At 69.5% G+C, this 57,061-nt stretch carries 52 protein-coding genes, 1 tRNA gene and 1 pseudogene (2 of these 54 only partly in view); 27 read left to right on the top strand and 27 right to left on the bottom strand.

Annotated features, from left to right (window positions below; genetic code table 11):
* Both EOV43_RS14240 and EOV43_RS14235 read left to right on the top strand, forming a co-directional pair.
* Positions 1-176, top strand: the 3' end of a protein-coding gene (locus EOV43_RS14240) for an NUDIX hydrolase (RefSeq protein WP_128221880.1). It extends 601 nt beyond the left edge of the window; 176 of the gene's 777 nt are visible here — the last part of the coding sequence; its start codon lies beyond the left edge, outside the window; its stop codon occupies positions 174-176.
* On the top strand, positions 173-1,342 hold the full coding sequence (locus tag EOV43_RS14235; protein ID WP_128221879.1) for a MarP family serine protease: 1,170 nt from the start codon (positions 173-175) through the stop codon (positions 1,340-1,342). Before EOV43_RS14240 ends, EOV43_RS14235 begins: the two co-directional genes overlap by 4 nt.
* 105 nt (positions 1,343-1,447) lie before the next feature.
* Here the strand turns inward: EOV43_RS14235 and EOV43_RS14230 are convergent, their stop codons facing one another.
* Positions 1,448-1,846: a phage holin family protein gene (locus EOV43_RS14230; protein WP_128221878.1), complete on the bottom strand. Its 399-nt coding sequence runs from the start codon at positions 1,844-1,846 to the stop codon at positions 1,448-1,450.
* 129 nt (positions 1,847-1,975) lie between these two features.
* Here EOV43_RS14230 and nhaA point away from each other — a divergent pair, with 129 nt between their 5' ends.
* A complete protein-coding gene (nhaA, locus tag EOV43_RS14225; RefSeq protein WP_206611338.1) occupies positions 1,976-3,433 on the top strand; it encodes a Na+/H+ antiporter NhaA in 1,458 nt (485 codons plus the stop codon).
* Between the two features lie 145 nt (positions 3,434-3,578).
* Here the strand turns inward: nhaA and EOV43_RS14220 are convergent, their stop codons facing one another.
* From EOV43_RS14220 to EOV43_RS14210, 3 genes are all read right to left on the bottom strand, one after another.
* A complete protein-coding gene (locus EOV43_RS14220; protein ID WP_164878656.1) occupies positions 3,579-4,385 on the bottom strand; it encodes a phospholipase A2 in 807 nt (268 codons plus the stop codon).
* A 225-nt stretch (positions 4,386-4,610) separates the two neighbouring features.
* Complete coding sequence (locus EOV43_RS14215; protein WP_128221876.1) at positions 4,611-4,829, bottom strand: DUF5652 family protein; 219 nt, start codon at positions 4,827-4,829, stop codon at positions 4,611-4,613.
* A gap of 52 nt (positions 4,830-4,881) precedes the next feature.
* Positions 4,882-5,307 carry a hypothetical protein gene (locus tag EOV43_RS14210; RefSeq protein ID WP_128221875.1) on the bottom strand — a complete coding sequence of 142 codons (426 nt, stop codon included), beginning with the start codon at positions 5,305-5,307 and terminating at the stop codon, positions 4,882-4,884.
* 130 nt (positions 5,308-5,437) lie between these two features.
* Between EOV43_RS14210 and map the strand changes: the two genes are divergently transcribed.
* Complete coding sequence (gene map / locus EOV43_RS14205; RefSeq protein ID WP_128221874.1) at positions 5,438-6,223, top strand: type I methionyl aminopeptidase; 786 nt, start codon at positions 5,438-5,440, stop codon at positions 6,221-6,223.
* Positions 6,224-6,325: 102 nt separating this feature from the next.
* Here the strand turns inward: map and acs are convergent, their stop codons facing one another.
* The 6 genes from acs to EOV43_RS14175 form a co-directional block, all read right to left on the bottom strand.
* Positions 6,326-8,311 (bottom strand): acetate--CoA ligase, encoded by a 1,986-nt coding sequence (gene acs / locus EOV43_RS14200; RefSeq protein WP_128221873.1) that lies wholly within the window; start codon positions 8,309-8,311, stop codon positions 6,326-6,328.
* A gap of 158 nt (positions 8,312-8,469) precedes the next feature.
* The gene (locus tag EOV43_RS14195; RefSeq protein ID WP_128221872.1) at positions 8,470-10,221 is read right to left on the bottom strand and encodes a dipeptide ABC transporter ATP-binding protein; all 1,752 of its coding nucleotides are present in this window, start codon (positions 10,219-10,221) and stop codon (positions 8,470-8,472) included.
* Positions 10,218-11,189 (bottom strand): ABC transporter permease, encoded by a 972-nt coding sequence (locus EOV43_RS14190; protein ID WP_128221871.1) that lies wholly within the window; start codon positions 11,187-11,189, stop codon positions 10,218-10,220. Before EOV43_RS14190 ends, EOV43_RS14195 begins: the two co-directional genes overlap by 4 nt.
* Entirely contained in the window at positions 11,182-12,108 is a 927-nt protein-coding gene (locus EOV43_RS14185; protein WP_128221870.1) for an ABC transporter permease, read from the bottom strand. Before EOV43_RS14185 ends, EOV43_RS14190 begins: the two co-directional genes overlap by 8 nt.
* 172 nt (positions 12,109-12,280) lie before the next feature.
* Positions 12,281-13,915 carry a peptide ABC transporter substrate-binding protein gene (locus EOV43_RS14180; RefSeq protein WP_128221869.1) on the bottom strand — a complete coding sequence of 545 codons (1,635 nt, stop codon included), beginning with the start codon at positions 13,913-13,915 and terminating at the stop codon, positions 12,281-12,283.
* A 226-nt stretch (positions 13,916-14,141) separates the two neighbouring features.
* Positions 14,142-15,266 carry a class I SAM-dependent methyltransferase gene (locus EOV43_RS14175; protein WP_164878657.1) on the bottom strand — a complete coding sequence of 375 codons (1,125 nt, stop codon included), beginning with the start codon at positions 15,264-15,266 and terminating at the stop codon, positions 14,142-14,144.
* 26 nt (positions 15,267-15,292) lie between these two features.
* Here EOV43_RS14175 and EOV43_RS14170 point away from each other — a divergent pair, with 26 nt between their 5' ends.
* Positions 15,293-16,066, top strand: a complete 774-nt coding sequence (locus EOV43_RS14170) for a Fic family protein (protein ID WP_206611337.1) — start codon at positions 15,293-15,295, stop codon at positions 16,064-16,066.
* Between the two features lie 441 nt (positions 16,067-16,507).
* On the opposite strand, the gene EOV43_RS14165 is transcribed toward EOV43_RS14170, so the two are convergent.
* Positions 16,508-17,308, bottom strand: a complete 801-nt coding sequence (locus EOV43_RS14165; RefSeq protein ID WP_128221867.1) for an HAD family hydrolase — start codon at positions 17,306-17,308, stop codon at positions 16,508-16,510.
* A gap of 222 nt (positions 17,309-17,530) precedes the next feature.
* Between EOV43_RS14165 and ssd the strand changes: the two genes are divergently transcribed.
* The 8 genes and pseudogenes from ssd to EOV43_RS16005 form a co-directional block, all read left to right on the top strand.
* Positions 17,531-18,613 (top strand): septum site-determining protein Ssd, encoded by a 1,083-nt coding sequence (gene ssd, locus EOV43_RS14160; RefSeq protein WP_128221866.1) that lies wholly within the window; start codon positions 17,531-17,533, stop codon positions 18,611-18,613.
* A complete protein-coding gene (locus EOV43_RS14155) occupies positions 18,610-19,791 on the top strand; it encodes a TadA family conjugal transfer-associated ATPase (protein WP_128221865.1) in 1,182 nt (393 codons plus the stop codon). The genes ssd and EOV43_RS14155 overlap by 4 nt, the downstream gene beginning before the upstream one ends.
* A complete protein-coding gene (locus tag EOV43_RS14150) occupies positions 19,788-20,603 on the top strand; it encodes a type II secretion system F family protein (protein ID WP_128221864.1) in 816 nt (271 codons plus the stop codon). Before EOV43_RS14155 ends, EOV43_RS14150 begins: the two co-directional genes overlap by 4 nt.
* Positions 20,600-21,175: a type II secretion system F family protein gene (locus EOV43_RS14145; RefSeq protein WP_128221863.1), complete on the top strand. Its 576-nt coding sequence runs from the start codon at positions 20,600-20,602 to the stop codon at positions 21,173-21,175. The genes EOV43_RS14150 and EOV43_RS14145 overlap by 4 nt, the downstream gene beginning before the upstream one ends.
* A gap of 351 nt (positions 21,176-21,526) precedes the next feature.
* Positions 21,527-21,955 (top strand): hypothetical protein, encoded by a 429-nt coding sequence (locus EOV43_RS14140; protein ID WP_128221862.1) that lies wholly within the window; start codon positions 21,527-21,529, stop codon positions 21,953-21,955.
* A gap of 278 nt (positions 21,956-22,233) precedes the next feature.
* On the top strand, positions 22,234-22,431 hold the full coding sequence (locus EOV43_RS14135) for a DUF4244 domain-containing protein (RefSeq protein WP_128221861.1): 198 nt from the start codon (positions 22,234-22,236) through the stop codon (positions 22,429-22,431).
* A gap of 24 nt (positions 22,432-22,455) precedes the next feature.
* A complete protein-coding gene (locus EOV43_RS14130) occupies positions 22,456-22,836 on the top strand; it encodes a TadE family protein (RefSeq protein ID WP_164878658.1) in 381 nt (126 codons plus the stop codon).
* Positions 22,830-23,171: pseudogene (locus EOV43_RS16005) on the top strand (Rv3654c family TadE-like protein); the annotation flags it as partial. The gene EOV43_RS14130 and the pseudogene EOV43_RS16005, both read left to right, overlap by 7 nt.
* A gap of 63 nt (positions 23,172-23,234) precedes the next feature.
* Here EOV43_RS16005 and EOV43_RS14120 read toward each other — a convergent pair.
* Positions 23,235-25,577, bottom strand: coding sequence for a DEAD/DEAH box helicase (locus EOV43_RS14120; RefSeq protein ID WP_378528863.1), 2,343 nt, complete (start codon positions 25,575-25,577; stop codon positions 23,235-23,237).
* 138 nt (positions 25,578-25,715) lie between these two features.
* Here EOV43_RS14120 and EOV43_RS14115 point away from each other — a divergent pair, with 138 nt between their 5' ends.
* From EOV43_RS14115 to EOV43_RS14095, 5 genes are all read left to right on the top strand, one after another.
* Positions 25,716-26,048, top strand: a complete 333-nt coding sequence (locus EOV43_RS14115; RefSeq protein WP_128222349.1) for an STAS domain-containing protein — start codon at positions 25,716-25,718, stop codon at positions 26,046-26,048.
* Complete coding sequence (locus tag EOV43_RS14110) at positions 26,045-26,680, top strand: hypothetical protein (RefSeq protein ID WP_128221859.1); 636 nt, start codon at positions 26,045-26,047, stop codon at positions 26,678-26,680. The genes EOV43_RS14115 and EOV43_RS14110 overlap by 4 nt, the downstream gene beginning before the upstream one ends.
* Before the next feature lie 117 nt (positions 26,681-26,797).
* A complete protein-coding gene (locus tag EOV43_RS14105; protein ID WP_128221858.1) occupies positions 26,798-27,427 on the top strand; it encodes a hypothetical protein in 630 nt (209 codons plus the stop codon).
* 65 nt (positions 27,428-27,492) lie between these two features.
* On the top strand, positions 27,493-29,049 hold the full coding sequence (locus EOV43_RS14100; protein WP_128221857.1) for a DUF7059 domain-containing protein: 1,557 nt from the start codon (positions 27,493-27,495) through the stop codon (positions 29,047-29,049).
* Between the two features lie 130 nt (positions 29,050-29,179).
* On the top strand, positions 29,180-30,895 hold the full coding sequence (locus EOV43_RS14095) for a cation:proton antiporter (RefSeq protein ID WP_128221856.1): 1,716 nt from the start codon (positions 29,180-29,182) through the stop codon (positions 30,893-30,895).
* A gap of 33 nt (positions 30,896-30,928) precedes the next feature.
* On the opposite strand, the gene EOV43_RS14090 is transcribed toward EOV43_RS14095, so the two are convergent.
* From EOV43_RS14090 to EOV43_RS14035, 12 genes are all read right to left on the bottom strand, one after another.
* Entirely contained in the window at positions 30,929-31,741 is an 813-nt protein-coding gene (locus tag EOV43_RS14090) for an urease accessory protein UreD (RefSeq protein WP_164878659.1), read from the bottom strand.
* Positions 31,731-32,492: an urease accessory protein UreG gene (gene ureG / locus EOV43_RS14085; RefSeq protein ID WP_128221854.1), complete on the bottom strand. Its 762-nt coding sequence runs from the start codon at positions 32,490-32,492 to the stop codon at positions 31,731-31,733. Before ureG ends, EOV43_RS14090 begins: the two co-directional genes overlap by 11 nt.
* Positions 32,485-33,162: an urease accessory protein UreF gene (locus EOV43_RS14080; RefSeq protein ID WP_128221853.1), complete on the bottom strand. Its 678-nt coding sequence runs from the start codon at positions 33,160-33,162 to the stop codon at positions 32,485-32,487. Before EOV43_RS14080 ends, ureG begins: the two co-directional genes overlap by 8 nt.
* A gap of 12 nt (positions 33,163-33,174) precedes the next feature.
* Positions 33,175-34,875: an urease subunit alpha gene (locus EOV43_RS14075; RefSeq protein ID WP_128221852.1), complete on the bottom strand. Its 1,701-nt coding sequence runs from the start codon at positions 34,873-34,875 to the stop codon at positions 33,175-33,177.
* Positions 34,868-35,245: an urease subunit beta gene (gene ureB, locus EOV43_RS14070; protein WP_128221851.1), complete on the bottom strand. Its 378-nt coding sequence runs from the start codon at positions 35,243-35,245 to the stop codon at positions 34,868-34,870. The genes EOV43_RS14075 and ureB overlap by 8 nt, the downstream gene beginning before the upstream one ends.
* A gap of 10 nt (positions 35,246-35,255) precedes the next feature.
* Positions 35,256-35,561: an urease subunit gamma gene (locus tag EOV43_RS14065; protein WP_128221850.1), complete on the bottom strand. Its 306-nt coding sequence runs from the start codon at positions 35,559-35,561 to the stop codon at positions 35,256-35,258.
* Between the two features lie 3 nt (positions 35,562-35,564).
* On the bottom strand, positions 35,565-36,251 hold the full coding sequence (locus tag EOV43_RS14060; RefSeq protein ID WP_239022142.1) for an ATP-binding cassette domain-containing protein: 687 nt from the start codon (positions 36,249-36,251) through the stop codon (positions 35,565-35,567).
* Entirely contained in the window at positions 36,248-37,051 is an 804-nt protein-coding gene (urtD, locus tag EOV43_RS14055; protein ID WP_128221849.1) for an urea ABC transporter ATP-binding protein UrtD, read from the bottom strand. The genes EOV43_RS14060 and urtD overlap by 4 nt, the downstream gene beginning before the upstream one ends.
* Entirely contained in the window at positions 37,048-38,208 is a 1,161-nt protein-coding gene (urtC, locus tag EOV43_RS14050) for an urea ABC transporter permease subunit UrtC (protein WP_128221848.1), read from the bottom strand. The genes urtD and urtC overlap by 4 nt, the downstream gene beginning before the upstream one ends.
* Positions 38,205-39,089, bottom strand: a complete 885-nt coding sequence (urtB, locus tag EOV43_RS14045; RefSeq protein WP_128221847.1) for an urea ABC transporter permease subunit UrtB — start codon at positions 39,087-39,089, stop codon at positions 38,205-38,207. The genes urtC and urtB overlap by 4 nt, the downstream gene beginning before the upstream one ends.
* A 99-nt stretch (positions 39,090-39,188) precedes the next feature.
* Positions 39,189-40,493, bottom strand: coding sequence for an urea ABC transporter substrate-binding protein (urtA, locus tag EOV43_RS14040; RefSeq protein WP_239022141.1), 1,305 nt, complete (start codon positions 40,491-40,493; stop codon positions 39,189-39,191).
* Positions 40,494-40,743: 250 nt separating this feature from the next.
* Positions 40,744-41,223 carry a MarR family winged helix-turn-helix transcriptional regulator gene (locus EOV43_RS14035; RefSeq protein ID WP_128221846.1) on the bottom strand — a complete coding sequence of 160 codons (480 nt, stop codon included), beginning with the start codon at positions 41,221-41,223 and terminating at the stop codon, positions 40,744-40,746.
* 299 nt (positions 41,224-41,522) lie between these two features.
* Here EOV43_RS14035 and topA point away from each other — a divergent pair, with 299 nt between their 5' ends.
* Positions 41,523-44,318 (top strand): type I DNA topoisomerase, encoded by a 2,796-nt coding sequence (gene topA / locus EOV43_RS14030; protein WP_128221845.1) that lies wholly within the window; start codon positions 41,523-41,525, stop codon positions 44,316-44,318.
* A gap of 206 nt (positions 44,319-44,524) precedes the next feature.
* Here the strand turns inward: topA and EOV43_RS14025 are convergent, their stop codons facing one another.
* Positions 44,525-44,860 carry a hypothetical protein gene (locus tag EOV43_RS14025; RefSeq protein ID WP_128221844.1) on the bottom strand — a complete coding sequence of 112 codons (336 nt, stop codon included), beginning with the start codon at positions 44,858-44,860 and terminating at the stop codon, positions 44,525-44,527.
* 167 nt (positions 44,861-45,027) lie between these two features.
* Between EOV43_RS14025 and EOV43_RS14020 the strand changes: the two genes are divergently transcribed.
* The 6 genes from EOV43_RS14020 to EOV43_RS13995 all read left to right on the top strand — a co-directional run bounded on the left by EOV43_RS14020 (position 45,028) and on the right by EOV43_RS13995 (position 50,303).
* Positions 45,028-45,762 (top strand): hypothetical protein, encoded by a 735-nt coding sequence (locus tag EOV43_RS14020; protein ID WP_128221843.1) that lies wholly within the window; start codon positions 45,028-45,030, stop codon positions 45,760-45,762.
* A 54-nt stretch (positions 45,763-45,816) separates the two neighbouring features.
* Positions 45,817-46,485, top strand: coding sequence for a dTMP kinase (gene tmk / locus EOV43_RS14015; RefSeq protein WP_206611336.1), 669 nt, complete (start codon positions 45,817-45,819; stop codon positions 46,483-46,485).
* A complete protein-coding gene (locus EOV43_RS14010) occupies positions 46,485-47,636 on the top strand; it encodes a DNA polymerase III subunit delta' (RefSeq protein WP_128221842.1) in 1,152 nt (383 codons plus the stop codon). Before tmk ends, EOV43_RS14010 begins: the two co-directional genes overlap by 1 nt.
* On the top strand, positions 47,633-49,177 hold the full coding sequence (locus tag EOV43_RS14005) for an alpha/beta hydrolase (protein ID WP_128221841.1): 1,545 nt from the start codon (positions 47,633-47,635) through the stop codon (positions 49,175-49,177). The genes EOV43_RS14010 and EOV43_RS14005 overlap by 4 nt, the downstream gene beginning before the upstream one ends.
* Positions 49,178-49,292: 115 nt before the next feature.
* Positions 49,293-49,368: transfer RNA gene (locus EOV43_RS14000), tRNA-Thr, on the top strand.
* 290 nt (positions 49,369-49,658) lie between these two features.
* On the top strand, positions 49,659-50,303 hold the full coding sequence (locus EOV43_RS13995) for a TetR/AcrR family transcriptional regulator (protein WP_128221840.1): 645 nt from the start codon (positions 49,659-49,661) through the stop codon (positions 50,301-50,303).
* A 109-nt stretch (positions 50,304-50,412) separates the two neighbouring features.
* Here EOV43_RS13995 and EOV43_RS13990 read toward each other — a convergent pair whose 3' ends face one another.
* The gene (locus EOV43_RS13990; RefSeq protein WP_128221839.1) at positions 50,413-51,768 is read right to left on the bottom strand and encodes an AI-2E family transporter; all 1,356 of its coding nucleotides are present in this window, start codon (positions 51,766-51,768) and stop codon (positions 50,413-50,415) included.
* A gap of 331 nt (positions 51,769-52,099) precedes the next feature.
* On the opposite strand from EOV43_RS13990, the gene EOV43_RS13985 reads away from it, so the two are divergent.
* On the top strand, positions 52,100-55,504 hold the full coding sequence (locus EOV43_RS13985; protein ID WP_128221838.1) for a pyruvate carboxylase: 3,405 nt from the start codon (positions 52,100-52,102) through the stop codon (positions 55,502-55,504).
* A gap of 44 nt (positions 55,505-55,548) precedes the next feature.
* On the opposite strand, the gene EOV43_RS13980 is transcribed toward EOV43_RS13985, so the two are convergent.
* Entirely contained in the window at positions 55,549-56,379 is an 831-nt protein-coding gene (locus EOV43_RS13980; RefSeq protein ID WP_128221837.1) for a hypothetical protein, read from the bottom strand.
* Between the two features lie 328 nt (positions 56,380-56,707).
* On the opposite strand from EOV43_RS13980, the gene EOV43_RS13975 reads away from it, so the two are divergent.
* Positions 56,708-57,061: the 5' portion of a hypothetical protein gene (locus EOV43_RS13975; RefSeq protein ID WP_206611335.1), read on the top strand. Its footprint extends 108 nt past the window's final position; 354 of the gene's 462 nt are visible here — the first part of the coding sequence; its start codon is at positions 56,708-56,710; the stop codon falls past the right edge of the window.

The following is a 57,061-nucleotide window of genomic DNA, read 5'->3' as shown; positions in this document are numbered from 1 at the left end:
TCGACTTCATCGGCTGGACGAAGCCGTGGGACCGCAAGCGGATGCACGACCTGCCCGAGCGGATGCTGCGGGGCAGCGAACCCCGCGGCACCGATCTGGCTCCCAACACCAACTTTCGCGGCGACCCGACGTTCCCGCGTCCGCCGTCCCTCCCCGAGACAGGTGGTCAGGCGTGAACGTCCTCGACTGGGTGCTCGTCGTCGTCGTCGCCCTGTACGCCCTCTCGGGGTACTGGCAGGGCTTCATCACGGGCGCCTTCGCCACCGCTGGACTCCTCTTCGGAGGCCTGGCTGGTGTGTGGGCGGCCCCTCAGGTGCTGGGCGACGCCACCCCCAGCATCTGGGTGTCGCTGGGAGCGCTGCTCATCGTCATCGGATGTGCCTCGGCCGGCCAGGCCATGCTGCAGTGGCTGGGCGCAAAGCTGCGCTCCCGCATCACCTGGCAGCCGGTCCGTGCAGTCGACGCGGTGGGCGGCGCGGCACTCAGCGCGGTCGCGGTGCTGCTGGTCGCCTGGATCCTCGGCGTCGCGATCTCAGGCTCCAAGATCGGAGCGATCACCCCTGCGGTGCGTTCCTCGACGATCCTCTCGGCCGTCGACGACGCGCTGCCCGGTGGCGCGGACCGTGCGCTGCGTCAGTTCAACAGCGTCGTCGGGACCAGCTTCTTCCCCCGCTACATGGAGCCGTTCGCCCCCGAACGCATCGTGGAGGTTCCCCAGGGTGACCCGCAGGTCCTCAACGACCCCGACGTCGTGGCAGCCCAGGGCAGCGTCCTCAAGATCTACGGCTACGGCTGCGGCAAGGGGATCGAAGGCACTGGTTTCGTGTACGCCAACGACCGGATCATGACGAACGCCCACGTCGTCGCCGGCATCGACCAGCCCGAGGTGCAGATCGACGGTGAGAACCGTCCCGCCAAGGTCGTCCACTACGACCCCGACCTCGACGTCGCCGTGCTCGCGGTCGACGTCCCGCGTGCGCCGCTGGCCTTCAGTCGTGACGTCGAGAGCAAGCAGAAGGTCGCGGTCCTGGGATACCCGCAGGACGGCCCCTACGACGTGCAGTCCGGACGCGTCCGTTCGCGTCAGCCGCTGCGTTCGCCCGACATCAACGGGCAGGGCACCGTGATCCGCGACGTCCTCGCGGTCCGGGCGCTGGTCCGTCCGGGCAACTCCGGTGGTCCCGTCGTCGACGTCGACGGCCGGGTCGTCGGTGTCGTCTTCGCCGCGTCGGTCAGCGACGACGAAACCGGGTACGCGCTCACCGCGGAGCAGGTCGAGGAAGCAGCCCTGCTGGGACGTCGCACCGCGACGGCGGTCGACACGGGTTCCTGCATCCACTGATCCGGCCAGCCGCTCCGGTCGGAAAGGACGAGAGCCCGCTCCCCGTCAGGGGGAGCGGGCTCTCGTGCGTCGAGTGCGAGGTGGCGCCGGAGGAAGGGAGAAGCGTCAGCGCTTGAGGAGCGCGGTGGTGGCCTTCGCCTGGGCGATGGAACGCTGCGGGCCCTTGGTCTTCTTGATCTTCTTGATGCCGATCAGGGCGAGCAGGCCGCCGAGCACCAGGTAGAAGAGGGTCACGATGCCGAAGCCCCAGTGCAGAGCCAGGCCCGAACCACCCCAGTGGATCAGGTACGCCGCGGTGATCGAGGCGAGGATGAGGAACATCAGCATCAGGAACGCTGCGGCGCAGACGAGCGCGATGCCGATGCCGCTGGTCTTCACCGAGACCTTCAGTTCCGACTTGACCAGCTGGATCTCCTTCGACACGAGGGTCGAGATGTCCGCGGTCGCGTCTGCGATGAGACGTCCGATGGTCGGGTCGCTGTCCTTGACGGGTGCCGGTGCCATGCGAGGCAGATTACACAATGAGCGGGCCGCGGTCTCCTGCACGTAGCCTGTGGACCAGGAGTGCCGGGAAGTCTGGTCGGCCCGTGGCGTCAGCCGCGGTCATGACCCGTCGACCACCCAGGAGCGCATGTGAGCAAGGAACGCCCCACCCCCACCCGTCCCGAACAGCACCGCGAGCGGTCGCACGCCGTGCCGAAGCAGCCGTCAGGCCCCCTGCCGGACTGCAGCGCGAGGCCCGCCGACGACGCCGTCTGGAACACCGGACCGGTGTGGACCGCCAGTGGCCGTCCCGTGGCCCGTGGTCTGGCTCGTCCGGTCCGTGAGTTCCTGCGGATCTCGTCCGCCGGCTCGATCCTTCTCCTGCTCGCGGCGGTGGCGGCGCTGGTGTGGGTGAACTCGCCGTGGGGTGACTCCTACACCGAGTTCTGGACGACGCCGGTCTCGTTCGGCTGGGGTGACGCCACGTTGACCCACTCCTTGCACCACTGGGTCAACGACGCGCTGATGGTGATCTTCTTCTTCGTCGTCGGGCTCGAGATCAAGTACGAACTCGTCCACGGAGACCTGCGTGATCCACGCGCAGCAGCGCTGCCGATGATCGCGGCGCTCGGCGGCATGCTCATCCCTGCTGGCATTTTCTTCGCGCTGAACGCGGGCAGCGACGGCGTGCACGGCTGGGGCATCCCGATGGCCACCGACATCGCGTTCGCGGTGGGCGTGATCGGGCTGCTCGGCAGGCGCATCCCGTCGCCGGCGCGACTGTTCCTGCTGACGCTGGCTGTCGTCGACGACATCGGTGCGATCCTGGTGATCGCGTTCTTCTACACAGCTGACCTGCAGATGGTGTGGCTGGCGTTGGCGATCGCCGGACTGGCGGTCGTCTACTTGATGCAGAAGGTGCGGATCTGGAGCCGCTGGGCCTACCTGCTGGTCGGTGTCGGTGTCTGGTTCGCGCTGCTGGAGTCGGGCGTCCACGCGACGCTGGCCGGTGTCGCACTCGGTCTGATGACGCCCGCGACGCCGCTGCTGAAGCCCGACGTGGCCCGTAGGTACGCCGCTGGCGCGATCGCCGACAACGACCTCGACCCCGACGAGGTGGCACGCCTGAAGTTCCTGCTCGAGGAGTCGGTGCCCACCAACGAGTTGCTGCAGTCCAAGCTGCACCCGTTCTCGTCGTACGTCGTGCTGCCGGTCTTCGCGCTCGCCAACGCAGGCGTGCCGCTGAGTTCGGACGCGCTGGAGGCGGCGCTGACGTCGTCGGTGGCGTGGGGTGTCGTGCTGGGCCTGGTGATCGGCAAGCCGCTCGGCATCGCGCTGTTCACGTGGCTCGCGGTGAAGTTCGGGGTCGGCAACCTCCCGGCCGGCGCGAACTGGCCGATGATGGTCGGCCTGGGCGCGGTCGGCGGCATCGGGTTCACGGTGTCGCTGTTCATCTCCGAGTTGTCCTACCCCGGCCACCTCGAGCTCACCGACGCCGCCAAGATCGGCATCATCTTCGCGTCGTTGGTGGCGGCTGCGATCGGTGTGGCGCTGCTGATGCTGGCCACCCGCGGGCGCGCGCCGGACGAGACGTCGCTCAACGCCTGAGCGCTCGCTGCTCGCCGCTCGCTCCGCTCCCGAGCGCAATTGTTGCCTTGATGCCACGCCGTCGGCGTGTCCACGCATCAAGGCAACAATTGCCTAGTGCTCATTGCCGAGTGCTCAGTGACTGAGTGCTCAGGCGCTCAGGACTTCAGCAGCCCTTCTTGATCGAGCTGACCTCGTCACGGGTCTTGAACGCGGGCAGGGTGCGCTTGGTGCCCTTGGTGACGCACTCGGTGGCGCCGCGGTGGTTGGCGTCCTTGTAGACCCGGTAGCTGCCACTGGTGCGGTTCCAGACGGACTTGATGTTGTTGTCCAGGTCGCCGCCGGCGAAGGACTTCAGGTTCGTCGCGCTGGCGTTGAACTGGACGTGCCAGCCCTTCTGGTTGTTGTCGTCGTAGGCGCAGAAGTAGCCGTTGTCGCAGGTGGTTCCGTAGAACGCGGTCGCGCCGTTCTTCAGGCCGTTGACGAGGTTGTAGTAGACGTCGCGGGCCTTGCGGCAGGAGGTGCCCTTGGCGCCGGACTGCTTGGCGCACACGGTCGTCATGTCGTTCTTGAAGACGTTGTTGACACTCAGGCGGCGCGGCTCGGTCGGGTCGAGCTTGCGCGGGCTCTTGTCCGCCTTGCGCTTGACCTTGCCGTCGGTGTCGAGGGTGCTGGAGCCGTAGTTGGCGAAGCCGAAGTCGTGACGACGGCAGGCGTCGTACAGCGTCGACTGGAACGGCGCGACGGCCGAGAGGCCGGCCGGGACGGAACAGCCGTCGTGGTCCCAGTTGAGCTGGGTGTCGACGCCGGTCTTCTTCGCCTTGGCGACCTTGGTGAAGTTGGCCAACGACATCTTCATCAGGGCGTCGGCGCGGGACTTCTTCTGAGCGGTGGTGTACGCGTTGGCGGTGCTGGGCAGCAGCGTCAGTGCGAGCAGAGCGGCCGTCATGGCCAGCGCGAGGCGCTTGATCATTCTTTGTTTCCCCCGAGATTGAGACGTCCCGCGGGCGCGGGACGCGGGGAAACCTAGGGAGAGCGAGCAGCCGTGTCGGGGTCGCGCGGTCGCCATCCGAGCACGCCAGAGACGTGAGTGAGCAGAGGGACGAACGAGGCCCGTGAGGTCACATCAGGGCGGCGAATACCCGATACAGGGCACGGCTCACCGCGTTGCGTGTAGGTGTGCGGGAATGGCGCTGGCTCAGCGGCTGCGGCGTCCCTTGAGGAAGTAGACGACCGGCAGGATGCCGACGGAGTTCACCAGTGAAAGGGCGATGCCCCACGTCTTCTTGGAGCCGTTGACCTGACTCTGGTCGCGCTTGGCGAGGTCGGCCAGGGCGATGCCCTTGAGGGCGGTGTCGATCGCGGTCGCGACGGTGACGATCTTCTTGGTGCGGGGGCTGAGCTGACGGCGGGCCATGGGTTCTCCTGGGGCGACTGCTGGGCTGTGTTGAGAGGCTACCTGCGGCAGCTCAGGCAGGGGCGACGAACGGCTCGCTGGTCAATGACTCCTCCGGCTCGGTGAAGACCGCGACGAGGGCGTCGCGCAGCACCGGCAGCGCCTCGTCCAGAGGCTTCCCGAACGCCGACTTGAGGTCGGCCGACAGCCCACCCTGACGCAGTCCGTACAACGTCGACGCGAGAGTCTTGCCCTCCAGGTAGGCACGCGCGAGCAGGCCGGTGGTCTGGTCGAACTCGAGAACGACGTCGATCGTGGCCCCACGCATCCAGCCCTCGGGCTTCGCCTGCGGCAGCCACGTGAACGCACGGCAGAACGCGTCGGCGTCGCAGAAGAACGTCACGCCGTCCCACCCGCCCTGGGCGGGGGAGAAGCCGGCAGCAGACAGGACGTCGCCGAGGGTCGTGTCGAGCAGGGCGAGGAGGTCGTCGTCGTTCACGCCGACCATCCTGCCCGTGGCCTCCGACACCTCTCGCCCCGACCGCGTGACGACGCCTGCGTGACCGCGGCCCGCGCTGGGTATCGTCGAGGCAGGCCGGGCGTCCGGCACGTTCAGCAGGAGGTTTGCAGTGATCGAGGTCATCAGCCCGGACCGCATGGTCCACGCCCGGGAAGCAGGCGCGCTGGTCGCCCAGATCCTCCAGGAGATGAAGGCGCGCACCGAGGTGGGCACCAACCTCCTCGAGATCGACGCCTGGACCAAGCAGATGATCGTCGACGCCGGCGCCGTCTCCTGCTACGTCGACTACGCCCCGTCGTTCGGCGAGGGCCCCTTCGGCTTCCACATCTGCACCTCGGTCAACGACGCCGTTCTGCACGGCAAGCCGCACGACTACGTCATCGAGGCCGGTGACCTCGTCTCCCTCGACCTCGCGCTGCAGCTCGGTGGCGTCGTCGCCGACTCCGCGATCTCGTTCGTCGTCGGTGAGCACCCGGACCCGGCTGTCCAGGCTGAGTCGCTGCGCCTGATCGAGGCGGCGGAGAAGGCGCTCGCTGCGGGCATCGAGGCCGCCGGCAACAACGTGAAGACCGGCAACGTCTCCGCCGCGATCGGCACCGTGCTCAAGAGCTACGGCTACACCGTCAACGTCCAGTTCGGTGGCCACGGCGTCGGCACGACCATGCACCAGGAGCCGCACGTCTCCAACGACGGTCGTCCGGGCCGCGGCTACCGTCTGCGCTCCGGCCTGCTCGTCGCGATCGAGCCGTGGGTCATGACCGACACCGACAAGCTCGTCATGGACCCCGACGGCTGGACCCTGCGTTCCGCCACCGGATGCCGCACCGCACACAGCGAGCACACCGTCGCCATCACCGGCGACGGCGTCGAGATCATGACGCTGCCGCAGGCCTGATCCCGGGCCTCACGTGAGGCTCTGACGCAATTGTGGGATTGATGCGCCGACACGCTGTGGCGGTGGCATCAATCCCACAATTGCGTGGGAACAGCGGCGGGATCAGCGGGCGGCTTCGCGCGCCTTGATCAGGTCCATGACGGACGCGTCGGCGAGAGTCTGGGTGTCGCCGACCTCGCGGCCCTCGGCGACGTCCTTGAGCAGGCGACGCATGATCTTGCCCGAGCGAGTCTTGGGGAGCTCGGGGACCACCATCACCTGACGCGGCTTGGCGATCGCACCGATCTCACGGCCCACGTGGTTGCGGAGCTCGGTCTCGATCTCGGCGCCGCCGTCACCGGCCGCCTCACGCAGGATCACGAACGCCACGACGGCCTGGCCGGTCATGTCGTCGGCGGCACCGACGACGGCTGCCTCGGCCACCGACGGATGCGAGACCAGTGCGGACTCGATCTCGGTGGTGGAGAGGCGGTGACCCGAGACGTTCATGACGTCGTCGACGCGGCCCAGCACCCAGAGGTCGCCGTCGTCGTCCTTCTTCGCACCGTCGCCGGCGAAGTACAGGCCCTCCCAGCGCGACCAGTACGTCTCGACGAACCGGTCGTCGTCGCCCCACAGGGTGCGCAGCATCGCGGGCCACGGCTCCTTCAGCACCAGGTAGCCGCCCTCGCCGTCGCCCACCGAACGGGCCTCGTCGTCGACGACGTCGGCGGAGATGCCCGGCAGCGGACGCATCGCCGAACCCGGCTTGCCGTGGGTGACGCCCGGCAGCGGCGAGATCAGGATCTGACCGGTCTCGGTCTGCCACCAGGTGTCGACGATCGGGACGCCCTCGCCGCCGTCCTTGGCGCCACCGATGTGGTCGCGGTACCAGACGTAGGCCTCGGGGTTGATCGGCTCACCGACCGAACCGAGCAGCCGGATCGAGGAGAGGTCGAACTTCGCGGGGATCGCGTCGCCCTGCTTCATGAACGTCCGGATCGCGGTGGGCGCGGTGTAGAAGATCGTCACGCCGTACTTCTCGATGATCTCCCACCAACGGCCCTTGTGCGGCGCGTCCGGGGTGCCCTCGTAGAGCACCTGCGTCGCACCGTTCGCGAGCGGCCCGTAGACCATGTACGAGTGCCCCGTCACCCAGCCGACGTCGGCGGTGCACCAGTAGACGTCGGACTCGGGCTTGAGGTCGAAGACCGACCAGTGCGTGTACGAGGTGCCCACCAGGTAGCCACCGGTGGTGTGCAGGATGCCCTTCGGCTTCCCGGTGGTGCCAGAGGTGTACATGACGTAGAGCGGGTGCTCGGAGTCGTGGAGCTCGGGGGTGTGCTGCGCGGAGGCGGTGTCGACGGCGTCGTGCCACCATACGTCCCGCTCGGTCCACGCGACGTCCTGACCGGTACGGCGCACCACCAGGACGTGCTCGACGGCCAGGTCGCCGTCAGCAGCGTCAACCTTCGCGACGGCCTCGTCGACGGCCGGCTTCAGCGCGGAGGCGGCACCACGGCGGTACCCGCCGTCGGAGGTGACGACCACCTTCGCCCCGCAGTCGATGATGCGTGAGGCCAACGCGTCGGAGGAGAACCCGCCGAAGACGACGGTGTGGGGCGCGCCGAGCCGGGCGCAGGCCAGCATCGTGATGACGGTCTCGGGGATCATCGGCATGTAGATCGCGACTCGGTCGCCCTTGCGCACGCCCAGCTCGGTGAGCGCGTTGGCTGCCCGGGACACTTCGTCCAGCAGCTGCGCGTAGGTGATGTCACGAGCGTCGCCCTCGGGTTCGCCCACCCAGTGCAGTGCGACCTTGTCGCCGCGTCCGGCCTCGACGTGCCGGTCGACGCAGTTCACGGAGGCGTTGATGGTGGCGCCGGTGAACCACTTCGCGAACGGCGGGTTCGACCAGTCGAGCACCTGGTCCCACTTCTGGCCCCAGTCGAGACGTTCGGCAGCGGCCTCCCAGAACGCGAGCCGGTCGGCGTCCGCGCGAGCGTAGGCCTCCTCGGTGACGTTCGCGGACTCCGCGAAGGCGGCCGGAGGTGCGAACCGGCGCTGCTCGTGGGCGAGGTTGGCCAGGGTCTCGTTGCTGTCGCTCACTGCGTCGTTCTCCTGCGTCGTCGGTCCGTGTGTCGCGGGTCACTGCCGAACATAGTCGGAGAGACCCAGCGCCGACACGAGTGCTCGGAAATGTGCCGAAGGCCCGGCCCCGCGGGTGCGGGAACGGGCCTTCGGCGTGTGTGACTGAGCCAGGTGACTCAATGTGCCAGCGGAATGCTTCCGCCGGGGATCGCGTCCAGCAGGCGACGGGTGTAGTCCTGCTGGGGGTTGTCGAACACCGTCGTGACCTTGTCGGCCTCGACGACGGCACCCTTGCGCATGACCAGGACGTCGTCAGCGATCTGACGGACGACGGCGAGGTCGTGGGTGATGAACAGGTAGCTCAGGCCGAGCTCGGCCTGCAGGTCGTTGAGCAGCTCCAGGATCTGGGCCTGCACCAGCACGTCGAGAGCCGAGACGGCCTCGTCGCAGATGACGACCTCGGGGTCCAGGGCCAGCGCACGGGCGATCGCCACACGCTGACGCTGACCACCCGACAGCTCCGACGGGTAGCGCGACATGACGGTGGTGGGCAGAGCCACCTTGTCGAGCAGGTCGCGGACCTTCGACTCGCGCTCCTTCTTCGTACCCACCGCGTGCGTGCGCAGCGGCTCCTCGATCGACTGGTAGATCGAGTAGAGCGGGTCGAGGGAGGCGTACGGGTTCTGGAAGACCGGCTGCATCTGACGACGCAGACGCAGCTGCTCGTCGCGCTTCTTCAGCGTCGCGATGTCGACGCCGTCGAACAGCACGCGACCCGAGGTCGGCTTGAGCAGGTCCAGCGCCATCCGGGCCACGGTCGACTTGCCCGAACCGGACTCGCCGACGATGGCGGTGGTGGTGCCGCGCTTGAGGGTGAAGGAGACGTCGTCGACGGCGACGAAGTCCTCCTTCTTCCACGGCTTGTCACCGCGCAGCTTGAAGATCTTGGTCAGGTTCTCGGCGACGAGGACGTCGTCGGTACCGCGACCCAGTTCGGCGTTGCTGAGGGCGACGCCCTCGGCGACCTGGTGAGCAGTGCGCTCGGCCTGCTCACGCACCTGGGCACGCTCTGACGTCGAGGAGAGACGCTTCGAGGCCAGCGACGGGGCGCGGGCGATGAGGCGCTTGGTGTACGGGTGCTGGGGGTCCTGGAGGATCGCCAGGGCCGGACCTGACTCGACGACGTTGCCGCGGTACATGACGACCAGGTGGTCGGCACGCTCGGCGGCGAGGCCGAGGTCGTGGGTGATCAGCAGGACCGCGATGCCGAGCTCGGCGGTGAGCCCGTCGAGGTGGTCCAGGATCTGCTTCTGCACCGTCACGTCGAGGGCCGAGGTCGGCTCGTCGGCGATCAGCAGCTTGGGGCGAGCGGCCAGACCCATCGCGATCAGGGCGCGCTGACGCATACCGCCACTGAACTCGTGCGGGTACTGGTTGGCGCGCTTCTCCGGGTCCGGCAGGCCAGCCTCGGCGAGCAGCTCGACGACGCGGGCGTCGGCAGTCTTGCCGGTGCAGATGTCGTTGGCGACCAGAGCTTCCTTGATCTGGGAGCCGACCTTCCACAGCGGGTTGAGGCTCGACATCGGGTCCTGGGGAACCAGGCCGATGGAGGCGCCGCGCAGTTCCTTGCGGCGTGCGATCGGGGTGATGTCCTTGCCCTCGAACGTGATCGAGCCACCGGTGACGTGACCGTTCTCGGCGAGGAGGCCGATGACGGCATTGGCCATGGTCGACTTGCCCGAACCGGACTCGCCGACGACCGCGACCGTCTGGCCGGGGTAGATGGTGAGGTTGGCACCGTCGACGGCGGTCAGCATCTGCTTGCCGGCGCGGAACGACACCTGGAGGTCACGGACCTCGAGCAGCGGGGCGGTGCCGGGGACGCCGTTGTCCTCGGTCGCAGGCTGCTGGGAAAGGTTGGTGTTCACTTCTTCCTCGCCTTCGGGTCGAGGGCCTCGCGCACCGACTCACCCAGCAGGATGAAGCCGAGCACGGTGAAGGCCAGGGCAGCGGCCGGGACGAACATGACCTGGAGGTTCTGGCCCGAACGGACCTGGTTCTGTGCGGCGGCGATGTCGTTGCCCCACGAGACGATGTGCTGCGGCAGGCCGAGACCCAGGAACGACAGCGACGACTCGGCGACGATGAAGACACCCAGCGTGATCGTGGAGGCCACGATGACCGGGGCCAGCGAGTTCGGCACGATGTGGCGACGCAGGTTGGTCATGCGGGACGCGCCGATGGCGGTGGCGGCGTCGACGAACTCGAGGTTCTTGACCTCCAGGACGGCACCGCGCATCTGGCGGGTGATCTGCGGCCAGGCGAAGATGCCCAGCGCGGCGACGACCACCATCACCGAACCCCAGAAGCCACGGTTGGGCCAGAGGTTGTTGAGCACCGAGATGCAGACGATCGCGGCCAGGAGCAGCGGGATCGAGAAGAAGATGTCGCTGATGCGCGAGATCAGGGTGTCTACCTTGCCGCCGAAGAAGCCGGCCACGGCGCCGGTGACGGTGCCGAGCAGGGTGACGATGATCGTGGTGATCACGCCGACCGCGACGGACGCGCGAGCGCCGTACACGGTGCGGGCCCACACGTCGGCGCCCTGCTGGGTGTAGCCGAACGGGTGACCGTCGCTGGCAGGCTCGAAGGAGTTGTCCAGGCTCGCGGCCTTGGGGTTCGCAGAGGTGAACAGCGAGGGCCACACGATCATCAGGGCGATGACGGCGAGGATCACCGCGGAGAGCCAGAAGATCGGCGACGTGCGCAGACGCTTCCAGGCCTCCTTCCACTGGCTCTCAGGGACGGCGTCGACGTTGACGGCGTCAATGGCGCGCAGCGGGGTCTCTTCGACCGGAGCGACGAAACGCTCCTGTCCGGGGCGGGGCTCAGGCATAACGGATCCTCGGGTCAAGGACGGCGTAGATCAGGTCGACCAGAAGGCTCATGAGCACGTACACCATGACCATGAACGTCACGATCGTGACGACGGTGGGGGTCTCGCCCTTCATGATCGCGGTGTAGGCGGCGTTGCCGACGCCAGGGATGTTGAAGATGCTCTCGGTGATGACGGCACCGGCCATCAGCGAACCGAGGTTGATGCCGATGTAGGTGACCACCGGGACGAGGGAGTTGCGCAGCACGTGACGACGCACGACCTTGCCCTCCGACAGGCCCTTGGCGCGGGCGGTGCGCACGTGGTCGGCGGTCAGGTTCTCGGCGACCGAGGTGCGGGTCAGGCGGATCGTGTACGCGAAGTTCGCGATCGCCAGCACGATGGCCGGGAGGATCAGCGACGACACGGTCCAGTCGCCGCCGACGGTGGGGGAGGTCCAACCGAGCTTCACGCCGAAGACGAGCTGCATCACGAAGCCGACCACGAAGATCGGGACGGACAGGAGGATCAGCGACATCACGAGCATGGAGGAGTCGAAGATGCCGTTGCGCTTGAGGCCGGCGTAGGTGCCGATCACGATGCCGAGCACGGCGTCGATCGCGAGCGCCATCATGGCCAGCACGACGGTGACGGGGAACGTCTGTGAGATCAGCTCGATGACGGGCTGACCGGCGAACGTCTCACCGAAGTCGAGGGTCAACGCGTTCCCGACCCAGTGCAGCCACTGCACGAAGATCGGGTCGTCGAGGGCGTACTGCTCGGTCAGCTGAGCGCGCAGGGCGTCAGAGATCGGCTTGTCACCGACGAGGTTGAGGATCGGGTCGCCCGGGCGCAGCTTCAACATCGTGAAGAGGATCAGCGTGGCGCCCAGGAACACCGGGATGGTTTGGAGCAGCCGCTTCGCGACGTACCACCACATGAGGTGACCTCCTGGGTCGTGGGAGGCGCGGTGTGGGGTGCGTCTGGCCCTAGTGGCCGGATCGTCGGGCCGCTTGGGCCACCACGCGCCTTGAATGGGGGGAGAAACCGCCGAACGGACGGAGACGGTTCGAGCCCGTCTCCGTCCGTCGGCAGCGATGTGCTGCTGGGAATTACTTCTTCGTCAGCTGGTAGTACTCAGGCTTGGCCTGCCAGTTGAAGTCGAAGCCCTTCACGTCCGTCGCCACGGCAGCAGTGGAGTTGTAGTAGAAGAGCGGGAGGGCCGGGAGGTCCTCCATGAGGATCGACTGAGCCTCGGTGATGAGCTTGAAGCGGTCGTCGCCGGTGGTGCTGGCGGCCTTCGCGATGAGCTCGTCGAACTTCTTGTTCGAGTAGTCGCCGTCGTTCGAACCAGCGCCGGTGCCGTAGAGGGCGCCGAGGTAGTTCAGCATCGACGGGTAGTCGGCCTGCCATCCGGTGCGGAAGGCGGTCTTGATGGTGCGGTCGGTGACCTGACCACGCATCTCGTCGAAGGTGGCGTACGCCTTGGCCTCCGCCTTGATGCCGAGGTTCTCGGCGATCTGGTTGGACGCCGCCTCGGTCCACTCCTTGTGGCCTGCGCCGTCGGAGTTGTAGCCCAGCGCAAAGGTGCCGGTCCACTTGGAGATCTTGTCGGCCTCGGCCCAGAGCTTCTTGGCCTCGGTCGGGTTGTGCTCGACGACCTCGTTGCCGGGGATCTCCTCGGTCCAGCCCTCGAGGACGGGGGAGGTGAAGTCGACGGCAGCGGTACGGGTGTTGTTGTAGATCTTCTCCGCGATCTGCTCGCGGTTGATCGACATCGAGATCGCCTTGCGGCGGAGGTTGCCCTCTTCGCCGGCGAAGTGGTCGAGGCGCGCCGGGATGGTGACCGAGGCGAACATCGAGCCGGGCTCGTTGTAGGCCTGGATGTTGGAGTCGCTCTCGAAGGTCGTGACCGCGGACGGCGGGACCTGGTCGAGGACGTCGAGGTTGCCGGCCTGCACGTCGGTGTAGGCAGCGTCGGTCCCGCCACCGGCGTAGAACTTGAAGACCAGGCCGTCGTTCTTCGGCTCGTGGACTCCGGAGTACTTGGCGTTGGGCTCGAGGGAGATCTGCTTGTTCTTCTCCCAGCCGGACTTGGTCAGCTGGTACGGGCCGTTGCCGATCGGCGCGTTGCCGAACTCCTCGGTGATCTTGCCGTCGGAGCCGTAGGCGACCTCGGGAAGCGGGAAGTAGGACGAGTAGCCCAGGCGCAGCGGGAAGTCGGACTCCGGAGCCTTGAGGGAGATCTCGAACGTCTTGTCGTCCTTGACGACGAGGCCGGAGATCTTCTCGCCCTCCTTGGTGTTGCCGGCTTCGTCGGTGCCCTTGATCGGGTTGAAGAAGTAGGCACCGAGGTGGCCGTTGGAGATGTCGGCGCCGTAGTTCCAGGCGTCGACGAAGGAGTTCGCGGTGATGGCGGAGCCGTCGGAGAAGGTCCAGCCGTCCTTGAGCGTGACGGTCCAGACGGTGCTGTCCTCGTTGGGCTCGATGGAGTCGGCGACCTCGTTCACGATGGAACCGTCGGTGTTGTAGGCAACGAGTCCCGCGAAGATGTTGTTCAGCGGGTCTCCGCCGCCGACCTCATTGGTCGCGGTCGGGATCAGCGGGTTCTGCGGGTTGGTGCCGTACACGGTGATGACGTTGTCGTCGGCCTTCGAACCACTGTCACTGCCGCACGCAGTGAGGGTCAGACCGGCGACCGCGATCAGCGCGACGCCCGCAATGCGGGTACGTCGGGAGATGCGCATGGATCCTCCTGTTGGTCGGGTGCGCACAAATGCGCTGTTCCTCTGTAACACCGGCAGGAGGTCTGGGAACAGAGGGAAATTCAAGACTTGATGAGCCTGTATCCGAATCGTGTCTCAAGACACTCTTGAGCATGAGAAACGGCTGCCGACAAGAGTGCGACAGGCAGCCCGACGGGACCTCGGTGGGCGGCACGACGAGGATCGGGGCGCACGCCTGCGCCAAGGGTCAGCGGAAGTCGATCAACAACATGTCGGTGTCGGTGCCGTCGGAACGGAACAGGTCGCGGTCGTAGCGGGTCCGAGGAGCGGCCTCGCCGGTCGCGCCGCCGTACGGCTCGTGCACCGCGGTGGTGGGGTCGTCCATGATCGCCGGACGCTCGGCGGTGGCCTCCACGTCGTCGAAGGGGTGCAGGGCCGCGGCCCGCAGCGAACGGCCCAGCCCGCGGTGCTCACGGGTCTGTTCGACGTCGTCGTTCCCGGAAATCTCCTGGCCGTCCGTGATCGCTGCTTCCGGCTCGGGAAGCTCGGCGTGCTCGGGCTGGGAGTCCTCCAGCAGCGGCAGCGCGTCGGAACCGTCGTCAAAGAGACCCGGCTGATGCACCACCTGGGTGCGCACGCACCGCACCACGTAGGGGAGCTGCATGCCGTCCATGCCGCGGCCGTAGTCGTCGTAGAACGCCGTCACCTCGGCCACCGCCTTGGCGCGCTCGGCCTCGGAGAGTTCCCACACCCACGACCGCGACAGCACCAGGTCCGCGACGGTGCCGGAGTTGACCTGCTGCCAGTAGGTGAAGGACTCCTGCTCCACGAAGGAGAAGAGCGTCGAGGCCTGCAGGACGTCGACGACGTCGTGGAGGTGCGCCTCGTTGTCGCGCGACCCGGCCGGTCCCTCCAAGAAGGCGCCCAGACGGCGCACCCACGGGATCCGGGTGTCGCGCTCGTGCCACACCACGCTCAGGTGGCCGCCGGAGCGCAGCGCGCGGGCGATCACCGGCAGCACCGTCTCGTGGTCGAAGGACGTGAACGCGGTGGAGCAGACCACCTGGTCGACGCTGCGGTCAGCGACGTCGAGCTGCTCCAGCGTGCCCTCGGTGACGTGCACGCCGGGGAGTCGTTCCTGCAGGGCGTCGAGAAGCGCAGGATCGCGGTCCACAGCATGGACAGCGTGACCGGCAGCCTTGATCTGCTCGGTCAGCAGGCCGATGCCGGCCCCCACCTCGAGCACGTGCTTGTGCTCGCCGGGGACCAGCCATCGGGCCACCTCGAGGGGGTGGCCCGGGCGGCCGTGCGCGTGTGCGCCCGCACGCTGGCGGGCGTTCAGGGACTCCTGCGTGGGCTGCTGGTCGGTCATCGGGATCAGGCTACTAGCGTGGCGGCGTGACCACAGACCCTCTTGCATGGTTGATGGCCCTCGAGGGCGTCCCGTCCGCGTTCGCCTCCACCCGCGACGGCATCGACGCGCTCCTGCGCGACCGTGGCCTGCGCAAGACCCACCCCGAGGACACCGGGCAGGCGCTCGTCATGGGTGCCCACGCCTCGGCTGTGCTGGAGGGCTCGACCTCCACGATCGACGACGTCCTCGCGGGCCGCACCGACGCCACGGCCCAGGACGCCCTGCGTCTCTCTGCGCAGGTGCTCTCGCTGGTGCCGCAGATGCGGACCGCGCCGCTCCAGGCGATCGCCCGACTGCACGCAATCGCCGGTGCGACTTCACTCGGCCAGGAGGACCTCGGCCGTCCGCGCAACGCCGAAGTGGCCTCGCGCCTGCAGACCGTGGCCAAGATGCTGACCTCCGACACCACCGCACCGGCTCTTGTCGTCGCCGCGATGGTGCATGCCGACATCGCCACCGCGAAGCCTTTCGCGTCCCACAACGGGATCGTGGCGCGCGCCGCCGAACGCCTCGTGATGGTCTCGCGCGGCGTCGACGCGACGTCGGTGCTGGTGCCCGAGGCGGGCCACCTCGCGTTGCGAGAGCAGTACGAGTCCAACCTGCGCGCCTACGCCAGCGGCACCGAGCGCGGCGTCCACGCCTGGGCCCTCTACGCCGCCGAGGCCTACGCCAAGGGCGCTGAACTGACCCCGTTGAAGCCGGTCAAGAAGCGTCGTCGTGACGCCGAACCGGTTGACCTGAGTCAGCTCGAGGGCTGACTCGCCCCCTGCTCGACGCTCACGAACGGCGTCCGTCTGCCTGACGCAGTCGGACGCCGTTCGTCGGACACGAGGACTCGGTTATCAGGCGCGTACCGCTCGTGCGTGGCCGGAGGGATGGGGGTCCTGGCCAGCTGCCCTGTCGAAGGGTGGGTCGCCGCGTGGGTGTCCGGATCCGCGTGTGGATCGGGGGCTGTCGCTGTTCAGTTCGGACCGGTTGGTCCAGATCCGCCGACGCCGCGTACAGGAGGGGACGCGGAGTCTGCCTGGCCAGGCGAGCGGTGTGCGGTGGGGACGGAGGTTCCCGGTTTCTCCGCTTGGGGTCGGAGACCTGAGGACTTCCTGACTCCATGGAACGCCGAGGTTCCGAGGAGTTCAAGACCCCCGAAAAATGCCTGTCCGAAGACCGGACAGTAGGACGAGCAGCGTTCGTGTCGCCGCTCAGGCGCGGGCGCCACCGCGTCGGGTGTTGGCCCAGACGTAGCCACCCACCGCGACTGCACTGGTGACTGCCAGCGCCGCCAGACGCGGGGCCGAGGGAACGATCTCGCGCTTGGGCTCCAGACCCACCGGGCGGGCGAACTCCAGGACCGGCCACTCGCGGGTCTCGGCCTCCTTGCGGAGTTCCTTGTCGGGGTTCACGACGAACGGGTGACCCACCGAGGAGAGCATCGGGACGTCGGTGACCGAGTCGCTGTAGGCGTAGGAGGCGTCGAGGTCGTAGTCGTGCTCGGCCGCGAGGTCGCGGATCGCGGCCGCCTTCTCCTCGGCGTAGACGTACCGCGAGATCTCGCCGGTGTACTTGCCGTCCTCGGACACCTCCAGGACGGTGGCGACCACGCCGTCGGCGCCCAGCATCCGCCCGATCGGTTCCACGACGTCGAAGCCGCTCGCGGAGACGATGATGACGTGCCGACCGGCCTCCTGGTGCTCGCGCATCAAGGCGACCGCTTCGGCGTAGACCAGCGGGTCGACGATCTCCGACAGGGTCTGCGCGACGATCTCGCGGACCTGAGCCACGTCCCAGCCCTTCACCAGGCCGGAGAGGAAGAGGCGCATCTTCTCCATCTGGTCGTGGTCGGCGCCACCGACGGTGAAGACCAGTTGGGAGTAGGCAGAACGCAGCATGGCGCGCTTGGTGATCAGGCCGCCCTCGGTGAAGGGCTTGCTGAAGGCGAGGACGCTCGACGCAGCGATGATCGTCTTGTCGAGGTCGAAGAAGGCCGCTTCGGGGCGGGTCATGGGCTCATCGTACGGGGGAGAGGTCCGCTTGCGGTGAGGCCGAGCGGCGAGTTCATCGCTATCGATGAGACACGTGTCTTGTCTTGGTCAGCGCCGAACTGGCGTCAGAACGGGGCCGGGGCACGTCCACAGAGAGGCCCCGGACCCGTCGTCGGGCACTCTTTCCACCGCTGCGTCGGCCCACTGCTCGCGGTCTCGCCCGACCACGCCACCCTCACCGGCATGGAAGCCGTAGCCGAACCGAGAGCCGACCAGGGATTCGACCGAGCCGTGCTGCTGGTCAGCGAAGACCTCGACCTCGTGCGATGGGTGCAAGGACATGCCGCCGGGCACGGCGTCGCCGTCGCGAACGCCGTCCCCGAACAGGCGACGACGCTGTGGAACCGGGCGCCGCTGGTCCTCCTCGGAGACGACGCCCTGGTCCCGCTCGCTGCCCGTCGGCCGCCGGCGCGGGCGCACGTCCACGTCGTCCAGGGGAGGGGAACGTCCGGTCCGGGAGCGGTGCAGGCCGCCGTCGGGCTCGGGATCGCCTCCGTCCTCACGCCGTCGGACGCCGACCGGCTCGGGTTGTTGCTCGCCGCGGTCGCAGACCCGCGCCCACCCGGGCGGGTCGTTGCGGTGGTGGGCGCCCGGGGCGGCGAGGGAACGACGACGCTGGCCGCCGCCCTCGCCCTGCGTGCTGCCGGCCGCGGCACCGTCGCCCTGCTCCACCCCGATCCAAGCGGCCCCCGGCCCGAGCTCCTGCTCGGCGCCCGAGATCCTGCGTCAGGGGCGCTCACCTGGGCCGAGGTGACCCGGGTCGGGGGAGTGCTCGCCCCGGTTGCGTTGCGCGAGGGGCTCCCCCGTCACCGTGGCGTCTCCGTACTCGGCCGATCGCGCACCGGAACCACGGCACTGCCGTGCACGGCGCGGGTCCTGCGGACCGTGATCGAGGTGGCGCGGGGTGCGTTCGACCTCGTCGTCGTCGATCTCGACGTCCGGGCCGGGGACCTCGCCGTGGAGACGTTCGGGGTCGCCGACCGGACCTGGGTGCTCACCAGGCCGCGCGCCCTCGGGCTCGCTGCAGCGCGGTCCGTGCTCGACGACCTCTCGCCTCCAGGACCGAAGACACGCTTGGTGCTGCGCGGCGACGGTTTGCCGGACGCGGTCGCCGCCCGCACGGTGGGGATCGAGGTCAGCCACCGGATGCGTGAGGACCGGCGTCTCGACGAGGCCGTCGACCTCGGGGCCGGACCGATCGGGGGCCGACGCACCCCACTGACCGGTGCGTGCGATGCGATCCTCACCGACCTGCGGGCCCGATGACCACGCTCGGACTCGGTGCCGCTGACTTCGATGCGGCCGACTTCGACGCGCTGCGTGCGGAGGTGGCCGCTGCACCCGTCACCCCGCAACGGGTCGCCGAGGCGTTGCGGCGTCGTGGACATCCGGTCTCCGCCGACGTCGTCGCGGCCGTGCATGCACGGGTGCTGCGGGAGACCGTCGGGCTGGGGCCGCTGCAACCGCTCGTTGACGACCCGGCCGTCACCGACGTCCTGGTCAACGGTCCCGGCGTCGTCCGCGTGGACCGGGGACGCGGCCCCGAAGCCACCGACGTCGTCCTCGACGACGAGGCACAGGTGCGCCGCCTCGCCCAACGCCTTGCCGCGCTCGGCGGACGCCGACTCGACGACGCGGCCTGGTGGTGCGACGTCCGCCTGCCCGACGGCACCCGCTGCCATGCGGTGCTCGCGCCCGTCGCGCGCCCCGGCACCGCGATCTCGCTGCGGGTTCCGCGGCACCGTTCGTTCAGCATCGACGACCTCAGCCGCACCCGGATGCTCTCGCCGGTCGCAGCCCGGGTGGTGCGTGAGGTGGTGGCGGCCCGACTCGGGTTCCTCGTCTCCGGAGGCACCGGCACCGGGAAGACGACGCTCCTGGCGACGATGCTCTCGGAGGTGCCGGACGCCGAACGGATCGTCGTGGTCGAGGACTCCTCCGAGCTGCGGCCCGACCATCCGCACGTCGTCGGGCTGGAGGCGCGCGGCGAGAACGTCGAGGGCAGCGGTGCCGTCGACCTCCACACCCTGGTGCGTCAGGCACTGCGGATGCGCCCTGACCGACTCGTTCTCGGGGAGGTTCGAGGCGTGGAGGTCCTCGACCTGCTCGCGGCGATGAACACCGGTCATGAGGGCGGCTGCGGGACGTTGCATGCCAATGCCGCCACCCAGGTGATGGCCCGGATCGAAGCGCTCGCCGCCCCAGCCGGGTTGGGGCCGCAGGCCGTCGCGGCCCAGACCCTGGCCGCGGTCGACGTGGTCCTGCACGTCGTGCGCGACGGCGACGGACGACGGCGTCTCGCCCAGGTCGCGGTGCTCGGACGAGCCACCGGACCCGACGGGCATGCGGTCGCCGTGCCGGCGCTGGAGTTCGGCGCCGACGGGGGCGTGGTCGAGGGGCCGGGGGCTCAGCGGTTGGCGGCGCTGCTGGCGGGACGCCGGTGAGCGTCGGAGCAGGTGGGCTGGCTGCATGGCTGAGCGCTGGGTTGGCCGGGCTCGCGGTCGTGGCGTTGATCGGCCCGGCGACTTCCTCGTCGGCGTTCGCGTCGCACGGCAAGGAGTCCCCGGGGAGCGGCGGCGCGGCCACGGGAACGCGTGCCCGGCTCGGCGGGTCCGTCGTCGTCCTGGCTGCGGTGGCGGTCGCGGCATGGGCCGGTCCGCTCGGGGCGGGGCTCGCCGTCGTCGTCGGGATCTCGGCGCTGCGTGGGCGTGCCGCCCGTCGTGCCACGGACGAGCTGCACGCGCAGGACGCCCGGGCGTTCGAGGCGTGCGGCGTGCTCGTCGACGAACTCCGCGCCGGACGTCTGCCCGCGGATGCGTTGCGCTCGGCCGCACGTGTCGACGCACTGCTGCTTCCGGCTGCTCGGGCAGCGGAGGTCGGCACCGACACTGCTCAGGCGTTGCGTCACACCGGAGTCCGCGCCCACCGACTGGTCGCAGCGGCCTGGCAGATCGCCGAACAGCAGGGCAGCGGCTTGGCCGACGCACTGGTGCGGGTCGGCGACGGGCTGCGAGCGGACCGCCGGACCGCACGTCTGGTGGCCTCCGAACTGGCCTCGGCCCGATCCACCGCCCGGCTCCTGGTGCTGCTGCCGGTGATCGCCCTCGGAGTCGCCGCTCTCAGCGTCGACGGAGTGGTTGCCTTCGTGGGCTCCCGGCCCGGCGCGCTGGTGGTGCTGCTCGGCGTCACCCTGCTGCAGTGCGGGACGGCGTGGATCGACCGGATCGCCCGCTCCGTCGCGACAGGTGCGGCATGAGTGGCCTGGTGGCGGTGCTGCTCGGGTGCGCGGTGGCGCTGCTGCTCCCGGCCCGCCCCGCGCCGCTGTCGCTGTCACGCGTGCCGTCGCGGCCGATGAGGAGTCGGACGCGCGCCGAGGAACGTCGACGGAAGGACGCGAGGCAGGACGACCTCCCGCACCTCGTCGGACTGGTCGCGCTCGGAGTCCGCTCCGGAGCGCCCGTCCCGCAGGCCGTCCTCGCCGCCTGCGACGCCCTGCCCTCACCCGGTGCCGCGCCGCTGCGGGGCGCCGCGGAGGCGGTGGAACGTGGCGCCGACCCCGAACGCACGTGGGACGCACTCGACGACCACCTGGCCAAGGTCGGACGGGCGTTGGCCCGCAGCGCCCGCACCGGTGCGTCCGTGGTGAGGACGCTCGACGTCCTCGCCGACGACCTGGCCGAGGAGCAGCGCGCCGCGCACGAGGACCGGGCCCGCAGCGTCGGGGTGAGGGCTGCCGTCCCGCTCGGGGTCTGCCTGCTGCCCGCGTTCGTGCTGCTCGGGATCGTGCCGCTCATCGCAGGGATGGCATCGGGGTTGTTGAGGGGGTGAGGTCGACTTCTGCACGTCCTCTGGCAACTCGTGGGGTCCGACTCAAGTGGATGCTGGGTGGGGCGCCCACGGTGAGCGTCAATACCGCAATCTGACCTGCTGCATGGAGGGCATTCGTTCCTTGAAACGTGATCCCCTCTTTGGTGGTTGATGCCAACGAGGAGTGTCCGTACGTTGCGTCGCATGAATCTGACGGGAACTTGGCACTGCAGCCGGTCACGCCTGATTCAGCCCCGGACGCCCATGACGTGGGGCGCTGGACGCCAACGCGAAGATCCTGGACGTTGCAACGCAGGTCGGATGGTCGCCGAACCGGCCCATCGGTGCGTTGAGTGTCGTTGAGTCTCCGCGATGATCGGCCGCCTTGCGCGGGGATCTGTGGTGGCGGGACTGCTCCTCGGAGCCATGGCATGCAGCAACGCGGCAGATGGCGATCCCGCGTCGGAGCAGGCGCGGGCAGCTGAGCAGTACGAGCGTTGCCAAGAGCGCGCTGAGTCCGAGTACGGACAGCTGGCAGAGATCGCCGAACCGCTGGCAGAAGTGCGTACCGGAGAAGTCGGCCGTGACCTCGAATGCGCCGATGGCGATCCCCTGACGGCTGTGTCCGTGCGGGCGAGCCCGGAGATCTCTCCAGAGGACGCTTTGGCGATGTTGGGGCCGGAGTGGGTGGTGGAGAAGGACCGCGGGACGGCAAAGTCACGTGAAGGTCGCTGGAAGGCCAGTGCCCATCGTGCTGTGCACGAGGACGTGGAGGTCACGTTGGTGACCATCTTCGACTGAGCCGTGCCGAGCGAATGAGGCGGTGCCGCGCTCGACGAAGTTCATGACAGTTCTGGTCGCCCACCCTGCGTGGGCGGCCAGAACTGTTTCGTCGCGCCCGAGCCCGCCCCAAGGTGCGCCCAGAGCGGATGCTGCCGCCCCGCGTGCACAGGTCCCTCCCGTCGCCCTTCGCCGAACCGCTGCTCACAGGCGGAGACGGCCTCTCGTCCGCATCCCGCTCCCGCCCACGACGGTGGTCACACCGCCGGCACCGGGCCGGGGACACGAGAGGGGCAGAGATGAAGGAACGTTTCATGGGTCGTCGTCGGGACAAGGGTGACGACCAGCGCGGCATCACCACCGCCGAGTACGCGGTCGGAACCGCGGCCGGGGCCGGCTTGGCGGGGGTGCTCTACGCCATGGTCGTGGGCGGGTTCGGCGACAAGCTGCTCACCACCCTGTTCGACCACGTCCTGTCGCTGCTCGGCGTCGGCTGACGACGCCGTCGAGAGGGACAGGTCGTGGGGAAGCATGCGCGTGGGGAGCGCGGCGCGGTCACCGCCGAAGCCGCGATGGTGATGCCGTTGCTGGCAGCCGTCACCGTCGGGCTGGTCTGGTGCGTGGCGGTCGGGGCGTCCCAGCTCCGCACCGTCGACGCAGCGCGTGAGGCAGCCCGGGTGCTGGCGCGTGGGGAGGACGAGGCGACCGCGGTGACGTTGGCCGAGCGGATCGCCCCCGACGGCGCCCGCGTCGAGATCGGGGCCGAGGGCGGTGACGAGGGCGGGTACGTCCGCGTCACCGTGAGCGCCGACGTCGCACCGCCCGGTGGGGTCTTCTCCACCGGGGCGGTGACGGTCTCGTCCACCTCGGTCGCAGCGCGGGAGGAGACGAACCCGTGGTGAGCGTCGTCCGTGGAGAAGACCAGCGCGGTGCCGCCACGTTCGCCGCCCTCGCCATGGTCGGTGTGCTCAGCCTGTCGGTTCTCGCAGCAGGTGGGGTGGCCGTCCTGGTCCACACCCACCGGCTCGCCCAAGCCGCCGCCGACCTGACCGCGCTCGCTGCGGCGCAGGCCCTCGTCAGCGGCGACGACGCCTGCGCCGCCGCAGCACCGGTCGCCGAGGCCAACCGGGCCAGACTCGCGAACTGCGCTCCGGGGGCGGACGAGGTGACGGTCGACGTCGTGGTCGAGGTCCCGGGGTGGGTGGCCGCGCTCAGCCGCACCGAGGTGAGAGCGGCAGCCCGCGCCGGCCTCGCCGACTCACACGCACGACGGGCTCAGTCACACGCGCGGAGCGCTCATTCACACGCGCGGAGCGCCGGCCAACAACACGTCGAGCAGCCGGATCGCGGCGTGCTTGTCCAAGGGATTGTTCTGGTTGCCGCACTTGGGCGACTGCACGCACGAGGGGCAGCCTTCGGCGCACTCGCATGCCGCGATCGCCTTCCGCGTCGCCCGCAACCACGTCTCCGCGGTCGCGTAACCCCGCTCCGCGAACCCCGCGCCACCCGGGTGCCCGTCGTGCACGAAGACGGTCAGCACACCGGTGTCGGGGTGGCGGGCGGTGGAGACGCCGCCGATGTCCCAGCGGTCGCAGGTCGCGAAGAGCGGCAACAGGCCGATCGAACAGTGCTCGGCCGCGTGCGCCGCACCCGGAAGGTCGACGGTCTCCAGCCCGGCGTCGGCGAGCAGGTCGTCGGGGACCTGCCACCACACTGCAGTGGTGCGCAGGGTGCGTTCAGGGAGGTCGAGCGGGGTCTCGGCGACCACGTCACCGGACGGCTGGCGTCGGGTCAGGTAGGAGACCACCTGGTGGGTCACGTCGACCTCACCGAACGAGAGACGACACTCGCCCCAGTAGCGGTGTGCACGCTCGTTCACGATCTCGATCTCGGTGCTCTCCCGGGCCTGGGTGGAGAACTCCACCTGCACCCGACGCATCACAGCGACGTCGTGCTCCAGGTCGAGCTCCTCCACCTGCCAGGTCTCGCCACGGTGCAGGTAGATCGCGCCCGGATGCGCGGTGGAGTGCGACGAACCGCCGTCGACGGTCCCGACGACGCGACCCGACTCGGCCTCCACCAACGAGACCTGCGCGCCGCCGGCGCCACGGATGTCGACGTGGTCGCCCGGGCGAGCCCGATCGGTCCAGAACCACCCCTTCGGACGACGACGCAGCAGCCCCGCGTCGGTCAGTCCGTCGACCACCGTGCGGGCCTGGGGTCCGAAGACCTGCAGGTCGGCCTCGGTCAACGGCGCCTCGTGGGCGGCGCAGCACAGGTGCGGGGCCAGGACGTAATGGTTGTCGGTGTCGAAAACGTTGGCCTCCACCGGCGCACCGAGCAACGCCTCGGGGTGCGCCACCAGGAAGGTGTCCATCGGGTCGTCGCGGGCCACCAGCACCGCCAACGCGTCCTGACCCTGACGTCCGGCCCGCCCGATCTGCTGCCACATCGCGGCCCGGGTGCCGGGGAAACCAGCGATCAGCACCGCGTCGAGACCGTTGACGTCGATGCCGAGCTCGAGCGCGTTGGTCGCCGCGAGCCCAGTCAGCCGGCCCTCGCGCAGGGCTGCCTCCAGGGCGCGTCGTTCCTCGGGCAGGTAGCCGCCGCGGTAGGCCGCGACCTGTCCGGGCAGCGTCGGGTCGACCTCGGCGAGGAGTTCCTTGGCCCGCACCGCGACGTGTTCGACGCCGCGGCGCGAACGCACGAACGCCAACGTCGGGACCCCCTCGGCGACGAGGTCGGCGAGCAGGTCGGAGGTCTCCGTGGACGCCGCACGCCGTACGGGAGCACCGTTCTCTCCGGTGTGCGGCGTCAAAGGCGGCTCCCACAATCCGATGTGGACGGCGCCTCGAGGGGAATGATCGGTGGTGACGGGGACGCAGTCGACGCCGGTGAGGCGTCGGGCGGAGACCTCGGGTTCGGCCATCGTCGCCGAGCACACGAAGAAGGTCGGCTCGGCGCCGTACATCGCCGCGACCCGGCGCAGACGCCGCATCACCTGGGCGACGTGTGCCCCGAAGACACCTCGGTAGTGGTGGCCCTCGTCGATGACGACGTAGCGCAGCTTCGCGAAGAACTTCGCCCAGCGCTGGTGGCCCGGCAGCAGCGAACGGTGCAGCATGTCGGGGTTGGTGAGCAGGTACTCGCCGTGGTCGCGGGCCCAGTCGCGCAGTTCGCGCGAGGAGTCGCCGTCGTGCGTCGTGAGGCGGACGTCGCTGTCGAGCGCGAGCAGCGAGGCGGCCTGGTCGTGGGCCAGCGCCTTGGTGGGGGCCAGGTAGAGGACCGTCGCGCCGCGTTCGCCGCGGGTGCCGCGCGCCTCCAGCACGGCGGAGAGCGTCGGGAGTTGGTAGGCCAACGACTTGCCCGACGCGGTGCCGGTGGCCAGTACCACCGACTGTCCGTGGTGAGCGGCATCAGCAGCGATCACCTGGTGCAGCCAGGGCCGCTGCACGCCACGTCGTCCGAAGGCGCTGGTGAGGACCGGATGGGCCCAGGCCGGCCAGTCCGCCGTGCTCTCCTGACGTGCAGGAAGGACTTCGAGGTGGCGGAGCCGTCCCTCCCGACCGGGGGCTGCGGCGAGTCGTTCGACGACGTCACGGGTGCGTCCGGCGGGCGCAGCGGAGGTGAGGTCGGTCGACACGCATTCCATTGTGACAACTTGCATCGTCAAGCGCCCCTTCGAGGTTTGTTAGGGTTCCACAGTTCGAGCCGCTGCCTGGGGGGACGCGGGAACGGCATGAGGGCCCCGCTCGGAGGGCCCCACGACGGAGGAGTGCACGTGGACCTGACCCTGCAGACCAGCGAGGTGGGTAGTCGCACAGTGGTGTCGGTCGGAGGAGAGATCGACGTCTACACCGCTCCCCGCCTGCGCGACACCATCACGACGCTCGTCGGCGCTGGCGCCTACGACCTCGTCATCGACCTCTCCGCGGTCGACTTCCTCGACTCCACGGGACTCGGCGTCCTCGTCGGGGGCCTCAAGAAGGTCCGCTCCCACGACGGTTCGCTGGTGCTGGTGTGCAACCAGGACCGCCTGTTGAAGATCTTCAAGATCACCGGCCTGTCCAAGGTCTTCGCGATCCACCCCGACCAGGCCAGCGCCTTCGCGTGACCCACAGCGGGGCGCGTGGCGCGCTGCTTGCGGTGTGCGCGGCGGCACTGACCGTGCTGACGGGCTGCTCCTCCGACGGCTCCCCCTCAGGGACCGAGACCTCCTCCGGTTCCTCCCCGGACGTGGCCCGGGAGCTCACGGCCGACGAACGTCCCTACGCCGACGCGATCGTCGCGCCGATGCAGGCCCAGAGCGACACCCCCGTGAGTGACGAGGACGCCCGCTGCTTCGCCGACCGGGTGGTGCCCGTCGTCGGGCTGGAGACGTTGCGCGCTGGCGGGACGCCCGCCGAGGTCGGCAGTCTCTTCACCCACTACGACCTCTCGACGCTGGACGTCTCGGAGCAGACGGCACGCGACGCCGTCGCTGTTCTCGACGCCTGCGGCATCGACCTACGTGAAGCAGCTGTCGACGCAGCGCGCAGCGACGTCAGTTCGGCGGCAGCGGACTGCATCGACACCTCCGTCGACGCCGCGGAGTACCGCGAGATCCTGGTGACCCAGTTCCACCGTGGCGTGACGGCCTTCGAGGACGTGACGTCGGGCGACGAAGCCGGTCTCGACGCAGGTCAGAAGGCGTGGGCGGAGTTCGCCGGATGCGTCGTCGAGAACATGGCTCCCGACGACGAGTGACTCCGCTGCGTACCCGAGATGGTGGACGCTCGGATTCGTCTCTGCCGTCACGCATGCCACACGCCTAGGGTGTCGCAGGTGCGGACGTGAGGGCGTCCGCCTGTTCTGGGGGAGAGCATGGACCAGCGTCACACCACCCGTCGTCAGACCACCCGTCCGCACAGCGCACGTCGTCGGAGCAGCGCCACGGCGCTGGCCGTCGTCCTTGCCGCGGGACTCTTCGCCGGGTGCTCGGCCGACGGTGAGGACTCGACCGCCGAGGTCGACTACGTCGACGCGGTCGCGAAGGAGTGGCAGCGCACCAAGGGCAGCGGCGTCACCGAGGCGCAGGCGCGGTGCTGGGGCCAGAAGGTCGTCGACCGCGTCGGGATCGATCGGGTGCGTCGCACCGGGCTGCCCAGCGACTTCGGATCCCAGAGCGTCGACCTCGACTTCCCCCAGCTCGGTCTGGACGCGGCCGAGGCGTCGGCGGTCTACGACGACTTCGGTGCTTGCGGCGCCGACCTCGCCGCCGATCGTGCCCGGGTGGTCGACACCATCGGCCTGCCGGACGAACTGGCCGGCTGCATGGCCGACGGCATCAGCGAGGAGACGATGGCGAAGTTCTTCCGCACCTCGCTGGAGAGCGGCCAGAAGCAGGCCAGCGAGACGATGCTCCAGGACGAAGCCCTCGAGAGCGCGATGATGGGGTGCGTCGACGCCCTCGACCCCGCGACCAAGGACCTGTTGGCCGAGACCACCGAGTGACGCGTGCGGCCGGCGTCGGGCCGCGCCGGCTCGTGGCGGAGGCGCACAACTGCGAGGATTGACCCATGTCCTCGACTGATGCGCGCCCCGAGACGTTCCTCGCCGACCTCGACCTGGCTCCTCGCCTGCGGTCGGTCCTGACCACGGTCGGATTCACCTTCGACGCCGTTGCCGATCTCCTCGGCGACCGGGCCCACACCGCGTTGGGCCGCAACGAGACCACACCCGGCGAGCGTGTGACCCGTGGCGGGACTCCGCTGGAGACCCTCACCCGTCTGTTCCTGCTGCAGCGTCCGGTGACGCGTGCCCACGCCGACGCGGCGTTCGAGGACCTCGTCGACGAGCTCGTCACCGCCGGCATCCTCACCGTCCTCGACAACGGTGACGTCAAGGCTGTCGCCGACATCCGTCCCTACGCCGTCGAGGATCTCGATGACGCCAGCGAGACCGGTTTCTCCGAGCGCGACCTGTGGGTCGTCTCCGACCTCACCCCCGGCATGGACGGCGCCGGCAACAAGGTCGACGGCGACTACGTCCTGGGCATCTCCCCGGCCTCGACGTCGCTGGCCCAGATGACGATGCGTGGCCCGGTGGGTCGCGCCCTCGACCTCGGCACCGGCTGCGGCGTGCAGTCCCTGCACCTGGCCGCGCACGCCGACGAGGTCGTCGCGACCGACGTCAACGCCCGCGCTCTCGCGGTGGCCCGCTTCAACGCGGCCCTCAACGGCATCGAGACCATCGACGTGCGTGACGGTTCGTTCTTCGAGCCCGTCGCCGGTGAGAAGTTCGACCTGATCGCCACCAACCCGCCGTTCGTGATCTCCCCGGCCACCGGTGAGCGGCTCGTCTACCGCGACTCCGGTCTGCCGGGTGACTCCGCGGTCGCGCACATCGTCACCACCGGTCCCGAGCACCTCAACGAGGGCGGCTGGCTGCAGATCCTCGCCAACTGGGCGATCGCCGAGGGCCAGCCCTGGGACGAGCGCCTCGCCGCGATGCTGCCCGAGGGCACGTCCGCCTTCGTCGTCCAGCGCGAGATCCTCGACCCGGCGATGTACGTCGAGTTGTGGCTCAAGGACGCCGGTCAGCACGGTGGCCCCGACTATCCCGAGCGCTACGACACCTGGGTGGCGTGGATGGAGGAGCAGGGCATCGAGGGTGTTGGCTTCGGCTGGATCAACGTCCGCAAGGACGTCCCCGGCGTCGGTGCGCAGGGCGTGCGCGAGTTCGTGGAGTGGCCCTACGACGTCGAGCAGCCGATCGCTCCGGTCTTCGAGCAGTGGGAGGCCGCGCAGGACGCGCTCGCCGGTGTCGGCTCGCTGGAGGCGCTGGCCGAGGAGAAGCTCGTCGTCCGCAACGACGTCCGTCAGGAGTCCCAGGGTGCTCCGGGCGAGGAGGACCCCGAGACCATCGTGATCCGTCAGCAGCGCGGGCTGCGTCGGGCGCGTCAGGTCAACACGGTCGAGGCTGCGCTCGTGGGTGCCTCCGACGGTGACCTGACGGTCCGTCAGATCCTCGACGCGGTCGCCCAGATCATGGGTGTCGATGCCGCCGAGACCCGCGCGCAGGCGCTGCCGGCAGTGCGCGAGATGGTGAACGAGGGCTTCCTCGAACTCTCCTGACCTACCTGTTCCTTTATCGGCTCTGCGGAGTCACGCACCAGTCAAAAGTGTCGTGAGAACGGCCTCTTTGCAGCACTTTTGACTGGTGCGTGACGCTCGGGTGTCACACGCACAGGCATAGGGTCGTGGTGTGCACCACGAACTCCTGCTGATCGTCGGTGGCGGCCTGGCCGTCATCATCACCGCGGCGGTGCTCGCACGACGCACGGGCGTCGCGGCACCGCTCCTGCTCCTGGCCCTCGGCGTGGGCGCGGCCTACCTGCCGAACGTCCCCGAGATCGAGGTCGAGCCCGAACTCATCCTCGCCGGCGTCCTGCCACCGCTGCTGTACGCCTCAGCGGTACGCATGCCGATCCTCGACTTCCGCCGCAACGCCGGGCTCATCACCTGGCTCTCGGTGGGGCTGGTGATCGTCTCGGCCCTGGTGGTGGGCTTCGTCGTCCACGCCGTCTTCCCCGACATCCCGCTGGCGCTCGGCATCGCGTTGGGCGCGGTCCTGAGCCCGACGGACGCGGTCGCGGCGACCGCGATCGGTAAACGTCTCGGCCTCCCGCCCCGTCTGATGACGGTCCTGGAGGGCGAGTCGCTGGTGAACGACGCCTCCGCGCTGGTGCTGCTGCGTGCCTCGCTGGCAGCGGTGTCGGTGGGTTCCTTCAGTCTGTTCTCGACGACGGTCTCGTTCCTTTGGGCCGTCGTCGGCGCGGTGCTCGTGGGCCTGCTGGTCGGGTGGGCGACGGCCGCGTTGCGGACCAAGCTCGACGACCCGGTCCTCAACACGACGATCTCGTTCGCGGTGCCGTTCCTGGCGTTCTTCCCGGCCGAGGAGATCGGATCGTCGGGCGTCCTCGCCGTCGTCGTCGCCGGTCTGGTGACCGGCCACCTGGGCATGAAGAACTTCTCCGCCCACGACCGTCACTCCGAATCGACCAACTGGGCGACGGTGAACTTCGTCCTGGAGTCCGCGGTCTTCCTGCTGATGGGTCTCGAACTTCCTGCGCTCATCGACGACGCCTCGGGCGCCGAGGGCTGGAGCGACCTGTGGACGCTGGTGGCGCTGCTCGTGGGGATGCTGGTGGTGCTGCGCTTCGTCGGCGTGGGCGTCCCGTTGTGGGTGGTCAGCCGCCGCAGTGAGGAACGACGCGAACGCACCGAGCAGTGGGTTGACGCCGTCGGCGACCGGATCGAGGGCTGGGACCCGCAGACCCAGACCCAGGAGATTCGGCTGGGTCGGATCCAGAAGCGGCTGGCGAAGACCAGCGCCAACGTCGCGTTCCAGCGTCGTGAACCGATCACGAAGAAGGGCGGCGTCGTGATCGCCTGGGCCGGCATGCGTGGCGTGGTCACGCTGGCCGCCGCACAGTCGATCCCCGCCGACGTCGAACACCGTTCGTTCCTGGTGCTGGCCGCGTTCGTGGTCGCGGTGATCACCCTGGTCGGTTTCGGTGGCACGCTCCCGGCGCTGATCCGCCGCACCGGCCTGAGCGCGAAGCCGTCCAAGGCCCGCAACGCCGAAGTGGTGGCACTGATGAGCCAGCTCGGCGACCGCACCTACGAGCAGTTGGGCCCGCTCGAGTCCGCCAAGGTCGACGGCGTCCCGCTGGAGCCCGAGATGGTCGAGATGCTCAACGGCCGCTTCCTGCCGCTGCTGCAGGGCGCCCAGGCCGACATCAAGCACCGCAAGCCCGGTGTGTGGGGTCGCGCCGTGATCGTCCAGCGCCGCTACCTCGCCGCCATGCAGGAGGCGCTCTGGGAGGAACGCTCCATCGGCGCGTTCTCCTCGGGCACCTACGCCGCCGCGCAGGCGGTGCTTGACCGCGAGGAACGACGCCTCAACCCGCTCGACTGAGCAGGTCGAGCACTGAGGCGGTCTGCCGCGTGGTCAGTTGTCGACGCTGGGAGCCCTCTCCGTGTCGACAACTGACCACTCCCGCTCACCGGTGAGGTGAGCGAAGAGCCGGTCCAGAGCCCCGGCGGCGTGGTGGGCGTCCTGCGCGAGTGAGCGCCACAGGGTGTCGCCGCTGGCGAGGTCCAGACGCGTCGGCGCACCCTCGACGACGTCGGCAGCACTGCGCGCCGGGACCGGCAACGGCCCCAACGCCATCACTTGGTCGAGCACACGGTGGCTGACCGCTCCGGCCAGGGCGAGGTCGGCGCAGGCCAGATCGGTGGAGTGGAGCTCTTCGGCCAGCACCGGACGTCCGTCGCGCGTCACGTGGGTGTGTGCGACCAAGCGGCCCGGCGCCTCCCCGTGACGGCCCAGCACCAACGTCTCGCGCAGCACTGCCTTCGCGCCGACGTCCAGGGCCACCGACGTGTGCCGCACGACGTCGGAACCAGCGGAGCTGACCCACGGCCACGTGTGGTGGGTGAACGTCGCGCCCGCACCGACCTCCACCGACGTGCGCCACGACGCGGAACCACCGCGCATGTCGTGCGCGATCGTCCCGCCGGTCTCGGTGAGGTCCAGCCGCAGCCCGGCATCGACGCTGATCTCCAACGCGACGTCGTCCCCGGCCAGCAGCAACATCCGTGACGGCACCACCTGGACCCGGGCGCCGTGGGCGTCGCGGGCCAGCAGCATCGCCCGGAACACGCCACCGCCACCGCGCAGCCGTACCGCGCCACCGGGGGTACGGGTCAGGCGCAGGCGCGTGACCGCGGTGGTGCGAGCCTCGGGGAACTCAGTGAACATGCAGACCTGTCCCGTCATGTGAGTGCGAGTGCGGCGCCATCGGTCCCGGATCACTCGGCACCAACGCCCCCGCGACGTGGGAGGCGACCTGCCCACGCACCCACGTCAGGAGTTCGTCGACGGAGCTCTCGTCGGTCCGTGACAGCGCCACCACCGGACCACCGTCGCGGGCGGCGATCGCGTCGGACTTCATCCGCACCTCATCCACGCCGACGTACGGCGCCAGGTCGGTCTTGTTGACCACCAGCAGGTCGGCGCGCTCGATCCCGGGCCCGCCCTTGCGAGCGACGTCCCCGCCACCCGCGACGTCGATCAGGAAGATCTGGGTGTCCACCAGTGCTGGGGAGAAGGTGGCGGTCAGGTTGTCCCCACCGGACTCCACCAGCACCAGGTCCAACGGTGTCCCGGCCGCGGCACCGGCGGCTTCGAGGTCCTCCACCGCGATCAGGTTGGCGGTGACGTCGTCCCGGATCGCGGTGTGCGGGCACGCGCCGGTCTCCACCGCCACGATCCGTGACGCGTCCAGGACGCCTGCGGCGCGGATCATCCGGGCGTCCTCGTCGGTGTAGATGTCGTTGGTGACGACGCCGATCTCCAGCTCGGCCGACAGCCGCGCGCACAGCAGCATGATCAGCGAACTCTTGCCGGTGCCGACGGGCCCGCAGACGCCCAGTCGGAGCGTGCGACGCGGGGTGGGTACGGGCGGGACGGATGCAGCGAGGACGGATGCAGCGAAGACGGACTCAGGCACTGAACAACCTCCGGGTGGTGTGGGCGTGACGTTCGGCGTGCTCCTCGAGCACGGGGGCGTTGCGGGACGGGACCTGCTCCGGTGAGGTGACGTCGGCGACCGCCGCCACGGCGGCGTCGATGTCGTCGAAGGCGTTCACCACCCAGGTGGTCGCCTCGGCCGGGTCGAGGGGCAGCAGTTTGAGAGCGGCAGCCACGACGGTCTGGACGTCGTCGTAGGCCACCAGCCGTGCAGTGGTCGCGGCGTCGACGCCGCCGAGGCCACAGAGGACACCCAGCACCACCGGACGTGGCGGCTCGGGCGGGAACTCCAGCAGCCGCACCTGCGGCACCAGCCGTGGAGCCAACCGGAGCAACGCCCGCCCCAACGTCCTCGAGGTGCGTCGCATCGCGGCCGAGGGGGTCCTGGCCGCCCACACCTCCTGCACTGCGGCCAAGGACTCCTCGCCCCACGACTCCCCGGCCAGCACCGAGGCCCGCGCCAGCACGGCGGTGGCCGCCTCGGTCCGGACGACGGTGCGCAGCCGCAACGTCAGGAACGACGGGATCGTCGCCGCCGTCACCGTCCCCGCCACGAGCGCCGGTTCCAGCCCCGAGGACTGGGTGTGGCCCGCGACGGGCAGCCGCACGTCGGCCAGCAACGCGGCGAGGAGTTCGGGGTGCAGGGTCATCGTCGCCCCGTCTCAGAACATCGAGTACAGCTGCGCCAACGGCAGCCGGGTCGCAGGGGAGGGGACGACGAGTTCGCCCTCGACGGTGATCGCGAACGTCTCCGGGTCGACGCTGATCGCCGTCAACGCATGGTTGTTGACCATGTCGGCCTTCGTCAGGTGCCGGGTGGGCCGCACCCCCGCCAGACGACGACGCAGACCCAAGGTCTGCGCCAGACCGGCGTCGAGCGCGGCGGGGGAGACGAAGGAGACCGAGTGGTCGGCGCCGCCCTGCACCAGCGCGGGCCGCAGCAGTACCGGCTGAGGCGTCGGGATGGAGGCGTTGGGGTCACCGAGCGCGCCCCACACGAGCGCGCCGCCCTTGACGACCACCTCGGGACGAATCCCGAAGAAGCGCGGGTCCCAGAGCACCAGATCGGCCATCTTGCCGGGCTCCACCGAGCCGACCTCGTGGTCGATGCCGTGCGCGATCGCCGGGTTGATCGTGTACTTCGCGACGTAGCGTCGGGCCCGTTCGTTGTCGGCCGGGAGGTTCTCCCCGAGCCGTCCGAAGCGCTGCTTCATGGCGTGCGCGACCTGCCAGGTCCGGCAGATCACCTCACCGATCCGGCCCATCGCCTGGGCGTCGGAGGAAGTGATGCTCATGGCGCCGAGGTCGTGCAGGAGGTCCTCGGCGGCGATCGTGGTCTCCCGGATCCGGGATTCGGCGAACGCGAGGTCCTCAGGCACGGCCGGGTTGAGGTGGTGGCAGACCATCAGCATGTCGAGGTGCTCGGCGACGGTGTTGACGGTGTGCGGCAACGTCGGGTTGGTCGAGCCGGGGATGACGTTGGGGTGCGAGCAGACGCTGATGATGTCGGGTGCGTGCCCGCCGCCAGCGCCCTCGGCGTGGAAGGCGTGGATGCCGCGTCCGTCGATCGCGGCCAGCGTCGATTCGAGGAACCCGGCCTCGTTGAGGCTGTCGGAGTGCAGCGTCACCTGCAGGCCGTGCTCGTCGGCGGCTCGCAGGGCCGCGTCGATCGCTGCGGGCGTCGATCCCCAGTCCTCGTGGACCTTGAACGCGGCCGCCCCCGCGAGGGCCTGTTCGGCCAGCCCGGCCGCGGAGACGGTGTTGCCCTTGCCCATCAGCAGGACGTTGACGGGCAGGTCGTCCAGGGCCCGGTGCACCGCGTGCAGGTGCCACGGGCCGGGCGTCACGGTGGTCGCCTTGGAGCCCTCCGACGGGCCGGTGCCACCTCCGCCGACGGTGGTGGTGCCGGTCGCGAGCGCCTCGGTGATCTGCGACTGGGAAAGGAAGTGGACGTGCACGTCGACGGCTCCGGCGGTGAGGATCTTGCCCTCCCCGGAGATCACGTCGGTGCCGGGACCGATCACCAACGACGGGTGCACGCCGTCGGCGACGTCGGGGTTCCCGGCGCGTCCCAACGCGACGATCCGTCCGCCCCGGATCCCGACGTCGGCCTTCACGATCCCCCAGTGGTCGAGGACCAGGGCGTTGGTGACGACGGTGTCGAGCGCCCCCTCGGCGCGGGTCGCGGTGGACTGCGCCATCGACTCCCGGATCGACTTCCCGCCACCGAAGACGGCCTCCTCGCCGCCAACGGTGCGGTCCTCCTCGACCTGGATCCACAGGTCGGTGTCGCCCAGACGCACCTGGTCCCCGGCGGTGGGGCCGTACAGCGCGGCGTACGCGGTACGCGAGATCTCAACCACGCCGCACCTCCGTCGGGGCGGGGCGCGAGTCGAGGTACTGCCCGCCGGCCCGTGCGGTCTCCACCTGGATCCCCGCCACCCGGCGCCGCCCCCGCAACGTCACCAGCGCGACCTCACGCGAGGCGCCCGGCTCGAACCGCTGCGAGGTGCCCGAGGGCACGTCGAGCCTGAACCCGCGTGCAGCGTCGCGGTCGAAGACGAGAGCGTCGTTGACCTGCGCGAAGTGGACGTGGCTGCCCACCTGGACGGGCCGGTCGCCGGTGTTCACGACGACGACGCGGAGTCGTTCGGCGTCGGCCCGGTCGCCGTTGAGGACGACGGTGCCGGGGGCGGTGCGGACGGCACCGGGGCCGTCGTTCGAGAGACTCATCCGTTCCTCCTCAGCCGATGGGGTGGTGCAGGGTGACGAGCTTGCGACCGTCGGGGAACGTGGCCTCGACCTGGACGTCGTGGATCATCTCGGCGACGCCCGGCATCACGTCGTCGCTGGTCAGGACCTCGCGCCCGGCCTCCATGAGGTCGGCGACGCTGGCGTCACCGTCGCGGGCTCGCTCGATCACCCAGCAGGCCAGCAACGCCACCGACTCAGGGTGGTTGAGCTTCACGCCGCGGGCCAGCCGGTCCCGGGCGACCATCCCGGCCACGCTCAGCAGCAACTTTTCGGTGTCGGCAGGGGTCAGGTGCACGGCTCAGACCGCCATCACGGCACGGACCTCGTCGGCCGCCCCCGCCCCGGCCTCGCCGGTGGAGGTGACGCGACCTGAGACCAGGACGCTGTAGGTCTGGCTGGCCCGCATCGCGAACCCGACGTGCTGTTCCACGAGCAGCACCGACAGGTCACCGCGACGGGTGAGGTCGATGATGACCTGCTCGATCTCGGCGACGACGTTGGGCTGGATGCCCTCGGTCGGTTCATCCAGGACCAGCATCCGCGGCTTCGTCAGCAGGGTCCGGGCGATCGCGAGCTGCTGACGCTGACCGCCCGAGAGCAGACCGGCGCGACGCTGCAGCAGCGACGTCAGCGCCGGGAAGAGGTCGAGCATCTCGTCGATCGCGGCGCGGTCGCGGCCCGCGACGAGCTGCAGGTTCTCCAGCGTCGTCATCTGGCCGAACGACTGCTGCCCCTGCGGGACGTAACCCAGCCCGCGTCGCACCCGCTGGTGCGGCGCCATCGCGGTGACGTCCTCGCCGTCGAGGAGCACCTTCCCCGACGTCACGTTGAGCAGCCCGACCGCGGCTCGCAGCAGCGTCGTCTTCCCGGCACCGTTGTGGCCGATCACCGCGACCGCGCCGCCGACAGGGACGCTCAGGGAGACGCCGTGCAGGATCTCGGTGCGGCCGTAGCCGCCGTGGACGTCGACGAGTTCGAGCATCATGCGACTCCTCCCGGAGCGGTGGTTTCGGGGGTGTGGCCCAGGTAGACGCGCTGGACCTCGGGGTCGGCACGGATCTCGTCGACGGTGCCGTGGGCGAGGACCTTTCCGGCGCTCATGACGGTGACGACGTCGGCGTAGGCGCGGACGAAGTCCATGTCGTGCTCGATCACGATGACGGTGCGTTCGGTGCCGATCCGCTGCAGCAGTTCACCTGTCGCGACGCGTTCGTCGGCGCTCATCCCGGCCACCGGTTCGTCGAGGAGCATCACCTGGGCGTCCTGGACGAGCAGCATGCCGATCTCCAGCCACTGCTTCTGCCCGTGCGACAACGTCCCGGCCTGCCGGTCGGCCAGATGCGTCAGCCCCACCACCGCCAACGCCTCCCGCACCCGTGGGGAGACGAACCGACGACGACGCAGCAGTCGTCGGGCAGGGCGGTGCACGCCGCCGGCGATGTCGAGGTTCTGTTCGACGGTGAGCTCCTCGAAGACCGTCGCGGTCTGGAAGGTGCGTCCCACTCCGGCCCGCACGATCTTGTGCGAGGGCAGGGAGAGCAGGTCGGCGTCGCCGTAGTGGGCGGTCCCGGTGGCCTTCACCAGGCCGGTGAGGGCGTCGACGACGGTGGTCTTCCCGGCGCCGTTGGGCCCGATCAGGAAGTGCACCTGACCCTGCAGCAGCGTCAGGTCCACACCGTCGACAGCCACGAACCCGTCGAAGACGACCCGGATGTCGCGGACCTCCAGGTAGTCCTTGCGGCCAACGCTGGGGGAGCCGGTGGGAGCGGTGGTCTGGGTGCTCATGCGGGTACCTCCTTCTTGCTCCGCCGGGTCAACAACTGGGCGATCCCGCCGGGGAGAAGCAGCACGACGAAGACGAACAACGCCCCCTGGAAGTAGCTCCACGACCCGGGGAACGACTCCGACAGGTACGTCTCGGCGTACCCGATGACGAGGGCTCCGACGGCCGGCCCGAGCAGCGAGGCACGTCCACCGAGGGCGACCCCGGCGACCATCGCGATCGAGGCGGTGACACCCACCTGCTCGGGCGAGATGATCCCGACGATCGGCACGAACAGGGCGCCACCGATCGCGGCGAGCACGGCGGCGACGACGTAGGCGACGGTCTTGATGTTGGCCGGGTCGTGGCCCAGGAACCGGACCCGTTCCTCGGCGTCACGGGTGGCGACCAGCAGCTCACCGAAACGGGTCGAGTTGAGCCACGACGTCAGCGCGACAGCGGCCAGCAGGGTCCCGGCGGCAAGGAAGTAGAGCATCTGCTGGTTGGCCGGGTCGTAGAGCGAGTAGCCGAAGAAGCTCTGGAAGTTGTTGAGACCGTTGAAGCCACCGGTCGTCTTGACCTGCCCGATCAGCAGCAGCGCGAACGCCGCGGTGAGGGCCTGCGACAGGATCGCGAAGTAGGCGCCCTTGACCCGACGCTTGAAGATCGCCAGCCCGAGCAGACCGGCCACGGCAGCGGGGACGACGACGATCGCCACCAGCGTCACCACCGGGGACCGGAACGGCTCCCACCAGGTCGGCATGACGCCACCGGCGTAGAGGTTCATGAAGTCGGGGATGCCTTCGGGGCCCGCGTCGGCCAGCAGCATGTGCATCGCCATCGCGTAGGCGCCGAGCCCGAAGTAGATGCCCTGACCCAGGACGAGCATCCCGCCGCGACCCCAGGCCAGACCGATCCCGACGGCAGCGATCGCCCAGCAGCAGTACTTGGCCAGCAGCCCGAGTCGGAACGGCTCCAGGACGGCCGGTGCGACGAGCAGCAGCGCGAGGGCCAGGACGACGTAGCCCACCAGCGCACCCGAGGGGCGCCATCCGCCGGAGACGTCCGGGGGCGCGGTGCGCCAGGTCCGCGGCCCCGTGGTGCCCAGCGCAGCGGTGGCGGCAGCGGTCTCCGTCGTGCCGGCGGGAGTGTGACCGGCGGGAGTGTGAGTGGTGCTCATGCGAGGCTCCTGGTCCGCACCGCGAAGATGCCCTGGGGACGTACCTGGAGGAAGACCACGATCAGGGCCAGCACGATGACCTTGGCCGTCGAACCGCTGGTCGCGTACTCCAGGAAGGACTGACCGACACCGATCACGAACGCCGCGATCACGGTGCCCTTGATCTGACCGATGCCGCCGACGACGACCACCAGGAACGCCTCGACGATGTAGGACGAACCGATCGTCGGACCGGTGGAGCCCAGCAGCGTCAGCGCGACGCCGGCGATCCCGGCCAGACCCGAGCCGAGGAAGAACGTGATCCGGTCGGTGCGTCGGGTGGAGATGCCGAGCGTCTCGGCGAGGTCGCGGTTCTGGACGGTCGCACGGACCTGACGTCCCAGAGCGGTCAGCTTCAGGACCGCCGCGACACCGGCCAACGCAGCCAGCGACAGCGCCAGCAGGAACAGCCGCGACAGCGGGAAGTCGTAGCCCAGGATCGGCACCGAGCCGTCGAGCCACGACGGGCCGGGGACCTCCTTTGCCGGGGCCCCGAAGATGTCGCGGGCGACCTGCTGCAGGACCAGCCCGACGCCGTAGGTGACCAGCAGGGTGTCGAGCGGTCGGCGGTACATCCAGCGCAGCACGCCGGCCTCCAGCGCGACACCCAGCAGACCACCGACGAAGAACCCGACCGGCAGCGCCAGGAGCAGGGACGCCTCGGCGTTCCCGATGATCGTGTTCATGACGTACGCGGTGTACGCGCCGGCCATGAGGAACTCGCCGTGGGCCATGTTGATGACGCCCATCTGGCCGAACGTCAACGTCAGGCCGATGGCGATGAGGAGCAGGACCCCACCGGCGGAGAGGCCGGTGAACACCTGCGACAGGAACACGTCCATGAGGACTCCTGGGGTGGGAACGAGTGGGGCGGACGACGTGCGGGGCGTCCGTCCCCGGCGCGGGGCCGGGGACGGACGCGGGGACTCAGCGGTGCTGGGTCACTTGGCTTCCCACCAGTCGTAGGACTTCAGGTAGGGGTCGGGCTCGATGGGCGTGGGGGAGTTCCAGACGGTCTTGATCAGGCCGTCGGACTGGATCTCGCCGATCAGCGCGGTCTTGGCGATGTGGTGGTTCTCGCCGTTGACGGTGACGCTGCCCTCGGGGGCTTCGAAGGTGGTGCCGCCGGCGGCCTCCTGGACCTTCGCGACGTCGAAGGAGTTGGCCTTCTCGACCATCGCCTTCCACAGGTACAGCGAGGTGTAGGCCGCCTCCATCGGGTCCGACGTGACCGCCTTGTCGCCGTTGGCCTTCTTGAACGCGGCCACGAACTTCTCGTTCGCGGGGCTCTCGACGGTCTGGTAGTAGTTCCAGGCCGTGTACTGGCCGACGAGCTTGTCGACACCGACGCCGGGGACCTCCTCCTCGGCGATCGAGACCGAGACGACCGGCATCTTCGCCGCCGTCAGGCCCTTGCCCTTGTACTCCTTGAAGAACGCGACGTTGGAGTCACCGTTGAGGGTGTTGAAGACGGCGTCGGCGCCGGCCTGCTTGACCTTGTCGACGACGGTGCCGAAGTTGGTCGAGCCGAGCTCCTGGTACTCCTCGCCCTTGACCTCGATGCCGTGGGCGGCGGCGTACTTCTTGATGATCTCGTTGGCGGTGCGCGGGAAGACGTAGTCGGAACCGACCAGGAAGATCGACGTGATCTTCTTCTCGTCCTTGAGCCAGTCGAGCGCCGGGACGATCTGCTGGTTGGTGGTGGCGCCGGAGTAGAAGATGTTCTTGCTGGCCTCCAGCCCCTCGTACTGGACGGGGTAGAAGAGCAGCGAGTTCTTCGCCTCGAAGACGGGCAGCATCGCCTTGCGGGAACTGGAGGTCCAGCCGCCGAAGACCGCGGCCACGCAGTCACTCTCGATCAGCTTGCCGGCCTTCTCGGCGAAGACGGTGGGTTCGGACGCGCCGTCCTCGCTGACCACGTCGAGCTTCTTGCCGAGCACGCCACCTGCGGCGTTGATCTCCTCGGCCGCCATGCTCAGCGACTTGAACACGGTGGTCTCGCTGATCGCCATCGTTCCCGAGAGCGAGTTCAGGAAGCCGACCTTGACGCTGTCCCCGCTGGTGTCGACGCAGGACGTGGCCTCCGTGGTCTCGCCGGCCTTCGCGCCGCAGGCCGCGGTGGACAGGGCGAGCGCGAGGACGGCGACGACCCCGGCGGCGCGACGGCCGCGGGGGTTGCGGACGGTGTCCGTGGGGGTGCCAGCAGGGGAGGCAGGCGGTGGTGAGGTGACGGTGGTGATGCGCACGAGTGATTCCCTCCTGGGCGCCCTGGGCAGGCGCTTCCGAATGGGTTCAATCTCGTGACGTGCTGTTTCGGCCGCGTGTCCTCGTCGTCACTTCTCCGTCACTGATCGAGGGGCGATGTTTCGCGCCGGGAAGCCCTTTTCCGGGTATGGGCGGGTGGGTCAGGGAGGTGGCCGCACGACGCACGAACGCCCCGCCACCTGCACCGGAGTGCGGGACGGGGCGTCGTGAAGGACCTCGCGCGAAGGCGTCTCACCAAGCGGTGAGGAGCTCCGGAACGGCAGCGAGGTCAGCGGTCAGGCTGGCGAATCGCTGCTCGCCGATCGCGGCGGCGAGCTGGGCGTGCACCTCGCGCTCGGTGGAGTCGACCTGCTGCCAGACCCGGTGGCCGTCCTCGGAGAGCGACGCCACGACGCGCCGACGGTCCTCGGGGCTCGCCAGTCGGATCACCAGACCACGCGCGACGAGGCGATCGACGTGACGGGTCAGGCTGGCGGGCGGCAGGACAGCGCGCTCGGCGAGCTGTGTCATCGTCTGCTCGGGCTCGGCGGCCAGGGCTGCGACCACACGCCACCGCTCGATCGTGAGGTCATGGGTGTCGAGCAACGGAGCGATCCGGGCAGCGACGTGCTGGGTCATGACGTGCTCGGTCCGACGCAGCAGCAGCGCGAACGAGGGGGACGGGCAGGGGACGCTGTGGTGGGACGACCCGGGGCTGGTCAGGTCCGACATGCGCGACGGTCACCTCTTTCTGGGTGTTCCGGCGTTCTGGGGGGGGAATGGCCACTGGGGCTGGCGGGCGCCAGTGGTCTGGACCAACCCTAGGTCAGCCCGCTCCCGACCGAGGACCTGCGCCCTGGAGTTGGACCGTGTGGCACGCTCTCGCCCCGGTGCTGCTCAGTGGCACCGCCGTACCGTTCACGGTGCGTCCGGCAGGATGGGCGAGCCCGCCTGACCGTGCCGCAGCCGCTGTGTCGCGCTAACGTGTCGGCGTCCGGCCCGCGTCGCGGTGTCGAAGAAGAAGCAAGGGAATGCCTGTGGCACACAAACTGGTCATCGTGGAGTCGCCCACCAAGGCCACCAAGATCGGTCAGTACCTCGGTGCGGGGTACGTGGTGGAGTCCTCGATCGGTCACATCCGTGACCTGCCGCAGAGCGCTGCCGAGACTCCGGCGTCCATCAAGGACAAGCCGTGGGGTCGTCTGGGCGTGGACGTCGAGAACGGGTTCGAGCCGTACTACGTGGTGCCGCGCGACAAGAAGGCGCACATCACGAAGCTGAAGAAGCTCCTCAAGGACGCCGACGAACTCTTCCTCGCCACCGATGAGGACCGTGAGGGGGAGGCCATCGCCTGGCACCTCCTCGACGAGCTCAAGCCCAAGGGCATCCCGGTGCGCCGCATGGTGTTCCACGAGATCACCAAGCCCGCGATCCTCGCCGCCGCGGAGAACCCCCGCGAACTCGACATGCACCTCGTCGAGGCGCAGGAGACGCGCCGCATCCTCGACCGCATCTACGGTTACGAGGTCTCCCCGGTGCTGTGGAAGAAGGTCATGAGTGGCCTCTCCGCGGGCCGCGTGCAGTCGGTGGCGACCCGCCTCGTCGTCGACCGCGAGAAGGAGCGGATGAAGTTCCGCGTCGCCTCGTACTGGGACCTCGAGGGCACCTTCGACGGTGGCGCCGACGTCGAGCCGCGGATGTTCCCGGCCAAGCTGCACTCCGTGGACGGCAAGCGCGTCGCCCGGGGATCGGACTTCACCCAGGGCGGTGAACTCAAGGGCGCCAAGGACGGGTCGGGCAGCGTCGTCCACCTCGACCGCAAGGCGGCCGAGGACCTCGGTGACTCCCTGCGTCAGACCTCCTTCGAGGTCCGCTCGGTCGAGTCGAAGCCGTACAAGCGTTCTCCCTACGCCCCGTTCCGCACCACGACGCTGCAGCAGGAAGCCGGTCGCAAGCTCGGCATGAGCGCCTCGGTAACCATGTCCGTCGCGCAGCGTCTGTACGAGAACGGTTTCATCACCTACATGCGTACCGACTCCACGACGCTCTCGAGCGCCGCGGTCGGTGCCGCCCGTGACCAGGTCCGCGAACTGTACGGCGCCGAGTACCTGCCCGACGTCCCGCGCACCTACGCCTCCAAGGTGAAGAACGCCCAGGAGGCGCACGAGGCGATCCGTCCCGCCGGTGAGTCGTTCAAGACGCCCGCGCAGACCGGTCTCACCGGCGACCAGTTCCGTCTCTACGAACTGATCTGGATGCGCACCGTCGCCTCGCAGATGAAGGACGCCACCGGTCACACCGTCTCGGTCCGCCTCGGTGGCACCGCCTCCGACGGCCGCGACGTCGTCTTCGGTTCCTCGGGTCGCGTCATCACCTTCCACGGCTTCCTCAAGGCGTACGTGGAGGGCACCGACGACTCCTCCAAGCAGCGCGACGACGCCGAGACGCGTCTGCCCAACCTGACCGAGGGCGCTGCCGTCCAGGCCGCCTCGATCACCCCGTCGGGTCACGAGACCAAGCCGCCGGCCCGCTTCACCGAAGCGACCCTGATCAAGGAGCTCGAGGAGCGCGAGATCGGCCGTCCGTCGACCTACGCCTCGATCATCTCCACGATCATCAACCGCGGGTACGTCTACAAGAAGGGCACCGCCCTGGTGCCGGCGTGGATCGCGTTCTCCGTCATGCGCCTCATGGAGGAGCACTTCGCGCGCCAGATCTCCTACGAGTTCACCGCCGAGATGGAGTCGGTCCTCGACGACATCGCAGGTGGCCGCAAGCAGCGCGTCGCCGAGCTCGACGAGTTCTACAACGGCTCCGACCGTTTCAAGGGCCTGCACCAGTTGGTGACCGGCCTGGGCGAGATCGACGCCCGTGAGCTGGCGACGTTCCCGATCGGCGACCCCGCCGATGGCATCCACCTGCGTGTGGGTCGTTACGGCCCGTACCTGGAGGGTCCCGACGACGAGGGCAACCCGGCTGCGAAGCGTGCCAACGTCCCCGACGACCTCCCGCCGGACGAGCTGACCACCGCGAAGGCGCTGGAACTGCTCGCGAACCCGGCCGGTGAGGAGACCGTCCTGGGCAAGCACCCGGAGTCGGGCTACATGGTGGTGGCCAAGAACGGTCGTTACGGCCCGTACGTCACCGAGGTCCTGCCCGAGGACGTCCCCAAGACCGGCAAGAACGCCGTGAAGGCGCGCACCGGTTCGCTCTTCAAGTCGATGGCGCTCGACACCGTCACCCTCGAGCAGGCGCTGCAGCTGCTGTCGCTGCCTCGCGTGGTCGGCGTGGACGCCGACGGCGTCGAGATCACCGCGCAGAACGGTCGCTACGGCCCGTACCTGAAGAAGGGCACGGACTCGCGCACCATCGCGTCGGAGGAGCAGTTGCTCACGATCACCCTGGACGAGGCGCTGGCGATCTACGCCCAGCCCAAGGCCCGTGGTCGTGCCGCTGCTGCCGCCCCGCTCAAGGAGCTCGGCACTGACCCCGTCTCGGGTCAGCCGATGGTCATCAAGTCGGGTCGCTTCGGCGAGTACGTCACCGACGGTGAGTACAACGCGACGCTGCGCAAGGACGACACGGTCGAGAAGATGACGCTCGAGCGTGGCGCCGAACTCCTCGCGGAGAAGCGTGCCAAGGGGCCGGCCAAGAAGGCTGCGAAGAAGGGCGCCAAGAAGACGGCGACCAAGACCGCCGCCAAGAAGACCGCCACCAAGACCGCTGCGAAGAAGACGGCCGCGAAGAAGACCACTGCGACCAAGAAGGCCACCACCACGACGGCGGCCAAGAAGACGACGAAGAAGGCTGCCTCCACCGAGGCCTGACCTCCCTTCGACGCCGCACCCCACCGGTTTGGGTCGCAGAATCGCCTGATTCACGACTCGAACCGGTGGGGTGCGGCTGTTCCGGGCACAACGAAGGGCCGGGCACCGCGCGCATTCGGTGTCCGGCCCTCGTGCTGTTCGCGGTCAGGGAGAGGAGACCGCCTCGCCGCCGGGGAACGGTCCGGCGACGAAGTTCTGGGAGCGGGTCAGCCCGCGGCGCGCATCCCGTGCCAGTTGCGTCGGGTGCCGCCGGGGTGAGCCAGGCGGGCCTTGCGTTCGGCGTTGAGGTGCGCCTCGGGGTGGTCGGCGTCGACGGCGATCACCTGGACGGTCGCGGCGCCGGCAGCAGCCATCAGGTCGCCTATGCGGCGGCTGGTCCAGCCGTCAGAGCTGGCCAGGACGATTTCGTCGACCACCTGGCCGCGCCGGCCGGTGGTGGAGCGCAGGTCCTGCAGCGCGATGGCGTTGTCGTGACAGGCCTGGGCGACGCCCTGGATCCCTGCTTCGCGGTTGAAGAAGACCGCCTTGACCGACCACAACATCTGGTGCCCCTGACTGCTCGTCCTGTTCCGTCGTTGGTGCTGTGCGGACCTCCTGGCCGGTCCACCCGAGATCAAGTCTGCTCAGCGCGTGTTACCAGCAGGTCGGCACGTGTGTAACGCGTACGTGAACGGTCACGAAGGCGCAGCGTGCCGCCTAGGGTGGCGGCATGGGGACAGCAACGAGCGCCGCCGAGCGGCCCACAGATCCGGCTCCCGGACCGGCGTCGCGCGGCGTCACCAGTCCGACGTGGGCCGTGGCGCGGCGCTGGCTCGCGCTGACGCTCTTCGCCGTCGTCGCCCTGAGCGCGTTGCTGCGGGGCTCGTGGCAGGTTTCGTTCGACGCGTTCGAGGACGGCGTGCGATCCGGTGCCGTGACGCACGTCCGCACCGACATGGGCGACGCGGTGACCGCTGCGGAGGCGGGGGCGCAGGGGAAGCGGACCGTCACGGTGCAGTGGCGCCGGTGGGGTGTCCCGTTCAGCGCCGAGACCGAGGTGCGGCTCCGCGACGCGGCCGCGCTGGAGGCCGAGTGGCAGGCGTCGGTTCCCGAGGGGCTGACGTTCTCCGACGACCTCACGCCGCGTCCGGACGGTTCGTTGGCCGACACGGTGCTGATCCCCGGCTGGGCGGTCCTGACCGTGCTGCTGCTCTACGTCGGCACCGTCGCCCGAATCATCGCCGGAGCCGAGCCGATCCGGATGACCCGCTGGGCGTGGTTCTGGGCGTTGTGGGTGCCGTGGATCGGAGCCGTCGCGTTCTGGGTGTTCGGCGAGGGTGCTCGCCGCGGGGAGGGCCGACAGAAGGTGCCCGGCATCCCGGACCGTCGCGTCACCGGGTGGTTCTGGGTGCTGCTGGGAGTCGGTGTGCCGATGCTCGTCGCGCTGCTCAGCACGATCGGCTGAGCGGCACTTCTGCTGGACGCCGAATCTGACGGCGACCACCCGTAGGGTTGCCCCGTGATCGCCGCACCCGCACCGCTGTACACCTCCACCGGAGTCTTCCTCTGTTTCGAGGGCGGTGAGGGCGCCGGCAAGACCACCCAGTCGCGTCTGCTGGAGGCATGGCTGCGCGAGCGCGGCCACGACGCGCTGCTGACCCGTGAGCCCGGCGGCAGCGAGGTCGGTGCGGAGCTGCGTCGGATCCTGCTCGACCCCGCCACCGGCGACCTCTCCCCGCGCACCGAGGCGCTCGTCTACGCCGCTGACAAGGCCGAGCACGTCGACGCGCTGCTGATGCCTGCGCTGGAGCGTGGCGAGGTGATCGTCTGCGACCGCTACGTCGACTCCTCCCTCGCCTACCAAGGTGCAGGCCGTGCGCTCGACGTCGCCGAACTCGACCCGATGCTGCGCTGGGCCACCCGTGGCCTGCGTCCGCACCTGACGATCCTGCTCGACCTCGCCCCGCAGACCGGACTGGGACGCTTCGAGGAGCGCGACCGGATCGAGGCCGAGGGCATCGAGTTCCACCAGCGCGTCCGCGACGGTTTCCTGCGTCTGGCCGCCGCCGACGCCGAGCACTACCTCGTCCTCGACGCCCGTGCGCCGGTCGAGGAGATCCACGCCGCGATCACCGCCCGCGTCGAGCCGCTGCTCACGCAGGCCGTCCGCGCGGGTGAGGAACGCTGATGGTCGCCCCGATCTGGACCAACCTCGTCGGGCAGTCGCACGTCGCGACCGCGCTCGACCGTGCCGCCCGCGGCGACGGGATGACGCACGCCTGGCTCTTCACCGGCCCGCCCGGCTCGGGACGTTCCAACGCTGCCGTCGCCTTCGCCGCGGCGCTGCAGTGCGAGCAGGGCGGTTGCGGGGAGTGCCACTCCTGCCACACCGTCATGGCGGGCACCCACGCCGACGTCACCGTCGTACGTACTGACGCGCTCGTGATCGCGGTCAAGGACGTCCGCGACCTGGTCCGCAAGGCGGCGCTCTCGCCCAATGGCCAGCGCTGGCAGGTGATCGTGATCGAGGACGCCGACCGCCTCAACGACCACGGCTTCAACGCGCTGCTCAAGGCGATCGAGGAACCCAACGCCCGCACCGTCTGGCTGCTCTGCGCGCCGACCGCCGAGGACGTCCTCGTCACCATTCGTTCGCGCTGCCGCCTCGTCACCCTCAGCACCCCCACCACCGATCAGGTCGCCGGCTACCTGCAGCGCGTCGACGGTGTGCCCGCCGAGCTCGCGCAGCAGGTCGCACAGGCCTCCCAGGGGCACATCGGCCGCGCCCGGGCGCTGGCCCGCGACGAGGAGACCCGCAAGCGTCGTTCCGACGTCGTGCGGATCCCGGCGCGCCTGGGCAGTCTGGGGGCCTGCATGGACGCCGCCGCCACGATCCTCGAGATCGCGAAGGCCGAGACCGACGCGATCACCGTCGAGGTCGAGGCCCGCGAGAAGGCCGAACTCGACCGCTCCTACGGAGTCGAGGGTCGCAGCAAGCGCCCCAAGGAGTACTCACCCGCCCTGCGCGAACTGGAGGCCGGCCAGAAGCGCCGCGCCAAGCGTCGTCTGCTCGACGTCGTGGACCGCTCGCTGACCGAGATCATCTCGGTCTACCGCGACGCGATCACCGTCGGTGTGGGCGCCCGGGTCGGGCTGGTCAACGCAGACATCCACGCCGACGTCGAGACGCTCGCGCGTCGGTCGACGCCGGAGGCGCACCTGCGCCGGATCGACGCCGTGCTCACGGCACGGCAGCAGATGCTCGAGTTCAACGTTCCGCCAGCGATGGCGCTGGAGTCGATGACGGTCGCGTTGCGACTGGAGGGAGACCGTAGATGAAGAAGGCCACGACGCGGATCGTCGCGTTGGTCGCGGTGCTGGCACTCGTGCTGGGCACCATCGCCACCGCCCTGGTGGTGCTGTGGCCGTCGGGGGAGGAGACGCCCGAGACGTTGAAGCCGATCCCTGTTCCGTCGATCGAGCAGACCGACGACCTCACGCCGTTCATGGAGCAGGAGATCCAGTTCGTCCCCTGTTCCACCTCCAATGACGACCTCGAGTGCGCCTGGTTGGCTGTCCCGCTCGACTACGCCGACCCGGCCGGCACCGTGATCAACCTTGCGGTGAACCGGATGGCGTCGCGTGACCCCGAGAAGCGCATCGGCACGCTGGTGGTCAACCCCGGCGGCCCTGGCGGCTCCGGCACGGAGATGGCGGGCAGTGTCGACGCAGTCCTGGGTCGCACCCTGGCGTCGGCGTTCGACGTCGTCGGGTTCGACCCCCGCGGTGTCATGAAGTCGGCGGCACTGGACTGCTACTCCGACGCCGACCTCAACGCCTACGTCGACGCCCCGACGCCCACCACGGCAGCCGAGATCGCGGCCGTCGACGTGGAGGCCAAGAAGTTAGCGGCGGCCTGCCTGGCCAACTCCGGTGAGTTGGCGCGTCACGTCTCCACCATCGAGGCCGTGAAGGACATGGACGTGCTGCGTGCGGCGCTGGGCCAGGAGAAGCTCGACTTCTACGGCGCCTCCTACGGCACCAAGCTCGGCGCCACCTACGCCGAACTCTTCCCTGCACGAGTCGGCAAGTTCGTCCTCGACGGCGGCATGGACCCCACCCTGGAACTCCTCGACCTGTCCTTGGGGCAGGCCAAGGGGTTCGAGATCGCGCTGCGTTCCTACGTGAAGAGCTGCCAGACGAAGAGCGACTGCCCGCTCACCGGTGACGTCGACGCGGGAGTCCAGCAGGTCCGCGACCTGCTGGACTCGATCGAGAAGGGTGAGCTGAAGGCGGGCGACGAGGTCCTCACCTCGGGCGACGCGTTCTACGGCATCGTGACGCCGCTCTACCGCGAGAGCTACTGGACCTTCCTGACGCAGGTGCTCACGCTCGCGCTCGACGGCGACGGCTCGATGCTGCTGTACCTCGCCGACCAGTACCTGGGTCGTGACGGGGAGTCGTTCCTCAACAACTCCCTCGAGGCCAGCGCGGTGATCAACTGTCTCGACGACCCCACCTACGTGACCGCTGACGAGGTGAAGGATTACCTCCCGCGTTTCGAGAAGGCGTCGCCCACGTTCGGTCGGGTGCTGGCCTGGGGCCTGACCAGTTGCCAGGGATTCGGCTTCCCGAAGCCGGAGAAGTTGGAGATCGACGGCGCCGGTGCGGCTCCGATCCTGGTGACCGCGACCACGCGTGACCCGGCGACGCCGTACGCCTGGGGCGTGGCCCTGGCCGAGCAGTTGGAGTCGGGTGTGCTGATCAGCCGCGACGGCGACGGCCACATCGCCTACAACTCCGGCAACACCTGTGTGGACGAGGCCGTTGACGCCTACTTCCTCGACGGCAAGGTGCCCACCGACACCGTCACCTGCTGACTCGGGGCGGCCCTTCTCCGTCCGGGGAGGGGCCGCCGATTCACAGGTGGGTCAGTGTGTCCGTATACTCGCCTTCGGTTGTTCGTCAGTCCCTCCGGGGGCGAAACGTACGCCTGCCGCCTTAGCTCAGTTGGTAGAGCGATTCACTCGTAATGACTAGGTCGTCGGTTCGATTCCGACAGGCGGCTCCACCAGAAGGCCCCCGATCCGCAGAGATGCGGATCGGGGGCCTTCGTCGTTCTCTGTCAAGGCCCCTCGGTCGTGGGAGTGCGGGGGTGCCGCGTTGGTCCTGAGGGCCGGGAGTGGCTTGCTTTCGGCGCTTTCGCCCCCTGCGTCACGAGCCTCGGGTACGCTGATGCACAGTTTGTTGGGACGGTGTGCAATTTTCGCCTCATAGAGTCCAGAAATAATCTCAATTCTTTTCTGGATCACAGTTAGGGTGGCCTCACCGCATCACGACTCAGACAGGTTGGTTGGTCCCATGGCAGCAGGACTGCGCGAGCGCAAGAAGCGCCGCACCGTGAACGCAATCGAGCAGGCCGGCGTCCGTCTGGCGCTCGAGAAGGGCTTCAAGGACGTCACCGTCCAGGAGATCTGCGACGAAGCGGACATCTCTCGCAGCACCTTCTTCAACTACATGCCCTCGCGTGAGGCAGCGATCTTCGGCCGACCGCTGAAGATGGCGCCGCGCGAGGAGGCCTGGGCGGTGCTGGAAGAGGTCGCTCCGTTCTCGCTCCTCGGCGCGATCATGCAGATCTCCGTCCTCTCCATCGGCGGTGCAGAGATCAACCAGGAGGTCGCTGCGGGACGCAACCGTCTGCGCGACGAGCAGCCCGAGTGCCTCCCCCTGCTGCTCTCCCCGATGACGTCGTACTCGCTCGAGCTCGTCGCGATCGTCGCCGAGTGGCTCGCGGTCGACCCCTCGCGCAGCCTGCTGCCCGGCGTCGGCCCCGTCCGAGAAGCCACGCACATCGTCAACGTCGCGGTCGGTGCGCTGAACGCTCTCCTCGCCGAGATGCGTGAGGGCGACGACGACATGCTCACCTTCGAGACTCTCTCCGGGCTGGTCGGCGAGATCCGCGACGTCGCCTCCGCGCTCGTGGCACCTGCGCTCGTCAACGCCTGAGCCTGAGACGCCCGGGTCTCCCGGCGCGTCGTCCCCTGTGCGAAGCACGAGGGCCGCCCGACGCACTGCGTCGGGCGGCCCTCGTGTCGTTCACGTCGAGGCGTGGTGCTCAGTCCGCGTCGTGGTGGTCCGCGACGGGGCGTCGCGCTGCGGCCACCGCTGCGGCCACACGCTCCTTGAGCGTCGGGCGGCTGCCGTCACCGAGCACCACCACTGGCGGTGTGTCCGCGGTCGCGGCAGCCACCGCGTCCTGGGCCACCACCGTGGCGTTCACCTGCTCGTTGAGGTAGCGGAAGATCACCGCGGCGACCGCAGCCACCGGCACTGCCAGGAACGCGCCGGCGATTCCGAAGAGACCCGATCCGAGCGTCACCGAGAGCAGGACGATCGCGGGGTGCAGGTCCATCGACTTCGACTGCAGCACCGGCGAGAGCAGGTTGCCCTCGACCTGCTGCACCACGACGATCAGCACCAGCACCCACAGGGCGCCGGTGAGGCCGCTCGAGACCAGCGCCACCAGCACGGCCACCGCACCGGCGGCGATCGCGCCGACGATCGGGATGAAGCCACCGAAGAACGTCAGCACCGCCAGCGGCACCGCCAGTGGGACGCCGATGGCGATCAGGCCGATGCCGATCAGCACGGCGTCGATCGCGCTGACGATCGCCTGGGTACGGATGAAGCCGCCCAGCGTGTACCAAGCCCGGCTCAGCACCTCCACCAGGTGCGCACCCACCGACGGGCCGGTCGAGCCGCGCAGCCAGGGCAAGAACTTGCGGCCGTCCTTGAGGAAGAAGAAGGTCAGGAACGCGATCACCACGAGGTTGATCAGCACCGACGTCACCGCGCCGACACCCGACAGGACGCCGGAGGCGATCACGTCGGCGGAGTCGGTGAGGCGCTTCTGGACCGACGCGATGAACTCGTCGATCTGTTCCTTGTTGAAGAGGTTGGAGTCCTGGACCCAGTCCTGGACCTTCTGCAGGCCCTTGACGGCGTCGTTGGCGATGTCGGTGCTCTGGCTCGCCACCGACGGTGCCATCAGGACGAACGCCCAGATCACCAACGCCACGCTGCCCAGCAGCGTCGTCACCGCGGCCAGTGCAGCCGGGAATCGCAGGAACCGCTCCATGGCCCGCGACACCGGTGCCAGCACTGCGCTGATCAGCAGGGCCAGCGCGACCGGCATCAGGATCGTCCAGGCCTTGCCGACGACGAGGCCCAGGATCACCAGGGCGAACGCGATCAGGATCCAGCGACCGCTCCACGTGGCCAGCCACGAGATGCCGGCCCCGATGACGCGCTCCCGGCTCGGCGCAGCGGCACTCTGTACGGCCACGTCCACCTCGACCCGGGGCGTGGTGCCCGCGACCACTGCAGCCTGGGGCGGGCTGGGGACGTCAGGGCCCTCGCCCGTCTCGATCCGTGGGGGTCGGGGTTCGTTCTCAGGGGTGTGCTCTGGCATGGCGTGAGTGTGCCACGGGCGGCCTCGAAGGGGCAGGGAGAAGTGTGGCGGTCCGGTCACGATCCTGACCGGAGAGCGTGATGACCTCGTCGGTGACCTGGGAACGGGGAGGCCGGGTGCCACATTGGCGAGACACTTTGTATCGTTGAGCGCAACAGGTTACTCAACGCTCACCTCCACGACGATGCCGCCCCGGGCGCGTACCCGCGCGTAGGGGAGGGGTGCGAGACTCCTGCCACCGTGGGGACCGGTCACTACCGACGACCTACCCCGGATCACGACCCCCTGCAGTCGACCGTCCACACCCAGACACGTCGAGGTGAAAACCCCCATGTTCTCCAAGGTTCTCGTAGCCAACCGTGGCGAGATCGCCATCCGAGCCTTCCGCGCCGCCCATGAGATCGGCGCGACCACCGTCGCCGTCTTCCCGCACGAGGACCGGGGCTCCGAGCACCGCCTCCGCGCGGACGAGGCGTACCAGATCGGGGATCTCGGCCACCCGGTCCGCGCCTACCTCGACGCCAAGGCCATCGTCGAGGTCGCCGTGAAGGCCGGCGCTGACGCCGTCTACCCCGGTTACGGCTTCCTGTCGGAGAACCCCGAGCTCGCCGAGGCGTGCGCGGAGGCCGGCATCACCTTCATCGGTCCCGGCGCCGACGTGCTCACCCTGACCGGCAACAAGGCCCGCGCGATCGCGGCGGCCAAGGCTGCCGGCGTCCCGACCCTGCAGTCGGTCGAGCCCGGCACCGACGTCGACGCCCTCGTCGTCGCCGCCGAGGCCATCCCGACCCCGCTCTTCGTCAAGGCCGTCGCCGGTGGCGGTGGCCGAGGCATGCGTCGCGTCGACGACCGCGCCGCGCTGCGCGAGGCGATCGAGGTCTGCATGCGTGAGGGCGAGGCCGCCTTCGGCGACCCGACCGTCTTCATCGAGCAGGCCGTCGTCGAGCCGCGCCACATCGAGGTCCAGATCCTGGCCGATGGCCAGGGCGGCGTCGTCCACCTCTTCGAGCGCGACTGCTCGGTGCAGCGTCGTCACCAGAAGGTCGTCGAGATCGCTCCCGCGCCCAACCTCGACCCCGCGATCCGCGACGCGATGTGCGCCGACGCGGTGCGGTTCGCGAAGGAGATCGGCTACAAGAACGCCGGCACCGTCGAGTTCCTGCTCGACCCTGCCGGCAACTACGTCTTCATCGAGATGAACCCCCGCATCCAGGTGGAGCACACGGTCACCGAAGAGGTCACCGACGTCGACCTCGTGCAGTCCCAGATGCGGATCGCAGCCGGCGCCACCCTGGCCGACCTCGGCCTCTCCCAGGAGACCATCCAGTTGCGCGGTGCCGCACTCCAGTGCCGCATCACCACCGAGGACCCGGCCAACGGCTTCCGCCCCGACACCGGCAAGATCACCACCTACCGCTCCCCGGGTGGCCCCGGCGTCCGCGTCGACGGTGGAACCACCTACACCGGCGCCAACGTCTCGGCCCACTTCGACTCCCTGCTGGCCAAGCTCACCTGCCGCGGCCGCACCTTCGAGAAGGCCGTCGAGAAGGCCCAGCGCGCCGTCGCCGAGTTCCGGATCCGCGGCGTCGCCTCCAACATCCCGTTCCTCGAGGCCGTTCTGGCCGACCCCGACTTCGCCGCGGGTCGCGTCACCACCTCGTTCATCGAGACCCACCCGCAGCTCCTGCAGGCCCGTCGCACCGGCGACTGGGGCTCCAAGCTGCTCGTCTTCCTGGCCGACGTCACCGTCAACAAGCCGTACGGCAAGCCGACCATCACCGTCGACCCGATCACCAAGCTCCCGACGTTGCCGCCGCTGGCCAAGGGCGAGTCGGTCCCGGCCGGTTCGCGCCAGCAGCTCCTCGAGCTCGGCCCCGAGGGCTTCGCCGCCGCGCTGCGCGCCCAGAAGGCTGTCGCCGTCACCGACACCACCTTCCGTGACGCCCACCAGTCGCTGCTCGCCACCCGCGTGCGCACCCGCGACCTGGTCAACGTCGCCGGTCACGTCGCCCGCACCACCCCCGAGCTCCTCTCCCTGGAGGCCTGGGGCGGCGCCACCTACGACGTCGCACTGCGCTTCCTCGCCGAAGACCCGTGGGAGCGTCTGGCCGAGCTCCGCAAGGCCGTCCCCAACATCAACCTTCAGATGCTGCTGCGTGGTCGCAACACCGTCGGCTACACCCCGTACCCGACGGAGGTGACCACCGCGTTCGTCAAGGAGGCGGCTGCCACCGGCATCGACATCTTCCGCATCTTCGACGCCCTCAACGACGTCGAGCAGATGCGTCCCGCCATCCAGGCGGTCCGCGAGACCGGGACCGCGCTGGCCGAGGTCGCGCTCTGCTACACCGGCGACCTGCTCGACCCGGCCGAGAAGATCTACACCCTCGACTACTACCTCGAGCTCGCCGAGAAGATCGTCGACGCCGGCGCGCACGTCCTCGCGATCAAGGACATGGCCGGTCTGCTCCGTGCCCCCGCCGCGAAGGTCCTCGTGACCGCGCTGCGTGAGCGCTTCGACCTGCCGGTGCACCTGCACACCCACGACACCACCGGCGGCCAGCTGGCCACCCTCACCGCCGCCATCGACGCCGGGGTCGACGCCGTCGACGCCGCCTGCGCCGCGATGGCCGGCACCACCAGCCAGCCCTCGCTCTCCGCGCTGGTCGCGGCGACCGACCACACTGAGCGCGAGACCGGCCTCGACCTGGCGGCCGTCAACGCCCTCGAGCCCTACTGGGAGGCGGTTCGCCGTGTCTACGCGCCGTTCGAGTCGGGTCTGCCCGCGCCGACCGGTCGCGTCTACCGTCACGAGATCCCCGGCGGCCAGCTGAGCAACCTGCGTCAGCAGGCGATCGCGCTGGGTCTGGGCGAGAAGTTCGAGGCCGTCGAGGAGATGTACGCCGCGGCCAACGACATCCTCGGCAACGTCCCCAAGGTGACCCCGTCGTCGAAGGTGATCGGCGACCTCGCCCTGCACCTCGTCGCCGTCGGTGCCGACGTCGCCGACTTCGCCGAGAACCCCGGCAACTACGACCTGCCCGACTCCGTGGTCGGCTTCCTGTCGGGCGAACTGGGCGACCCGCCCGGTGGCTGGGCCGAGCCGTTCCGCACCAAGGCGCTGGCCGGTCGCACCTGGAAGAAGCCCGTCGAGGTCCTCACCGGTGAGCAGGAGGCAGCACTCGTCAACGACGACGCCGCCGTGCGCCGCGACATGCTCAACCGCCTGCTGTTCCCGGCCCCGACGCGTGAGTTCCACGAGTCGCGCGAGCAGTTCGGTGACGTCTCCGTCGTCCCGACCCCGGCCTACCTCTACGGCCTCAAGCGCGGTCACGAGACCGTCGTGAAGCTGTGGGAGGGCGTCGAGATCAATGTCGGCCTCGAGGCCATAGGTGAGCCCGACGAGCGCGGTTTCCGCACCGTCCTGCTGACCTCCGACGGCCAGCTGCGCCCGGTCTCGGTCCGCGACCGTTCGGTGGTCGCCGAGGTCGCTGCCGCCGAGAAGGCTGACTCCTCGGTGCCCGGCCACGTCGCGGCCCCGTTCGACGGCACCGTCGCGGTCAAGGTCGCCGTCGGTGACACCGTCGAGGTCGGTCAGACCGTCGCCGTCATCGAGGCCATGAAGATGGAGGCCTCCATCACCGCCGCCGTCTCCGGTGTCGTGGAGCGGATCGCCGTGGCCGGTACCCGTGCCGTCCAGGGCGGCGACCTGGTGCTGGTGGTCACCCCCGCGTGAGCGGAGAACGACTGACGTAGACCCGGTGGTGCGGGGGAGCGGGCTCAGGCCCGACGCCCCCAGCGCCACCGGGTCTTCCGCGTCTCCGGCATCGATGCGTCCGTCTGATCGACGACCGGTTCCGCCGCGGCGGCTTCCGCCGGTCGAGGTCGCGGCGTGTAGACCGGCTCACGCACGGCTGGCCCCAGCGTGGCGTCCAGGGCTGCTGCGGTGGCCGCGGCGGGGTCGGCGAGGGCTGCGTGCGCCCGCGCGACGACGTCGACGAGCGCGCCGGGGTCGGTGTGCGGGCTGGAGAGCAACGTCATGACGTCGTCGGAGGGCAGCAGCACCAGCGACCCGCTGGCGTAGGTGAGGGTGAGGCTGTGGACCTCGGGCAGCCCCAGGCCGCGCAGCACGCCGTGGCAGCGGCTGGCGACGATCGCCAGCGTCGAGGCGCTGGGGGTGCCGAAGAGGCGCAGCGCGGTGAGGTTCTCGTCGAGCAGGACCGTCCAGTCGGCACCGGCGTGGGCGTGCACCGCGCGCAGCACCTCGTCGATCCGGGCCATCGACTCGGCGCCGTGCCGGGCCCGGACCCAGATCGCCTCCGAGGCGTGCCGGGCGCGGGGGCCCTCGTCGTCGCGCGGCAGCAGGAACGGAGTCGTGGTGCCCGCGCTCAGCGAGGCGTGCAGCAGCAGCTCGTGGCTGGCGCTCCACTCCACGGCCGCGGTGATCGCACGCGGCCCGTCGACGACGACGCGCTGCAGCGGTCCCGTGCCCAGGACGCGGTCGAGCTGGGCTGCCATCCGGGAGGCGTAGTGCAGGGCTGGTGCCAGACGTCCGCCGGTGCCGTCGTCGCCGCGGAACTGTCCGGCGCGGCCCACGGTGAAGGTGCGCACCAGAGTGGCGCGTGGCCCTCCAGCGTCAGGCCCAGCGTCAGGCCCAGCGTCAGGCCCAGCGTCAGGCCCAGGGTCAGGCGCAGCGTCAGGGGAGGGGCCGGAGGTGGTGGGCGGATGAACGGGGTCGGCGGTCGTCGTCATGGTGTGCCTCCGTCATGGGGGTCCTGGAGACGGGCAGGGAAGTCGCGATCCCACCTTCCGTCCCCCATGGCCCCGGCGGAAGGGATCTCACACGGAGTTCACACAGACGAACCGGGGTTTTACATCCCCGACGCACATCGCCGACGCACAGCAGGCGAGGACGTCGAGGATGGGTGACAATGGACCCATGCGTTTCACCGAGCACGAACTCACCCAGGCCCTGCACGGCGCCGCCAAGTCGGTCCTCTCGTCTCGCAAGGACGTGCGCAAGGGCAAGGTCGACGTCGAGGTCCTGTGGAGCACGATGGACAAGTTCGAGCGCTACCAGCTGCTCGAGGGCCTGGGCAGCCAGCTGCTGCCGGTCCTGATCGCGCTGCCCGACGTCGAGGTCGCCGCCAACACCAAGGCCACCTTCACGCGTGAGCAGGTCACCGCGACCGTCGAGCAGGTCATCGGTGACGCCGGCGGCAAGCTGCGCCGCAAGGCTGCGGTCGCGATGACGGTTGCGCTCGTCGAGGTCGCCCTCGACAAGCTCCCGGTC

The sequence above is a fragment of the Nocardioides yefusunii genome (assembly GCF_004014875.1).
In the GTDB taxonomy this organism is placed as follows: Bacteria; Actinomycetota; Actinomycetes; order Propionibacteriales; family Nocardioidaceae; genus Nocardioides; species Nocardioides yefusunii.
This window is presented reverse-complemented; position numbering and strand designations above follow the sequence as displayed.

Excerpts from the sequence above, each read along its gene's own strand:
- EOV43_RS14230 (WP_128221878.1), bottom strand. The coding sequence starts at position 1,846 with ATGGCACCGGCACCCGTCAAGGACAGCGACCCGACCATCGGACGTCTC.
- EOV43_RS14220 (WP_164878656.1), bottom strand. The coding sequence starts at position 4,385 with ATGATCAAGCGCCTCGCGCTGGCCATGACGGCCGCTCTGCTCGCACTG.
- EOV43_RS14215 (WP_128221876.1), bottom strand. The coding sequence starts at position 4,829 with ATGGCCCGCCGTCAGCTCAGCCCCCGCACCAAGAAGATCGTCACCGTC.
- EOV43_RS14190 (WP_128221871.1), bottom strand. The coding sequence starts at position 11,189 with ATGCCTGAGCCCCGCCCCGGACAGGAGCGTTTCGTCGCTCCGGTCGAA.
- EOV43_RS14185 (WP_128221870.1), bottom strand. The coding sequence starts at position 12,108 with ATGTGGTGGTACGTCGCGAAGCGGCTGCTCCAAACCATCCCGGTGTTC.
- EOV43_RS14180 (WP_128221869.1), bottom strand. The coding sequence starts at position 13,915 with ATGCGCATCTCCCGACGTACCCGCATTGCGGGCGTCGCGCTGATCGCG.
- EOV43_RS14175 (WP_164878657.1), bottom strand. The coding sequence starts at position 15,266 with ATGACCGACCAGCAGCCCACGCAGGAGTCCCTGAACGCCCGCCAGCGT.
- EOV43_RS14165 (WP_128221867.1), bottom strand. The coding sequence starts at position 17,308 with ATGACCCGCCCCGAAGCGGCCTTCTTCGACCTCGACAAGACGATCATC.
- ssd (WP_128221866.1), top strand. The coding sequence starts at position 17,531 with ATGGAAGCCGTAGCCGAACCGAGAGCCGACCAGGGATTCGACCGAGCC.
- EOV43_RS14155 (WP_128221865.1), top strand. The coding sequence starts at position 18,610 with ATGACCACGCTCGGACTCGGTGCCGCTGACTTCGATGCGGCCGACTTC.
- EOV43_RS14145 (WP_128221863.1), top strand. The coding sequence starts at position 20,600 with ATGAGTGGCCTGGTGGCGGTGCTGCTCGGGTGCGCGGTGGCGCTGCTG.
- EOV43_RS14140 (WP_128221862.1), top strand. The coding sequence starts at position 21,527 with ATGATCGGCCGCCTTGCGCGGGGATCTGTGGTGGCGGGACTGCTCCTC.
- EOV43_RS14135 (WP_128221861.1), top strand. The coding sequence starts at position 22,234 with ATGAAGGAACGTTTCATGGGTCGTCGTCGGGACAAGGGTGACGACCAG.
- EOV43_RS14105 (WP_128221858.1), top strand. The coding sequence starts at position 26,798 with ATGGACCAGCGTCACACCACCCGTCGTCAGACCACCCGTCCGCACAGC.
- EOV43_RS14100 (WP_128221857.1), top strand. The coding sequence starts at position 27,493 with ATGTCCTCGACTGATGCGCGCCCCGAGACGTTCCTCGCCGACCTCGAC.
- EOV43_RS14090 (WP_164878659.1), bottom strand. The coding sequence starts at position 31,741 with ATGTTCACTGAGTTCCCCGAGGCTCGCACCACCGCGGTCACGCGCCTG.
- EOV43_RS14080 (WP_128221853.1), bottom strand. The coding sequence starts at position 33,162 with ATGACCCTGCACCCCGAACTCCTCGCCGCGTTGCTGGCCGACGTGCGG.
- ureB (WP_128221851.1), bottom strand. The coding sequence starts at position 35,245 with ATGAGTCTCTCGAACGACGGCCCCGGTGCCGTCCGCACCGCCCCCGGC.
- EOV43_RS14060 (WP_239022142.1), bottom strand. The coding sequence starts at position 36,251 with ATGATGCTCGAACTCGTCGACGTCCACGGCGGCTACGGCCGCACCGAG.
- urtD (WP_128221849.1), bottom strand. The coding sequence starts at position 37,051 with ATGAGCACCCAGACCACCGCTCCCACCGGCTCCCCCAGCGTTGGCCGC.
- urtC (WP_128221848.1), bottom strand. The coding sequence starts at position 38,208 with ATGAGCACCACTCACACTCCCGCCGGTCACACTCCCGCCGGCACGACG.
- urtB (WP_128221847.1), bottom strand. The coding sequence starts at position 39,089 with ATGGACGTGTTCCTGTCGCAGGTGTTCACCGGCCTCTCCGCCGGTGGG.
- EOV43_RS14035 (WP_128221846.1), bottom strand. The coding sequence starts at position 41,223 with ATGTCGGACCTGACCAGCCCCGGGTCGTCCCACCACAGCGTCCCCTGC.
- topA (WP_128221845.1), top strand. The coding sequence starts at position 41,523 with ATGCCTGTGGCACACAAACTGGTCATCGTGGAGTCGCCCACCAAGGCC.
- EOV43_RS14025 (WP_128221844.1), bottom strand. The coding sequence starts at position 44,860 with ATGTTGTGGTCGGTCAAGGCGGTCTTCTTCAACCGCGAAGCAGGGATC.
- EOV43_RS14020 (WP_128221843.1), top strand. The coding sequence starts at position 45,028 with ATGGGGACAGCAACGAGCGCCGCCGAGCGGCCCACAGATCCGGCTCCC.
- EOV43_RS14010 (WP_128221842.1), top strand. The coding sequence starts at position 46,485 with ATGGTCGCCCCGATCTGGACCAACCTCGTCGGGCAGTCGCACGTCGCG.
- EOV43_RS14005 (WP_128221841.1), top strand. The coding sequence starts at position 47,633 with ATGAAGAAGGCCACGACGCGGATCGTCGCGTTGGTCGCGGTGCTGGCA.
- EOV43_RS13995 (WP_128221840.1), top strand. The coding sequence starts at position 49,659 with ATGGCAGCAGGACTGCGCGAGCGCAAGAAGCGCCGCACCGTGAACGCA.
- EOV43_RS13990 (WP_128221839.1), bottom strand. The coding sequence starts at position 51,768 with ATGCCAGAGCACACCCCTGAGAACGAACCCCGACCCCCACGGATCGAG.
- EOV43_RS13985 (WP_128221838.1), top strand. The coding sequence starts at position 52,100 with ATGTTCTCCAAGGTTCTCGTAGCCAACCGTGGCGAGATCGCCATCCGA.